This is a genomic window from Nonomuraea sp. NPDC004354, assembly GCF_053602555.1.
In genome coordinates this window covers 111620-164603 of the sequence record NZ_JBSGDV010000017.1, presented here as the reverse complement: position 1 = coordinate 164603, position 52984 = coordinate 111620, and the positions used below count along the sequence as shown (strand labels likewise).

The following is a 52984-nucleotide window of genomic DNA, read 5'->3' as shown; positions in this document are numbered from 1 at the left end:
CCCGCACATGTGGAGAACGACGTGCGCCTGCGTCTCACGCCTCGTGAGGACAGCTACTACGACCTGTTCGCCGACTCCGCGAACAACCTGGTCACGGCATCGCGTTTGCTGGTGGAGATCATCAGCGACGGCTCGGACAGGGAAGCGCTGGCCGAGAAGATGCGCGCCTGCGAGCACGCCGGTGACGAACGCACTCATGCGATCATGAACCGGCTGAATGAGAGTTTCATCACGCCTTTCGACCGCGAGGACATCTACCGTCTCGCCTCGAACCTGGATGACGTGATGGACGCCATGGAAGAGGCTTCCGACCTCATCGTCCTTTACAAGATCGACCATCTGCCGAAGGACGTCGTCCGCCAGGTGGAGGTGTTGGAGCGGGCCGCGGAGTTGACCGCGGAGGCCATGCCGCGCCTGCGCTCGATGAAGAACCTGAACGAGTACTGGATCGAGGTCAACCGCCTGGAGAACCAGGGCGACCAGGTCTACAGGAAGCTGCTGGCCAAGCTCTTCAGCGGTGAGTACGACGCTCTCACCGTCATGAAGATGAAGGAGGTCATCGACCGCCTGGAGGAGGCCGCGGACGCGTTCGAGCACGTGGCCAACACCGTCGAGTCGATCGCGGTCAAGGAAAGCTAAGTGGACCTCACGCTCGTCCTCGTCATCGGCGTGGTGGTCGTGGCGTTGGTGTTCGACTACACCAACGGTTTCCACGACGCGGCGAACGCCATCGCGACGTCGGTGTCAACGCGCGCGCTCACTCCGCGCGCGGCGCTCTTCCTGGCCGCGGCGATGAACTTCATCGGCGCCCACCTGGGCACCCAGGTGGCGCAGACTGTCGGCAAGGGGATCATCGACGCGCCGGAGGGCACTCACGGCCTGGTCGTCGTGGCCGCGGGGCTCATCGGCGCGATCACCTGGAACCTCGTGACCTGGTACTTCGGTCTGCCCTCCTCCTCCAGTCACGCGCTCATCGGCGGCCTGGTGGGGTCCGCGCTGGCGGCGGCCAGTGTGGTGCACTGGGACGGCGTCGTGGACAAGGTCGTCATCCCGATGATCCTGTCGCCCCTGGTCGGGTTCTCGCTCGCCGCAGCGATCATGATCGCAATCTACTGGATCTTCCGGAACGCGCAACCCGCTCGCACCAACAGAGGCTTCCGTTACGCGCAGACCGTCTCGGCCGCCGCGATGGCGCTGGGCCACGGTCTGCAGGACGCGCAGAAGACGATGGGTGTGATCTTCCTGGCGCTGGTCGTCGGCGGTTACGCCGCGCCCACCGACCCGATCCCGCAGTGGGTGATCCTGTCGGCGGCCGGCGCGATCTCGCTGGGGACGTACGCCGGTGGCTGGCGCATCATGCGCACGCTGGGCCGCAGGATCATCGCCCTCGACCCGCCGCAGGGTTTCGCCGCCGAGTCCGCCGCCGCCACGGTTCTGTACGTCGCGGCGATCGGTTTCGGCGCTCCCATCTCGACCACGCACACGATCACCAGCGCGATCATGGGCGTGGGCGCCACCAAGCGGCTGTCGGCCGTGCGGTGGGGGGTGGCGGGCAACATCGTGACCGCGTGGATCCTGACGATTCCGGCGGCGGCGCTGGTGGCGGCGCTGTCGTACTTCGCTCTGCACGCCCTGATCGAGTAGCCCCGATCGAGCAGCCCTCATCGCGTCGAGCAGCCCTCGGCGCGTCGAGCGCTCCTCGTCACGTCGAGGGGCCGCTCACCGCGTCGAGCGCTTCCCGCCGAGTCGAGTGACCCTCGTCAAGCCGGGCGGCCGCTCGCCGCGTGGGCGGCGCTCATCGCGTCGCCGCGTACATCACGTCGATGTCCCAGCGGTTGAACCCGAGGGACTCGTACAGCCGGATGGCCGCCGTGTTGGCCTCGTCCACGTACAGCATCGCCTGGGCGAGGCCGCGCGAGCGCAGGTGGCGCAGGCCGGCGAGGGTGAGCGCCCGGCCCAGGCCGGTGCCCTGCTGGGACGGGTCGACGCCGACGACGTAGACCTCGCCGAGCGGTTCGTGGCCGTGCTCCTCGGAGGAGGATCCGTGGATCTTCGTCCAGTGGAAGCCCACCAGCCGCGAATCACGAAAAGCTAGGAAAAATCCGGACGGGTCGAACCAGGGTTCGGCCTCGCGCCGCAGGACGTCGTCAAGCGTCCACGCGCCCTGCTCCGGGTGCTGGGCGAACGAGGCGGCGTTCACCTTGAGCCACGCCTCCTCGTCCTCGCCGGGCACGAACGTGCGCAGCCGTACCCCGTCGGGCAGCGGCGCGGCCGGCAGCGGCGCGAACAGGGAGCGGCGCATCTGCCACAGCGACCGCATCCGCTCGAAGCCGAGCGAGGCGGCCAGGGCCGCCGCGCCGGTGTGGTCGCCGTGGGCCCACAGCCGCAACCGCCCGCCCGCCACCTCCAGTACGGCCCGCAGCAACGTCCTGCCGTGCCCCCTGCGGCGGAAGGCCGGGTGGACGACCAGTTCACCGCTCGGCCCCGCGACCTCGTCGGTCGGGTCCACGTGCGCGTAGCCGGCCGGCGCGTCGCCGTCGTAGAGCAGCAGGGAGCGGGCCCGCTCGTCACCGCCGTAGCGCAGGTGCAGCATCACGTGCTCGTTGAGCGGGCGGACCCCGTCGGCTTCCGTGGCCGCCTCAACGACACCCAGCACGTCGGCGATTTCCTGGTCATCGAGACGTCCCCGCTCGACCACGCGCACAGTCATGGATCGAACTCTAGGCGGCTGACTGGCAAATAACGCCATGTGGTGGCCCGACGAATCGTTACCTTTCAGACGTCTGTTGCATAGTTTGCCGCCGTAACGTCTGCAGGCATGATCTCTCGCTCCTTCCTCCCGCTCGCCGTCGCGGGCGCCGTCGGCCTGGGCGGGTTAACGCTCGTCGCCGGGCCCGCCGAAGCGGCCAGGCCCGAGCGGACGGTTCCCGTCCGCCTGCTGACGATCAACGATCTCCACGGCAACCTGGAGCCGCCGAGCGGGTCCAGCAGCCGCATCCTCGACCCCAACGGCCCGCTCGTCGACGTCGACGGCAAGCTGACCGGGATCGTGGGCGGCAAGTACTCGATCGCCGGTGGAGCCGCCTACCTGGCCGCGCACGTCAAGCAGCGCGCGGACGCCAACACCCTGGTGGTGGCGGCCGGCGACCTGATCGGCGCCTCTCCGCTGATCTCGGCCGCCTACCACGACGAGCCGACCCTCGAGGTGCTCGGCCAGATGGGGCTCGCGGCCTCCTCGGCGGGCAACCACGAGTTCGACGAGGGCTACACCGAGCTGAAGCGCCTGATGAACGGCGGGTGCCACCCCGTCGACGGCTGCCACCCCGACAGCCCGTGGGCCGGCACCGACTTCGACTTCCTCGCCGCGAACGTGGTGAAGGAGCGCAGCGGCAGGTACGCGCTCCCGCCGTACTTCATCAAGAAGGTCAACGGCGTCAAGGTGGGCTTCATCGGCCTGGTGACGGCCACGACGCCGACCATCGTCTCCTCCGGCGGCATCCAGGGCCTGAAGTTCACCGAGGAGGTCGCCGCGGCCAACAAGGTGTCCAGGATGCTGGCCCGCGCCGGCGTCAAGGCGCAGGTCGTGCTGGTCCACGAGGGTGACCAGATCACCCCGAACCAGGACCCGAGCGCCTGCTCGGTCACCCCCGGCGCCGGCTCGCGCATCGCCTCCGGCCTGGACCCGCAGGTCGACGTGGTCGTCAGCGGCCACTCCCACCAGGCCTACATCTGCAAGGCGACCGACCCCGCGGGGCAGCCGCGCGTCTACACGCAGGGCTCGTCCTTCGGCCGCGTGCTCACGCAGATCGACTTCAAGGTCGACCGGCGCTCGGGTGACGTCGTACGGTCCTCTGTCGTGGCGGGCAACCACGTCGTCACCCGTGACGTCACCCCGGACCAGCCGGTCGGCGACACGGTCACCAAGTGGAGAGCCCGCAGCGAGGCCATCGCGAACAAGCCGGTCGGCAGGATCAGCGCCGACGTCGGCACCGGTGCCGCCCCCTCCGGCGAGACGCCGCTCGGCGACCTGATCGCCGACAGCCAGCTCGAGGCGACCAGGACGGGCGGCAACGCGCAGATCGCGTTCATGAACCCGGGTGGCGTGCGCATGCCGCTCACCTACGCCGGCTCGCCCGCGAACGAGGGCGACGGTGTGGTGACGTACGGCGAGGCGTTCGCCGTCCAGCCGTTCAACAACCTCACCCAGGTGATCACGCTGACCGGCGCCCAGCTCAAGACGGTGCTGGAGCAGCAGTTCGTCGGCGGGCCGAACAACCAGCCGTTCACCAGGATCCTCCAGCCGTCGGCGAACTTCACCTACACCTACAGCAAGAGCGCCCCGTGGGGCTCGAAGGTGTCGAACATGAAGATCGACGGCGTCGCGGTGACCGACACCCAGTCGATCCGCGTGGCGGTGAACAACTTCCTCGTCGGCGGCGGTGACGCCTTCGCCGAGTTCAAGAACGGCACCGACCTGTGGAGCGGTCCGCTGGACATCGACGCCTTCGTCGCGTACCTGGGCGGCCACAGCCCCGTCGCCCCGCCCGCGACCAACCGCATCACGGTCGTGGACTGACACTCGACCGTCCAGGGCCCGCGCCGACTATCCGGTTGCGGGCCCTGGCCCCGATCTGATCGGGTACACGCATGCTGACCGGAACCCTTGTCCGCCTGCGCGCCATGGAGCCGGGCGACGCCGACATGATCATCATGGGTCTCCTCGAAACGGACCCGCGCTACTGATGCCGCCCTTCTCCGCGTTCGCGGCCGGCGGCCGGGCGGCGCTCCTCGGCGGAAAGACCACGTTCGACCGGCCTCCGGTGGAGGGCTCGCCCCGGTGGGGCGCCGCGGCCGTGCTCAGGCCCTCGGCTCCGGCCCTCGACCGGCTGGCCGGCCTGGCGGCGGAGCTCGCCGCCGCGGTGGGGCCCGGCCACTGGGTCCACGGCGGCGACGCGCTGCACGTCACGCTGCGCTCGCTGGAGCCGTACCGGCGGGAGGTCGCCGAGCGGCGGGTCTACGGCGCGGCCCTGGCGGCGGCGGCCGAGGGCCTGCCGGCCGTCCGGCTGGAGCTGCGAGGGGTGATCCCGCACCACGGCGGGGTCCTGGTCTGGGGCACGCCCCTCGACGACACGCTCGTCACGCTGCAGCGGAGGTTCGCGCGCGAACTCGGGACGTGGGGCGCCTTCGAGGACTGGACGCGCGACATCTGGTACGTCAGCCTGGCTCACTTCGCGAGCCCGGTGACGGCGCCCGAGCGGATCGCCGCCTGGTGCGACGAGCGGTCCGGCGTGCGGGTCGGGGTCGCGGAGTTCGCCGTCGCCGAGATCGCGCAGGCCGTGTACACCGGCACGGGCATCCGCCTGGAGACACTCGAGAGCGCCCCTCTCGGCCGAGGTCTGAACACCGGAGGTCTGAACGTCGGGGAATCTGAACGCCGGCGGGTCTGAACGTCGGGGGATCCGAACGAGGGGGAGGGCCGGCTGACGAGGGGGAGGGCCGGCTAGACGTGGGCCGGGCTGTCGGCGTCGGCGCTGCCGCGGTCGGGCACGAAGCGGTAGCCGACGTTCCGCACCGTTCCGATCAGCGACTCGTACTCGGGCCCCAGCTTCGCCCGCAGCCGCCGCACGTGCACGTCGACGGTCCTGGTGCCGCCGAAGTAGTCGTAGCCCCACACCTCCTGCAGCAGCTGGGCCCTGGTGAAGACCCGGCCCGGGTGCTGGGCGAGGTACTTCAGCAGCTCGAACTCCTTGAAGGTGAGGTCGAGGGCGCGCCCCCGCAGCCTGGCGGTGTAGGTCGCCTCGTCGATGGCCAGGTCGCCGCTGCGGATCTCGTCGGGGACCTCGTCGGCCGCCGCCAGGGACAGCCGCCCGGTGGCCAGGCGCAGCCGGGCCTCCACCTCGGCCGGGCCGGCGCTGTCGAGCAGGACGTCGTCGACGCCCCACTCGGCGGTCATCGCCGCCAGGCCGCCCTCGGTGACGATCACGAGAAGCGGGCAGTCGACGCCCGTGGTGCGGATCAGCCGGCACAGGCTCTTCGCGTGGACGAGTTCGCGTCTGGCGTCGACGAGCACGGCGTCGGCCGGTGGCGCGTCGATGAGGGCGGAGGCCTCGGCGGGCGCGACACGGACGGAGTGGAGCAGCAGGCCCAGTGCAGGCAGCACCTCGGCGGAGGGTTCCAGGGCGTTGGTCAGCAGGAGCAGGTTGCTCATTTCGACTCCTCTGGTAGGGCCGCGTGTTCGCCGTGCGTGTGTCGTGCCGTACAAACACATGTGGGACCCGGGGGCTGCGTCGCCCGGATCCCTTCGTAGGTGAGGATAACCCACGTGATTGCCGCGACCTGGTGGTGTCCACCTGGTGAGCAGGCGTTCGTATGAAACATCTTCGTTAACGAACCCGCACAATGGAACGGAATTGATTGTGAGGTAGCCATGGCCACCGGAAAAGTTCGCTATTGGGCCGCGGCGAAGGAAGCGGCCGGTGTGGCGGAGGAGGTTTTCGAGGCCGACACGCTGGATCGGCTCATGACAAGAATCACAGCAGATCGGGACGAACTCGCCAGAGTGGTGCGCCGCTCGTCATTCCTGGTGAACGGCAACCCTGTCGGCAAACGCGAGCATTCCTCGGTGATCCTGCCCGAAGGGGCCGTTGTGGAGATCCTTCCTCCCTTCGCCGGAGGATAAGGTAGCGCCCAGGCACCCCCCCGAAGGAGCCCGATGCGCAAGCTGATCATCCTGCTGATCGTGCTGATCGTCCTGCTCGTGGCCGTGGACCGGGTGGCGGTTTCCGGCGTGCAGCGCGACATCGCCAACAGGATCGCGGCCGCCTCCGACCTGTCGGGCACCCCGACCGTCACGATCGAGGGGATCCCGTTCCTCACCCAGGCGATCGCGGGCCGCTATCAGGAGGTTCGCTTCGACCTGGGCACGCTGACGTACAACAGTGTCAAGGTGGAGAACCTGAGCGGCGCCGCCTACGACGTCCGGGCCCCGCTCGCCGACGTCATCCAGAACAAGGCGCAGATCGTCGCGGGCCGGGTGAGCGTGCGCGGCACCCTGTCCAGGTCCACCGTCGACAGGTTCGCGCCACGCGGGGTGAAGATCGGCGGCACGGGTGACACCCTGACCGCCTCCGGCCAGGTCAACCTCGGCGTGACGAAGGTGAAGTTCACCGCCGACATGCGGGTCGAGCTCGTCGACGGCGGCATCAGGGTGACGGCCGAGAAGGTCAACGGCATGCCGGCCAAGGCCGCCGGCCTGCTGAGCTACACGATCCCGCTCAAGGCCAAGCTCCCGTTCGACGTGAAGGTGACGGGCGTGAAGACCGTCCCCGCCGGGCTGGAGATCACCGCCGAGGCAAGTGACGTACCTCTCCGTGGCTGACTTCGAACCGGTACGGCGCGCCGTACGTGATGAGGGGGTGAGCCCAGCAGGCACAGCCGACGAGGAACTCGTGAGAACCCTCTTCGACGAGCACGCGGGGCCGCTCTACGGTTACGTACTGCGACTGACCGGGGACCCTGGCCGAGCGGAGGATGTCGTGCAGGAGACGCTGCTGCGGGCATGGCGGCATCCTGAGGCGGTCTCGGGGCGTCCGATCAGGGCGTGGCTGTTCACAGTGGCTCGCAACCTCGTCGTCGACCAGCACCGCGCGAGAAAGGCCAGACCCCAGGAGACAGGGGACGAGGCGCTCGCCGTCATCCCCGCCGACGACGAGCTCGAGAAGGCCGTCGAGTCGTGGGCGGTGGCGGAGGCGCTGGCCGCGCTGCGGCCGGAGCACCGTGACGTGCTGCTGGAGGTCTACTATCGGGGGCGATCGGTGAAGGAGGCGGCGGAGACGCTGGGCATCCCGGCCGGCACCGTGAAGTCGCGGACCTACTACGCGCTGCGGGCGCTGAAGCTCGCCCTGGAAGAGCGGGGGCTGGCGCCGTGACGTGCGAGGAGGTACGGCTGTCGCTCGGCGCCTACACGCTCGGGGCGCTCGACCCCGAGGAGGCGCTGGAGGTCGAGGTCCACCTGGCCTCGTGCGAGGGGTGCACCGACGAGCTGATGGAGCTCGAGGGGGTCTCCTCGTTCCTGGCGAAGGTGTCGGAGCAGGATGTGGTGCTGGTGGCGAGCCCTCCTCGTGAGGTGCTCGACCGGCTGCTGAACGACCGGGTGAAGCGGCACCGGCGGACCCGGCTGTTGCTGGCCGTCGCGGCCTCGGTCGCGGTGCTCGCGGTGGGTGGCACGGTCTGGACCGGGATCCAGCAGCGCGCGTCGCAGTCCACGGCGGCGGCGCCCGCGACCACGCAGGCCGACATGGGGCAGGGCGCCGCGCCCGAGCACGCCGGGGAGGCCACGAAGGCGCCCAAGGCGAACACCCCCGAGCAGCCCATGATCGCCCAGGACCTCCCGCGGGCCGACACCAGAGCCGCGCCCTCGGAGTCCCCGTCGGCCGCGCTCAAGTCCCAGGGGACGGCCTTCCAGGGGAGCAGGAACGGGGTCAGCGCCACGGTCACCGTGACGCCGGGCATGCCCCTCCAGGTGCAGGTCAGCGGCGTTCCCGCGGACACCGAGTGCACGCTGGTCGTGGTGCGCAAGAGCGGCGGGCGCGAGGTCACCGGGTCGTGGAAGGTCACGGCGAACCGCTACGAGGAGGGCTCGGAGGTCTACCACGTGGAGAGCCGCACGCCGCTGGCGGCCATCCGCGCCTTCGAGATCAGGGACGCCGCCGACCGGGTCCTGGTCACGGTCGACGCCAAGTAGGGAAGAATCCCGGCCCTGCGCCGGTTGCACCAGGCGATGGCAGGCTGGTGGGTGGCGTTGGCGACGCTGGCGCTGGGCACGGTGATCGGGGTGGTGAAGCTGCGCCGCGACGGACGCATGCGCGACGCGGGCCGGACGCTCACGGCCGACGCGCTCGGCGCCGAGCTGGGCGAGCGCGCGACCCTGGTGCAGTTCTCCACGGCGTTCTGCCAGCCGTGCCGGGCGACGCGCCGGGTGCTGGCCGACGTGAGCGGCCTGGTGCCGGGGGTCAGGCACGTGGAGATCGACGCCGAGTCACGGCTCGACCTCGTGCGCCGGCTCGACATCATGCGCACGCCGACCGTCCTGGTGCTCGACGGGGCGGGCAACGTCGTGAAGAGGGCCTCAGGCCAGCCCAGGAAGGCGGACGTCATCGCGGTCCTGGGCACGATCGTGTCTCAGGAGCCGGACGAGATGTGACAGACGGCGAGACGACAGGTAGTGTCATCGCCATGAACCCCACGACAGAGCTGCTGACGAAGCGGCGCGCGGTTGATTTCTGCCGCGTGACCACCGCGCTCTGTCGCGCTGCCTGAGGACGGTCTCGCGCGGACATCTGATCCGCCCCCTTCCGACCCTTCAGGAGCATCCCTCGATGCGTGCCGACCCTCGAGTGCTGCGTCTCGGCGCGGCTGTCACCACAATCGTCCTCGCTCTCGTCCTGCTGACGGGAAGCGGCTGGCTGCTGGCCGTCCAGGCGGTGGTGTTCGCGTTCGGTGTGGCCGGTCGCTCGCCGTACAAGATGCTCTTCAGGAGTCCTCCGTCGGCGACGGAGGACGCCCGCCCGCCGCGGTTCGCGCAGGCGGTCGGCCTGACCTTCGCGGTCGCGGGGCTGGTCGGATTCGTCACCGGGATCACGCCGATCGCCCTCGGGGCGACGGCGGCGGCTCTCCTCGCCGCCTTCCTCAACGCAGCCTTCGGTCTCTGCCTCGGCTGCGAGATGTACCTGATGATTCGCCGTCTACTGCCCGCCGCCACAATGGAGGTTCACACATGAGCCGCTCCGCCGCCCTGGTGGATGCTGACTGGGTCGAGGCCAACCTCGACACCCCGGGTGTCGTGATCGTCGAGGTCGACGAGGACACCAGCGCCTACGACAAGGGCCACATCCGTAACGCCGTCAAGATCGACTGGAAGGCCGACCTGCAGGACCCCGTCCGCCGTGACTTCGTCGACAAGGCCGGCTTCGAGGCGCTGCTGTCGGAGCGCGGCATCTCGAACGACGACCTCGTGGTGCTCTACGGGGGTAACAACAACTGGTTCGCGTCGTACGCGTACTGGTACTTCAAGCTCTACGGCCACTCCAACGTCAAGCTGCTGGACGGCGGCCGCAAGAAGTGGGAGCTGGACTCGCGCGAGCTGGTGACCGACGCTCCCCAGCGGGCGAAGACCGGCTACGTGGCGCAGGAGCAGGACGCGGCGATCCGCGCCTTCCGCGACGACGTGGTGGCGGCCATCGGCAAGCTCAACCTGGTCGACGTGCGCTCGCCCGACGAGTTCACCGGCAAGCTGCTGGCCCCTGCGCACCTTCCGCAGGAGCAGGCGCAGCGGGCGGGGCACGTGCCGACGGCGCGCAACATCCCGTGGTCGAAGGCGGCCAACGACGACGGCACGTTCAAGTCCGACGAGGAGTTGAAGAACCTCTACGCGGGCGCGGGTGTCGACTTCGGCAAGGACACCATCGCCTACTGCCGGATCGGGGAGCGCTCGGCGCACACGTGGTTCGTGCTGCACGAGATCCTCGACCAGGCCAACGTGAAGAACTACGACGGTTCGTGGACCGAGTACGGCTCGCTCGTGGGCGTGCCGATCGAGCTGGGGGAGGCCCGCTAATGACTGTTTCGACTCAGGGATGCGGCGCTCCGGAGCAGACCATCGCGCTGCCGGCCGGGATCGACCTGTCGACCCAGGCCGTCATCCAGGGCGTGGTGACCGGCGCCGGCACCGCCTACGCGCGCCTGCTCGACCACTCGGGCGAGTTCACCGGCGAGGTCGTGGTGTCCGACGAGGGCGTCTTCCGCTTCTTCGCCGCTCCGGGTGACTGGACCGTCCGCATCATCGCCGGTGGCGGCATCACCCGCGACGTGGCCGTCCAGGCCAAGCTCGGCGAGGTCGCCCAGCTCGCCGTTGCGGTCTGACCGATCCGACACATCAGAAGGGGTCGCGTCCCACGGGACGCGGCCCCTTCTCGTCTTCCCGCAACGGACTCGGGCGCGTCGGTGTTATAGAGGACGTGAACCAACTCGACTGCCTGGACCCGGTCAGGAAGGCGCTGGTCGACGACCTCGACGGAGGCTTCGCCGAGCTGTACGAGACCTACCGGGGTCTGGTGTTCTCCACGGCCCTGCGGCTGAGCGGACGCTGGGCCGACGCCGAGGACCTGACCGCGGAGGCGTTCCTCCGCGCGTACCGGGCGGTGGCGGGCTATGATCGCGCGCGCATCGCAGCGCTGCAGCCGCGTCCGTGGCTGATGACGATCCTCATGAACGTGTGGCGCAACTGCGTCCGCTCCAGGGTTCGCCAGCCGCCGCCCGACCTGCTGGAGGAGCCGGTGGACACGGCGGACACCGGCGAGGACGTGGAGGCGGCGGCAGAGCGGCGGGAGACCGGCGGCGAGCTCGCCGACCTGCTGCGCCGGCTGCCGGAGGACCAGCGGGCCGCCGTGGTGCTCAGGCATGTGGTGGATCTGCCCGTCAGCGAGGTGGCCACGGTGCTCGGCCTCCCGCAGGGCACCGTCAAGTCGCACGTGTCGCGGGGGCTCAAGCGTCTGAGGGAGATGGCCAGATGAACCAGGATCCGTTGCTCGCCGGGCTCGCCGCACTGTCCACCGACGCGCCCGCCGGGCTGCTCGACCGGATCGCCGCCCGCTGGGTGCGCGTGTCCAGCCCGCTCGGCGAGGTGTCGGTCGCCAGCACCGACCACGGAATCGCCTTCCTGCGCCGGCACGAGGACCCCGACGAGGGGGACGGCTTCGCCGCGGAGTTCAGGGCCCGCTTCGGCAGGCCGCTGCTGCCGGGCGACCGCCCGCCCGCCGGCCTGCTGCCCGCCCTGCGCACGGGGAAGGCCACGGGGGTCCGGCTCGACCTGCGGGAGCTGAGCGACTTCCAGCGGGCCGTGCTGACCACCGCCCAGCGCATCCCGCGAGGGGAGGTGCGGCCCTACGGGTGGATCGCCCGCCAGATCGGCAGTCCGGGCGCCGTGCGCGCGGTCGGCACCGCGCTCGCCCGCAACCCGGTGCCGCTGCTGGTGCCGTGCCACCGGGTGATCAGGTCGGACGGCGTGACCGGCGACTACGTCTTCGGCGGCGCCGCCAAGGAGCGGCTGCTGCGGGAGGAGGGCGTCGACCTCGACGGGCTGCGCACGCTGGCCGGGGAGAACGTCTTCTACCTGGCCAGCGACACCACGGGCATCGTGTGCTTCCCCACCTGCCACAACGCCCGGCGCATCACGCCGCGGCACCGGCACGGCTTCCGCAGCGTGGCGCAGGCGGAGGCGGAGGGCTATCGCGCGTGCCGGACCTGCCGGCCGGGGGTGGCGGCGTGAACGCGTTCACGGAGTGGCGGCGCGCGCACGTGCGCGGCGCGGCGGCGCCGGCGGGAGGCGGCGGCGCGCAGGCGGAGCTGACCGCGGTGTTGCGGCTGGTGAGCCAGCAGCATCCGCTGCTGGTCAACGTGGGCCACGGACGTTCGGCGGCCTGCGCGGACCGGGCACGCGCGTTCGTGGCGGCGTGGGAGGCGGTGGGCGGGCACATCGGGGCGGTGGTCTCGTGGCCTGAGGAGGCGGCGTCGTGGCTGCGTCCGGCCTGCCGGCTGGTGGCGGGCCATCCCGACCTGTGGGTGGTGGCCGACGAGCCGGAGGGCTGGAAGGGCATGGGCAGGCGGCTGGTGGCGACGGGCGTGTGGCGGCCGAGCAGGACCATCGCCTTCGCGGGGCTGGCCGTACCCGATCTGCCCGGCGTGGCGGGGCCGGAGGCCACGGAGGGGCTGCGCGGCGCCCGCGCCGACGGAGGTCTCTGGCTGGTGCGCGACGGTCAGCTGGTGGCCGGGTAGCCGAGCGGCGGGCTCGCGGCGGTCAGCCGGTAGGGCGGTGGCCGAGTGGGGTCAGCCGGTGGCCGGGTAGCGGATGAGCAGGGAGGCGTGGACCGGCTCGGTGCCCACGGCTGCGTAGCCGTGCGGGACGTCCGACCGCCAGCTCAGGTAGCCGCCGGGGCCCGCCACCAGCGGCGCGTCCAGGGGGCCCGCGCTGAGCGTGCCGGAGAAGACGGTGATGTGCTCGCTCACGCCTTCGTGGTGGGCGGGTGAGGTCTGGGTGGCGCCCGGCGGCACCCGCATCCGGTACAGCTCGTAGGTCACGCCCGCGTCGTCGAACACCTGCAGCAACGTGGCCTCGACCGCCGTGCCGCGCACCTGGACCGGGGTGGCGGGGGCGTCGTCGAGGACGGCCGCGATGGGCACGCCGAGCTGGGCCGTGACGGCCCACAGCGTGTCGAGGGTGGGATTGCGGACGCCCGTCTCCAGGCCGGACAGCGTGGCCTTGCCCACGCCGGCCCTTCTGGCCAGCTCCGACAGCGAGATCCCGCGCTCCTGCCGGAGCCGCCGCACCTTCCTGCCGACCTCGCGCGGGTCGCCGCTCACGGCTGTCATGAGGCCATCTTGCCCGACCCCTGTAGTGTTCCGTATATGGAACGGACGCAACCCATCGTCGCCGGAGTGGTGACCGCGCTGGTCGGCTTCGCCAGCTCCTTCACCGTCGTCCTCGCCGGATTACGCGCCGTCGGAGCCGACGAACGGCAGGCCGCCTCAGGGCTGATGGCCCTGTGCGTCGCCGTCGGCGTCGTGTCGATCGCGCTGGGCCTGCGGCACCGGATGCCCATCACCATCGCGTGGTCCACTCCCGGCGCCGCGCTCCTGCTGACCGCGGGCGGGTCGTTCGCCGAAGCGGTGGGCGCGTTCGTCGTCTGCGGGCTGCTCGTCATGGCGGCGGGGCTGGTGCCGTGGCTGGGTCGCGCCATCGCGGCGATCCCCGGTCCGATCGCCGCCGCCATGCTCGCGGGGGTGCTGCTCAAGCTGTGCCTCGCGCCGGTGCAGGCCATGCTCGACGTGCCGTACCTCGCCGGGCCGGTGATCCTGGTCTGGGCGCTGCTCTACCGCTTCGCCCGCACCTGGGCGGTGCCGGGGGCGCTGGCCGCCGCGGCGGCGGTCATCGCGGTCACCAACCCTCCCGGACAGCTCAGCCTGGTGCCCGTGGTCGAGTTCACCGCGCCCGTCTTCAGCGTCTCGGCGGTGGCGGGCATCGGCGTGCCGCTGTTCCTGGTCACGATGGCCGCCCAGAACATCCCCGGCATGGCCGTCCTTTCCGGGTACGGCTACCGCCCGCCGCTGCGCGGCGTGCTGCTGGCGACGGGGGCGGCCTCGGCGCTCGGCGCGCCCTTCGGCGGGCACGCCGTCAACCTGGCCGCCATCACCGCCGCGCTGGCCGCCTCGCCCGAGGCGGCGCCCGACCCCGCCCGCCGGTGGATCGCCTCGGTCACCGCCGGCGCCTCCATGATCGGCCTCGGCCTGCTGTCCAGCGCGGCCGCCGCCCTGGTCCTGCTGTCACCGCCCGTCCTGGTGACCGCGGTGGCCGGGCTCGCCCTGTTCGGCGCGCTCGGCTCCGCGCTCTCCTCCGCCTTCACCGAGGCCCACGGCAGGGAGGGCGCGGTCGTCACCTTCGCGGTCACCGCCTCGGGCGTGAGCTGGCTGGGTGTCGGCTCGGCCTTCTGGGGCCTGGTGGCGGGCGGGCTCATGCACCTGCTGCTGTTCCGGCGGCCTCAGGCCGCCAGCTTGCGCTCCACCCTGCCGACCGACTCCAGGTAGTCGGGGTCGGCGTGCATGGCCGCGGCCATGCGCAGGTGCGGCAGCGCCTCCTCGAGCCGGCTGGCGCGCTCCAGCGTCCTGCCGAGGAGGAAACGGGCGTAGTGGTCGCTGGGGTCGCGCTCCAGCAGCCCGTCGAGGGCCTGCTCCGCCCTGCGCAGCTGGGCGGAGTGGTAGTAGGCGCGGGCGGTCAGCAACTGCAGGCCGTGGTCGTCGCCGTGCTCGTCGAGCAGCGGCTCCAGCATCATGAGGGCGCCCAGGGGGTCTCGCATCCCCAGCAGGCGCTCGGCGAAGCGGTAGCGCTCGATCTCGTTCATGGTGTGATTGAACACTCAACTACATGCATCGCATTCCCGGTGTTAACCCTGTGACGCTACGATTCACCAGATGTCAGGATCGTCTGGTGTGGCGGCACCACCCCGACCTGCGCCCACGCCGGCCCAGCGGATGCCGTCGCCGTTCTCGCTGCCCCTGCACGCGCTTCGCCTCGCGGGCAGGTGCGCGCTGCCCTTGATCATGTGGTTCTCGGTGGGGGAGGCCGCCCGGTTCGGCCTGCTCTACCTCGGCACCGAGATCTCCCACGGCGACTACCGCCAGGCCCGCCTGGTCGCGACCATCGCGGTGATGACGCTCGTCGTCATGCTGGCCATGGTGACGACCGCGGGCATGCTGTACAGCCTGCGCGGGGCGCTGTGGGAGACGGCGGCGCGCGGCGACGAGCCCGAGCGGTTCTTCGCCGCACTCGACCGCATCGCCCCGGCCTTCGCCGCCATCTACCTGACGTGGAACTTCGTCCGGCGTGACGCGCTCGACTTCAGCGGCCTCGACTGGCTGCACAACCTCGACGACAACTTCTATGCCCCGATCTTGACCGCGACGGCCGAGGGCAAGAAGGCCGAGACCACCGCCGGGACCGGTCTCATCGATCTCGACTGGCGTGTCTCGCTGGGCGCCATGGTCGTGGCGATGGGCCTGCGCTGGTTCTTCAACCGCATGGTGGAGCGGGGAGAGGGCAGGTCCGCGGGCGTGGCGTCGGCCATGTCGGAGTTCGCGCTGTTCTTCTTCGGCCTGAACGCGACGCTGACCCTCGCGGCGTTGCGCTCCGACTGGGTGGGACACCGGCAGGTCGTCGCGGAGTCCGGCGAGCTCTGGAAGCAGGCCAAGGAGAACGTGCCCGGCTGGGAGGCATTCTGGGGCACGGTCGGCGAGATCACGCCCTACCTGGTCGACGCCCTGATCGTGCCGCTCACCTGGCTCACCGTCGCGATCCTCGTCTTCGGCGCCTTCAGCGAGGACACCCGCTCGGCGGTGCGCGGCATCCGCCGTCTCGAAACGGGCGTCGACCGGCTGGAGCAGTCCCACGACATGACCCAGCAGTCGTTCAACCGCGTGACCGGCAGCTTCATGGAGCGCTGGGTCCCGCTGGTCAACACCTTCCGGCTGGTCATCAAGGGCGGCGCCGCGCTGTTCGGCCTCATGTGCGTGCTGTACGTGGCGCTGCGCCTGGGCGCCGACTACGCGGACAGGGGCGTGCGCACGCTCATCGGTTCGGAGACACCGTACTGGTGGCTCGTCATCAGCGAACCGATCGAGTTCGTGAAGGATCTGCTGGTGACCACGCTGACGATGTGCCTGCTGGCCGCGACGTTCGACATCGCGGCCACCAGGGCCAGGCTCAGCGGTCAGGCCGTCAACGTCTGAACCGCAGGACGTCGCGGTTGTCGTCCTCGGTCGGCTTCATGAGGTCCTCGACCGGCGTGTCCGACCGGTAGGAGCTGGGGCGCAGCTCCAGCTCCACCTCCTTGGCCACGGCGGACGGCACGACGGCGACCTTGGTGGTCACGTAGCTCTCACCCACGACGTGGTCCGCCGGTGTCCTGTCGGGCGGCAGGTCTTCCAGCCGCCACGCGCGGCCCGCGCGGTCCTTGAGCAGCACGTCCGGCTTCCCCGTCAGCTGCGCGCCGTCCTTGTCGACGGCCGTCCTGGTGACGGCGATCCTGAGCCACTGCTTGTCCGGCGTGTTGTGCCTGCTGCCGGCGGGTGCCGCCATCGTGTCGTAGTCCACCTTCCACCTGACGTGCTCGAAGGTGATCTCCTGCCCGGCCGCGACCGGGTGCACCTGGTCGTCGGGCTGGCCGTTCTTGAAGAACAGGTAGCGGTCGACGGTCGGGGCGCCGATGGCCACGGCGAGCGCGACGACCGCGCCCACACCCTGCAACAGCAGGCGGGGGCGCCTGGGCGGCTGTGCCTCTCCCGTGCCGGTGGCCGCCGGGTCCGCCGGTGGATCCGACGGAGGGCCTGCCGGGAAAGCGCCGGGCTGGGCGGGCGGCTGGGGCTGCCGATGCGGCACCGGGCCGGCGCTCGGCACGGCGGGCAGCGGCTGCGTCGAGCTTCCCGCGGGCTCGCGGGAAGGCGGAACCGGCGGCCACACCTGATGATCGGGGTGGACGGGCCGGTGCTGCTGCGGCTGGGGATACTGCTGCGGCCGCGCCTGCCGACGCCGCGGCCGTGACAGCGGCTGGGGCTGCGGGGGCTGGGGCTGCTGCGGCTGGGGTTGCTGACCGGGTTGGGGCTGCTGGGGTTGCTGCCGCCCCGAGGCGGGGGAGAACCAGTCGGTCATCGCTTGTCCCCCAGCGGGTAGACGTCCTTGGGCGCGGTGAAGAGCCGCTGGGCCGCCGCGTCGTCCAGACCGAGGTCCACCTCGGCCTCCGGCAGGTGCGGCTCGCCGTAGAGGCCGCCGTCCGGAATGGAGAACACCACCCTGGCGCCGGGCAGGGCCGCAGCGGGCACCTCGAAGACGAAGACGCCCGGCGTCCACCAGCCGGGCTGGATCCACGGGTAGGCCAGCGACTTGGTCTTCTCGATCCGGTCGGTGGCCGTGAAGCGCTTGTCCTCGGCCGTGAGCAGCTCGGCGGGGTTGAGGTGCAGCGGCTCCTTCGGCGCCGTGGCGGCCGCCTGCACGACGAGGAAGACCTGGTCCTTGCCTGCCTCGATCTTCTTCTCGCCCACCTCGATCGCGCGGGCGGAGGAGACGGCCTCGACCCTGGCCGAGAAGCGGCCGGCGTCGACGTCGTCCTTGACGGCGCCGGTGTAGGTGAGGGGGGCGCCGAGGTCCTCGTAGGTCGGCATGAGGGTCTGGAGGCCGATCGCACCGCCCGCCAGCGCGAGCCCGACGACGGCGTTGAGCACCTTGGAGCCGCCGCCCCGGCGGGCGGCGCGGCGGGACTGGCGCGCCGGCACGGAGCTGTGCTGGTCGACGGCGGTCATGAGCCCTCCGGCCGCACGGGGAGCGTGATCCGGCCCAGGACGACGGGCACCTGCTTGTCGCCCTTCTCCTCTGTCTCCGGCATCCAGCCGTAGGCAGGTGTGTACTCGCCTGTCGCGTAGTGCCGTGTGCCGACGTCGAGCGTGATCTTGTCGGGCACCTTCGCGCCCGGCTCCAGCTCGTAGCGGACCAGCACCTTCGTCGGGACTCCCGGCTGGAGCTGCTCGCTCGGCCCGCTCTGGGTGGGCACGAGCGTGATGACGCCGTACTTCGGCTTGATCTCCGGTGTGATCTTCAGCAGCGTCGACGTGAAGGACGACCCCGCGAGGGCGGTCTCGTCGCCTTCGTTGGTCACCGTCGCCTCCACTTCGAGGAAGCGCTTGGGGTCCTCGAAGGAGACGTCGGGCTGGACGACGGTGACCCTGCTCTCCACGAACCTGGTCTTGAACTGGCCCTGGTCGATGTCGGTGGCCGGCTTGAGGGCGGGCGGGTTGGGGTCGGGAGCCTCGTTCAGCCCGCCGAGAAGGGCGGTGATGCCCAGTCCGGTGGCCAGGACCAACCCCACCGCGGGCACCAGGATCGGGCGTCGTGGCCGGTCGTCCTCGGGGGAGGGTTCCGTCATGGGCAACGATGGTAATAGGTCACGCTTGCACCATCCGCCGCAATACTCCCATCTGCTGGTTGAATTGCCGGGAACCGTGCCGGAACCGGCGGCCGAACTCGTAGGCTGGGGCACTACTAACGAGATAGGGCGGCCGGAGGGTCACGTGGCGGACGTGCATCCCGAGCAGGCGCAGTTGCAGGCGGATCGCATCTACCTGGGCTGGCAGTACATGCTGCTGCACCCAGACCCGGGAGAGCCGCCCAAGCGTCCCTCGCCCGCCGAGGAGCCGCCGCGGGAGTCCACGCCCGACCCCGAGCTCGTACGCAGGGAACGGATGCAGGAGGACCTGCTCAACCGGCCCGTGAAGATCTTCCGGACGTTCATGGCCGTCCTGGCCGTCGTCATCCTGGTCGCGGCCTTAGCGGGGGCGCTGGGCTGGTCGTTCGCGATCATCGGGCTGGTGGCGACCGGCGGCGTCGCGGGCATCTGCAGCTACGCCGTCCTCCAGGGCGACAGGGCGGTCCGCTACCGGGTGCGCGAGCGGCAGGCCAGGGACGACCGGCTCCGGCAGGAACGTGACAAGGAGCTGTTCAGGGCCCAGGAGGAGCACGCCGAGCGCTACCGCGACTGGCAGGAGCTGAAGGACCGCCACGACAGGCAGCTGACCTGGTACGGCGTCGCCGTACCCGACGAGATCGACCGCGTCGACGTGGCGGGCGGCACGCTGCCCGGCTGGTCGGCGCTGGTGACGCTGCTGGGCGCGACGCGCCTCTACAGCGGCGGGCACCTGACCGTTCTCGACCTGTCCGAGGGGGCGATCGCCAAGGACCTGATCGAGCTGGCCCGCAGGGGCGGCGACGACCCGCTGGTGTGGGTGCTGCCCGTCGACCTGCCCAAGCTCGACCTGGGGGCGACGCTCAAACCCGAGGCGTTCGCCGACGTGCTGGCCCACGTGGTGAGCGTCAGCGAGGAGCACCGCACGACGCGCGACCTCAGCTTCGACAACGCGATCCTCGAGCGGGTGCTCGACGTGCTCGGCGAGCACGCCACGATCGCCCAGGTGACGGCCGCGCTGCGGGCGCTGGCCCAGGTGGGCGACCCGCGCGACGACCTCAAGTACGGGCTGATCACCGCCGAGCAGCTGGAGCGCATCGGCACGATGTTCGGGCGCGGCGTCAGCGACAGGGTGGTCATCGAGCGGGCGTGGGCGCTGGAGTCGCAGCTGCGCAAGCTCGAGACCCTCGGCACCGAGGCGGTACGGCTCCCGCCGGCCCGCCTGCGGGTGGTGAGCATGGACCGGCAGGCGGGGGTGTTCGGCAACCGCGTGTTAGGCACCTACGTGGCCACCGCGCTCACCCACATCCTGCGCCAGTCGCCCGCCTCCGACCGCCCCTGGTACCACACGATCATCGTCGCGGGCGCCGACAAGCTGCGCGGCGACGTGCTCGACCGCCTCATGGACGCCTGCGAGACCTCGCGGACGGGGCTGGTGCTGACCTACCGGTCGTTGACGCCGACCGTGCGGGAACGGCTGGGCCGAGGGCACGCGGCCGTGGCGTTCATGCGCCTGGGCAACGCCGAGGACGCCCGGGTGGCCAGCGAGCACGTCGGCACCGAGCACCGCCTGGAACTGGCCCAGCTCACCGAGACGATCAGCGCGTCGGTGGCCGGTCTCGACGGCGCCCGCTACACCTCCACGATCGACCAGGTGGAGGAGGGGGTCGAGGAGCGGGGCGAGAGCCGTACGGATCTGAAGGAGGACATCACCGAGTCCACCGAGTGGGGCAGGACCGCCGACAAGATCGGCGAGACCGAGCGCGTCCTGCAGCGCTCGCGCGAGTTCCTCGTCGAACCGCACCAGCTGCAGCAGCTGCCCACCACGTCCGTGATCGTCACCGACGCCACCGCCGACGGCCGCCGCGTACGGCTGGCCGACGCGAACCCGGCCATCCTCACCTTCCCCAGGACGACGCTCGCCGAGCTCGAGGAGGCCCGTGACGCGGTGCTCGACATGGGCGGGGCCGCCACGCCCGACGAGCCGCCGCCCAACCTGGGCCCGCCGCCGCCACGCCTCGACTGGCGGAAGAAGGGGTAAGGGGATGGTCAAGTGCCGGGTGACCTCTTGATCATCGGCGGACTTTCTCAAGGGAAACGTGTGCCGTAGACCCTCCTCCTTCTCTGTCGTCCCAAGGAACCCGCAACGGTTCCACGCACACGTTTCTCAGCCCAGGAGGTAACGACGTGCTGAGTGGTCCGTGGTATCGCATCCAGTCCATCGCCGCACCCGCCCGGGTCTCCTCGGCGGAGTCCGACTTCGTCGCCGTGCTGCCCGCCGTGCTCTCGGCCGCGCAGCAGGACCGGCCCTTCGTGATCGGCTGGGTGTCGCGCGGCGGCGGTGCCCCCCTCGAACTGGTCACCAACGCGGGCCCGCTGTCGCCGCGCGCCTCCGTCGAGCCGCTGCTGTTCCCCGGAGGGGCGCGCGGTGAGCGCCTGGCCGAGGACTATCTGGCCGATCTCGGCGACCTGGTGTGGGTGCCGTGCCCTGGACGCCAGGCGCCGCCGCTGCACAACCGGCGGGAGGCAGGCCCCGCCGAGCCGACGCTGTTCGAGTCGACGCTGGTCACGCTGATGGCCAGGCCGTTCGCCTGGCTGGTGGTCGCCGAGCCGACCGGCCTGCTCGACACCGAGGTCGCGCACCTGCGTACCCAGCTCAACGTGCTCAGGCAGTACGGCGAGGCCTCCGAGCGCTCCAGGTTCGACGTGGAGCGGGCCGAGCGCCGCATGCAGGAGCTCGACGCCTTCCGCGAGGCGGGGTTGTGGAACGTCAGGGTGCTGGCCGGCGCGGCCACCCCCGACGACCTGCGGCAGATCGCCCCCGTGCTGGTCGGCTCGGTGGAGCTGGGCCACCACCCCTACCGGCTGCGCAGCGCCCTGCCCGCCGCCTGCGCGCTGCGGGAGGCGCTCGCGGCGACCACGCAGGACACCGGCGACGGCGCGGCCGTGCCGTTCGCGGCGACGGCGGGGACGCTGGCGGCGCTCGCCGGGCTGCCCAGGCGCGAGGTGCCCGGCGTGCGCGTGCTGGACGCCGGGTACTTCGACGTGACCTCCGAGGCCACCGGCGAGCTCGACCTGGGCGCCGTCCTCGACGGGCAGGACCGGGCGGTGGGCTCGTTCGGGGTGCCGCTCGCCACGCTCAACCGGCACGCGTTCGTCACCGGCGCGACGGGCTCGGGCAAGTCGCAGACCGTGCGGCACCTGCTCGAACGGCTGAGCGCGGTGAAGATCCCCTGGCTGGCCATCGAACCGGCCAAGTCCGAGTACGCCGCCATGGCCGGACGTGTGGCCGAGCCCGTCACGGTGATCAACCCGTCGGCTCCCGACGCCGTGCCGTTCAGCGTCAACCCGCTCGAACCCGAGCCGGGCTACCCGGTTCAGGCGCACATCGACATGGTCAGGGCCCTGTTCATGGCCGCCTTCGACGCCGAGGAGCCGTTCCCGCAGATCATGTCCATGGCCCTGCAGCGCGTCTACGAGGCCAACGGCTGGGACGTCGTCACCGGCGGCGCGGTGCCGGGCTCGAAGGTGCCGCCCTCGGTCCCGACGCTCGAACAGCTCCAGCAGCACGCCATGGACGTCATCCAGGAGATCGGCTACGGGCGGGAGGTCCAGGCCGACGTCGAGGGCTTCATCTCGCTGCGGCTGCGCTCGCTGCGGGTGGGTTCGGCCGGGCGCTTCTTCGAGGGCGGGCATCCCGCCGACATCGGCGGGCTCCTGCGGCGCAACGTCGTGCTCGCCATCGAGGACGTGGCCAACGACGAGGACAAGGCGTTCCTCATGGGCACGCTGATCATCAGGATCGTCGAGCACCTGCGCATGCGCGCCCGGCACGAGAAGGCCGGCGGTCTCCGGCACGTGATCGTGATCGAGGAGGCGCACCGGTTGCTGCGCGACCGGGGCACGGGGCGGGCCGCCACCCACGCGGTGGAGCTGCTGGCGGGCATGCTCGCCGAGATCAGGGCCTACGGTTCCGGGCTGGTCGTGGCCGAGCAGATCCCCACCAAGCTCATCCCCGACGTGGTCAAGAACACCGCGCTGAAGGTCGTCCACCGGCTGCCCGCCGCCGACGACCGGGCCCTGGTCGGGGCGGCGATGAACCTCGACGACGAGCAGTCGCGCCAGGTCGTCTCCCTGCGGCCGGGCGTCGCCGCCGTCTTCGCCGACGGCATGGACCGGCCGCTGCGCATCCAGGTGCCGCTGGGCGAGGACAGGGAGCACACCGTCGCGGGGCCGCCGCCGCCCATCAGGGGCCGCAGGTCGGCGGCGTGCGGGGCGCAGTGCCGTACCGGTCAGGCGTGCACGCTGGTCGAGCTGCGGGAGGCCGACCTGCTGGCGGACGCGCCCGAATGGGCGTGGCTGCGCCTGTGGAGCGACACCGTCGTGCTCGCCTACGTCACCAACCGGCCGCTGCCGGGGGTGCCGCGCCACCTGGCGGCGGCGTGGAACGAGCTGCCCGCCAGGCGCAGGGAGTGCCTGCTGGCGACGCTGGTCGAGCGGTCCGTCACCCGGCGGGCCTGGTCGCTGCGCAGCTGGTTCGACCCCGCGCTGCTGACCGAGAAGGCGGCCGAGAGCGCCGGCCGGCTGCTCGGCGCGGTCGAGCCGGGAGGGGAGCGGCCCGGACCCTCGTGGGTCATCCCGCAGGTGCGGTGGCTGCACGAGGTCGACCGGCTCTTCCCGTACGGCAGGCCCGCACCCGACCTGCGCACCCCCGCGCCGCCGATGGAGTACGCGCTGCTCGGCGGCCCTTCGGCGGGCGAGCTGCTCGGGCATCGGGCCAAGGCGCTGCGGCACCATCCGCTGTCGATGGAGATGGACCACAACAGGGCGCTGGCCTGGCGGGTCATCCTGGGCGACGACGAGAACGCGGGGCTGCAGCGGGACATCGGCACGGTCGCGGTCGGGGTGGAGCCTGCGGCGCGGCTCAGGCACGTGGGGCAGACGATGGGCGCGGGGTGGCTGGAGGGCGTGCTGTCCTGGCCGCGCCGCTTCGTGCTGCCCTTCGACGGCGACGGGCCCGCGGAGATCGCCTTCCCCGAGCAGCCGCCCGCCTGACGTCCCCCCGTGCAGCCGCCCGCCTGACGCCCGGTCCAGGGAACGAAGGCGTCCGCCGTCCGTAGGGTGACGGCGGACGCGGTTCGACTAGGATCGGTCAGCATGACCCAGCTTCCGCTGCGGGCCCAGCTCGCGAGTGCCCTGGGGCGCACCGCCGCCACCTTGTCGAGGGTCACCGGGCGTGGTGACGGGTCCGTGATCGGCGGGCGCGTCGGCCTGGTCCTCGAGCCCGACCTGCTCAGACAGCTGGCCAGGGACCGCAAGCTCGTGCTCGTCAGCGCGACCAACGGCAAGACGACCACCACCCGTCTCATCACCTCGGCGCTGACCGAGCTGGGCGAGGTGGCCACCAACGCGTTCGGCGCCAACATGCCGGCCGGCCACGTCTCGGCGCTGTCTGCCCACAAGTCGGCGCCGTACGGCGTGCTCGAGGTGGACGAGAAGTACCTCCCCGAGGTGCTCGAGACCACCGGGGCAGGCGTCGTGTGCCTGATGAACCTCAGCCGCGACCAGATGGACCGGGCGGCCGAGATCTGGCTGCTGGCCCAGAAGTGGCGCAGGGCGCTGTCGGGCAAGCCCACCCACGTGATCGCCAACTGCGACGACCCACTGGTCACCTGGGGCGCCTCCACGGCCGCCAAGGTCACCTGGGTCGCCGGCGGCCAGCGCTGGAAGGAGGACTCCTGGAGCTGCCCCGAGTGCGGCGGTCCGCTCGACAGGAAGGGCGCCGACTGGGCGTGCCGGGAGTGCACCTTCCACCGGCCCGAGCCTCACTGGGTGCTCGACGACGACGCGGTGATCGACCCGCGCGGCCACCGCTGGGTGCTCGACCTGCAGCTGCCCGGTCTCGCCAACCGTTCCAACGGCGCGATGGCGCTCGCGGTGGCCGAGGCGTTCGGGCTGCACGTGCAGTCGGCGCTGCCCAGGCTGCGCGAGGTCACCTCGGTCGCGGGCCGCTACACCACGGTCGAGCGTGACGGCAGGGCGGCGCGGCTGCTGCTGTCGAAGAACCCGGCGGGCTGGCTGGAGGCGTTCGACGTCTCCGACCCCTCGCTGCCGATCATCCTGTCGGTCAACGCGCAGGGCCCCGACGGACGCGACACCTCCTGGCTGTGGGACGTCGACTACCGCATCCTGCGCGGCCGTCCCGTCCACGTCACCGGCGAGCGCCGTCTCGACCTGGCGCTCCGGCTCGACGTCGCCGAGGTGCCGTTCCAGCTGTACGACAGCTTCGCCCAGGCGTTCGACGCGATGCCGCCGGGGCGGCTCGACGTGATCGCCAACTACACCGCCTTCCAGCAGATCCGATCGGAGTTCGGCCGTGCCGTCTGACAGCGCCCTGCGCGTGGTCTGGATCTACCCCGACCTGCTCAGCACGTACGGTGACCAGGGCAACGTGCTCGTCCTCGAGCAGCGGGCCCGCAAGAGGGGCATGACGGTCGAGACGATCCACGTCCGCTCGTCCGACCCGGTCCCGGAGAGCGGCGACATCTACCTCATCGGCGGCGGCGAGGACCGGCCGCAGATCCTCGCGGCCCAGCGGCTGCGCAAGGACGGCGGCCTGCACCGGGCGATCGCCCGCGGCGCGGCCATGCTGGCGGTCTGTGCCGGCTACCAGATCATGGGCAGCACGTTCGGCGGCGAGGAGGGGCAGCCGGTCGACGGCATCGGGCTGCTCGACATCGCCAGCACCCGCGGCCCCGCACGGGCGGTGGGCGAGCTGGTGGCCGAGGTCGACACCTCGCTCAACCTGCCGACGCTGACCGGGTTCGAGAACCACATGGGCGTCACCCGCCTCGGCCCTGGCGTCAAGCCGCTGTCGCGGACGCTGGCCGGCACCGGCAACGGCGACGGGTTCGAGGGCTGCTTCGCCGGGCACGTCGTCGGCACCTACCTGCACGGGCCGGCGCTGGCCCGCAACCCGGCGCTGGCCGACCTGCTGCTCGGCTGGGCGACGGGCGGCTCGCTGGCGCCGATCGACGACACCTGGTACGACCGGCTGCGCAAGGAGCGGCTCGACGCGGTCATGTCGCGCTGACGGCGCGCGGGGGCGCCGGCGGTCAGTAGACGAGGGCCTGCGCGCCCTCGGCCACGGCCTCCTCGACGAACGTGGGCGCTCCCGCGATCCGCACGCCGTCGATGAGATCGTCGACGGTGATGTCGCGCCTGGCCGCGCACTGGGTGCAGACCGTGACGCGGCCCGCCGCGAGCACGGCGTCGAGCAGGTCCTCCAGCGGGGCGGCGTGCGGCAGGCTGAACTCCTTGGCCCTGCCGGGAAGGGCGAACCAGGACGCCTCGCCCGTCAGCCACAGCGAGACGGGGACACCGCTCGCCAGCGCGGCGGCCGCGACCGTGAAGGCCTGGTTGCATCGCTCGGGGGCGTCGGCTCCCGCGGTGACCTTGATGACCAGTGATCGTGCCATGAGGGTCAGCCTAGACCGAAGCGCCCCGGACGTCCGCACCCGGTACGCCGGCGCAGGCGGGACACCCCGTGGACGGCCTAGGCTTGCGAGACATGGAAGAACCTGAAGTGCATCCCGACCTCGAGCCCATCGCCTGGCTGCTCGGCAGGTGGGAGGGCGCGGGAGTCGGCGGCTACCCGACGATCGAGAGCTTCAACTTCGGCCAGGAGATCGAGTTCGGCCACAACGGCAAGCCGTTCCTGACCTACGTCAGCCGTACGTGGCTGCTGGACGAGTCGGGCGGGAAGGTGCGCCCGCTGGCCACCGAGACCGGCTACTGGCGCCAGCAGCCCGACCGCCAGCTGGAGGTGCTGCTCTCCCACCCGACGGGCATCGTCGAGATCTACGTCGGCGAGGTCGTGTTCCACAAGATCGAGCTGCGCACCGACGTGGTCGCCCGCACCGCGACCGCGAAGGAGTACACCGCGGGGCACCGCCTCTACGGCCTGGTCAACGGCAACCTCATGTGGGCCTACGACATGGCCGCCGAGGGGGTCGCGCTGACCTCTCACATGTCGGCCGAGCTGAAGAAGGTGGCATGAGCGGCCCTTTCACCCCTGACGTCGTCGAGGCGATCAAGCGGCACATGAACGACGACCACGCCGCCGACGGCCTGCTGATCGTGCGGGCGCTCGGCGGGCGTCCGGCGGCGACGACGGCGACGACCAGTGACGTGGACGCCGAGGCGATCGAGTTCACGATCGACGGCGGCGAGCGGGTGCGGGTGCCGTGGGGTGAGACGCTGACCGAGCGCCCCCAGGTACGGCTCGCGGTGGTCAGGCTCTACAACGAGGCGTGCGCCAGGATGGGCGTCCAGCCGCGCGGCGAGCACTGACGCGTTCGCGGAGGACGACGGCTCGCGGGCCCGGACATGGGAAAGGGCCCCGAGCCTTCTCCGCCTGCGGTCAGGCGGGCCGGATGGACCACAGGCAGGGCCGCACCCTGCCGTCCGGCTGCTCGGAGCCCCGGTGGCTGCCTCGGATTCGCCTTCGCGTCGCGAGACCTCCAGACCTGGTCCGGATGGTTCCGCGTCGCTAGCGGACAGCCACCTCGCTAGCCCAACTATGAATCACCATTGTTTGGACCACCTCCTTTCCGCGTGCCTTCAAGTTATGCGGCGGCTTCGGTAACGGGCAAGCGATTATCCGGCGGCCGTAGACTCGGGACATGACCGAGACCGCATGGCACGAGGAGCTCCGGGCCAAGGGCTACCGCGTGACTCCGCAACGTCAGCTGGTCCTCGAGGCGGTCAAGGCGCTCGAGCACGGCACGCCCGAGGAGATCTGCGCGAAGGTCCGGCAGACGGCTCGCGGGGTCAACATCTCCACCGTCTACCGCACCCTCGAACTGCTCGAAGAGCTCGGCATGGTCACCCACACCCATCTCAACCACGGCGCCCCGACCTACCACCTGGCTACCGAGGCCGACCACTTCCACCTGGTGTGCAGGGTCTGCGGCGAGGTCAGCGAGGTCCGCCTGGAGCTGACCGACGGCCTGGTCAAGGGGCTCGACCACGAGATGGGGTTCGAGACCGACATCCGGCACCTGACCGTCTTCGGCCGGTGCCGCACCTGCCGGGTAGCCTGACGGCATGCGTAGCCCTCTGCTGGATCTCCCCGGCGCCGTCGCGGCCGAGGCCCCCGACGCCGACGTGGCCGCCCACTACGGTGACCTGTTCGCCGAGCAGCGCGCGCTGCTGAAGGGCGAGGCGGTCGTCGACCGCAGCAACCGTGAGATCGTGCGGATCGCCGGTGCCGACCGGCTGAAATGGCTCAACGACCTCACCTCGCAGAAGCTCGACACCCTGCAGCCGGGCATGTGGACCCAGACGCTGCTCCTCGACCTGCAGGGAAGGGTGGAGCAGCACCTGACGCTCGTCGACGACGGCGCGGCCGTGCTCGCCCACGTGGAGCCCGGCGCGTCGGCCGCGTTGATCGACTATCTCGACCGCATGCGGTTCATGCTCAGGGTCGAGGTGTCGCTCGCCGACGAGCTGGCCGTCCTGTCGACCGCCGACGAGGACGTCCTCGTTCCGCGCGCCGAGCTCGGCGACCATCTGGGCAGGCCGCTGGCCGGGCTGTGGGCCTACGAGGCGCTGCGCATCGAGCGGCACCGGCCGCGGCTCGGGCTCGACACCGACCACAAGACGATCCCGCACGAGGTGGGCTGGATCGGCGCGGCCGTCCACCTGACCAAGGGCTGCTACCGCGGGCAGGAGACGGTCGCCCGCGTCCACAACCTGGGGCATCCGCCGCGCCGCCTGGTGTTCCTGCACCTCGACGGCAGCGTCGACACCCTGCCGCCGCACGGCGCGCCGGTGGTGCTCGACGGGCAGGACGTGGGCTTCGTCGGGTCCTCGGCCCGCCACCACGAGCTGGGGCCGATCGCGCTGGCCCTGGTCAAGCGGACGGTGCCGGTCGACGCGCCGCTGCTGGCCGGCGGCGTCGCGGCCGGCCAGGAGGTCGTCGTGCCGCCGGACGCGGGCCGCAACGTGTCGATCGACCCGGCGCTCCGCCGCCGCATCCGCTGACCGCCCGTCCTGTCCGGTACGGCGCGCCGTGCCCGGCCCTCCCGGTCCGGCACGGGCGGGCCGCACGCGCGCACGGTGTCACAGCTGGACGCACTTCCCGGCCGGGCAGGTGAGCGAGCGGGGCGTGCCGTTCAGCATCACCGTGGTGCCCTCGGGGACCGCGAGCGTGTAGACGGCGCCGCACCCCGGCGTCTCGCAGACGAAGACGGCCCGTAACCACCGGCCGTTCCACGACTCCTCCTGGTGGCGGGAGCCCACGCTCCACGTGGACTCCCGCCTGATCGCCAGCTCCCCGTGCTTGCCCTGGACGACCTTGACGTCGACCTCGCCCGACGCGTCGAGGACCACCTCCGGCGTGGTGAGCTCGTAGACGTTCTCGGTGACCTCCCTGGTGCGGGTGGAGATCAGGGAGGTCTCGGCCGACGCGTCGGGCGCGGGGATGTTGAGGCCGAACGCCGTCCCGACGCCGACGATCGAGCCGAAGGCGAACAGACCGCCGACGACCAGCCACACCGTGCGCGTTGACGAGCCTTCGTCCGACTTCGATGACCACGGCTTCCGCATGGGCGAGCCCCCTTCAGACCTTGAGGAAGCGCAGGACGGCCAGGACCCGCCGGTGGTCCTTGTCGTCGGCGCCGGACAGGCCGAGCTTGGCGAAGATGTTGTTGATGTGCTTGCCGACCGCGCCCTCCGAGACGACCAGCGCCTCGGCGATGCCGGTGTTGGAGCGGCCCTCCGCGATGAGCGCGAGCACCTCGCGCTCCCTGCGGGTGAGCTGGTCGAGCGGGTCGCTGCGGCCGCGCAGCAGAAGCTGGGCGACCACCTCGGGGTCGAGCGCGGTGCCGCCCGCCTCGACCCTGCGCAGCGCGGCGACGAACTCGGTGACGTCGGCGACCCGGTCCTTGAGCAGGTAGCCGACCCCGGTCGTCTCGGTCGACAGCAGCTGGCTGGCGTAGCGCTCCTCGACGTACTGCGACAGCACGACGATCGGCTGCCCCGGCCGCTGGCGGCGCAGCACGAGGGCCGCGCGCAGCCCCTCGTCCCTGTGCGAGGGCGGCATCCGCACGTCGGTGATCACCAGGTCGGGTGCGTGCTGCTCGACCGCGCGCAGCAACTCCTCGGCGTCGGCCACCGCGGCCACGACCTGCATGCCCGCCGAGCCGAGCACCCAGGTCAGGCCCTCCCTCAGCAGCACCGAGTCCTCGGCCAGCACTACTCGCATGGAAGCTCCACTTCGATCGTCGTCGGCCCGCCCGCCGGGCTGTCGATGCGCAGCCGGCCGTCCACCGAGCCGACCCGCTGCGCCAGGCCGCGCAGGCCGGTGCCGCGCTCGGGCGCGGCCCCGCCCTTCCCGTCGTCCTGGACGGTCACCCGCAACCGATCACCTCTGCGGACGACCGTGATCGCGGCGTTGGCCGCCTCGGCGTGCTTGGCGATGTTGGTGAGCGCCTCCGACACGACGAAGAACGCCACCGCCTCGATCGTGGGCGAGGCCCGGTCCGCGACGTCGACGCTGAGCCGTACGGGGAGGGGTGCGCGGGCGGCCAGGCCGGACAGGGCCGCGTCGAGGCCCTCGTCGGTGAGGACGGCGGGGTGCAGGCCGCGGACGAGGTCGCGCAGCTCCTTGAGCGCCTGCTTGGCCTCCTCGTGGGCCTGGGCGATCACCTGGCGGGCCGGTTCCGGCAGGTCGGTGAGGGTGGCGCGGGCCATGCCGAGGTTCATGGCGAGCCAGACGAGGCGCTGCTGGGTGCCGTCGTGCAGGTCGCGCTCGATGCGGCGGCGCTCGGCGTCGGCCGCGTCGATCACCTCGGCGCGGCTCTCCCGCAGGGTCTCCACCCGCTGTGCCAGCTCGTCGCTGATGCTCGGGCCGAGCAGCGCCTTGCCCGCGATGATGTCGACCCAGGCGAACGCCCTGGCCACGAGGGGTCCGGCGACGAACAGGCCGACGGCGATCACCGCGAACAGCACGCCCAGCCACCAGTAGGCCGCCAGGGCGAAGGTGCGGGCCGACAGGATGGCCAGGGTGATGGTGCCGCCCCAGGCGATGAGCAGGGCGGTCGCGCCCAGGCCGTTGAGCAGCGGGCAGAGCAGGTGGTAGGCGATCTGCCGCCACGTGCTGAGCGCCTTGGCCTGGCCGACCAGCCAGGTGAGCGGGTTGCGGGGCGGCCACGCCCGCGGCACCGGCGCGATCGTGACGTCCAGGTAGGCGGAGAAGCGGGACCGCTGCAGGGCGGTGAGGTACGGCAGCGCCCAGAACAGCACGCCGACGGCGATCACCGGCACGACCACGGTCCAGACCAGCAGCACCGACGCGAAGACCAGGGCGATGATCACGCCTGCCGTGAGGGCTCCGGCCAGCAGGCCCATCGCCACGTGCAGGGTGCGCAGCCAGGTCGCCGCTCCCCATAAGGAGCGGATCCGTTGCCAGATGGTCATGCGATCAACGGTAGGGGGAGGGGCGCCTTCCGGACATGGGCGAGCCATCCGGGAAAAAGGTGAGGCTGGCCCTACCTGCTCACAGGTCGATGACCAGCGTGATCGGGCCGTCGTTGAGGAGGGAGACCTTCATGTCGGCGCCGAAGCTGCCGGTCTCCACGTGCGCGCCGAGCGCCCTCAGCTCGTCGACGACCGCCTGGACCAGCGGCTCGGCGACCGGTCCCGGCGCGGCGGCCTGCCAGGTGGGGCGGCGGCCCTTGCGCGTGTCGCCGTACAGGGTGAACTGGCTGATGACCAGCAGCGGGGCGCCGACGTCCGAGCAGGACTTCTCACCGTCGAGGATGCGCAGGCCCCACAGCTTGGCGGCCAGCTTGCGCGCTTCGGCGGGGGTGTCGGTGTGGGTCGCGCCGACCAGGACCATCAGGCCGGGCTCGTCGATCGCGCCGACCGTCCGGCCCTCGACGACGACGGAGGCGTGGCTGACCCGCTGGACGACTGCTCGCATGACACCCCATTGTGGCCCACCGCCGTGGCGTCCAGGAGCGCGGCCCTCCGCGCGCCCGGCGGGGCCGCGGCTACACTCGTCGCGAAAGGGAGGGGAAATGTCGCTTGTTGTGGAGGTTGTCCGGTCTGGGTTCGTGGAGTCCACGCACCAGGTCCGGATGCTGGCGGTGGCCGCCGACGGGACCCCGGTCCGTGTCCATGGCGCCGTCGACGCGCTGGCCTCGCCGCGCTCCTCGATGAAGCCGCTCCAGGCGCTCGGCATGCTGCGCCGCGGCCTCGACCTGGACGGCGAGCTGCTCGCGCTGGCCTGTGCCTCCCATGCGGGCGAGCCCTTCCACGTCGACGGGGTCAGGAAGATCCTCGCCGGCGCGGGGCTCGACGAGAGCGCCCTTCTCTGCCCCGAGGACCACCCCGAGGACAGGAGCGTGACCGGCAAGGCGCGCGTCTACATGAACTGCTCGGGCAAGCACGCCGCCATGCTCGCCACCTGCGCCGTCAACGGCTGGCCGGTGGAGACCTACCTGGACCCCGCGCATCCGCTGCAGCGGGCCGTCAGGGAGACGGTCGAGGAGCTGACGGGCGAGCGCGTGGCCGCGACCGGCGTGGACGGCTGCGGCGCGCCGCTGTTCTTCGTCTCGATGGTGGGCGTGGCCAGGGCGTTCAGGGCCTTCCCGCTGGGCGGTCCCGGCTCGCCGGAGCGGCGCGTCTACGAGGCCGTGATCGCCCATCCCGAGTGGACCTCGGGCACCACCCGGCCGGAGGTGGCGCTGATGCGGGCCGTACCGGGGCTGATGGTGAAGGCGGGCGCCGAGGGTTTCGACGCCTTCGCCTTCGCCGACGGCCGCGCGGGCACCGTCAAGGTCGAGGACGGGACGTCGCGGGCGCGGGTGCCGGTCACCGTGGCCGCGCTGCGCGCCCTCGGTCTCGAGGCGCCCGAGCTCGACGCGCTGGCGGTCCCGCCGCTGCTGGGCGGCGGGCGTCCCGTCGGAGAGGTACGGCTGCGCGCCTGAGCGGCCGCCGCTGCCGAGGTCAGGCCTGCCGGAGGAGTTCCGCCACCTCGTGCTGCCCCTTCTTCTCGGCGTGCCGCAACGCGGTCACGCCGTCGCGGTCGGCCAGCTCGGGGTCAGCGCCCGCGGCCAGCAGCAGCCTGACGATCTCCTGGTACGGCGGCCCGCCGTCGCCCAGGATGACCGCCTCCAGCAGTCCGGTCCATCCGAGGTCGTTGACGTGGTTGACGTCGATGCCCGTCTTGAGCACCTCGCGCACGTACTCGACGTGCCCCCGCTCGCACGCGGGGATGAGCGAGACTCCGCCGTAGCGGTTCCTGACCGTCAGGTCGGGCTTGGCGGGCAGCAGCGCCCGCATCATGGCCACGCTGCCTGTCACGCCGGTGACCAGCCACGGGGTGTCGTGCTGGGCGTCGAGGGCGTTCGGGTCGGCGCCCGCGGCGACCAGGATCTCGGCGACCTCCACGTGGTCGGCGGCGCTTGCCAGCAGCAGGGCGGTGCGCCGCTGGCTGTCGCGCGCCTCCAGGTCGGCCCCCTCGGTGACGGCCTCTCTGACGGCGGCGGCGTCACCCGTGGCGGCGGCGGTGAGCAGTTGTCCGTTGAGCACATTTGATCCTTTCATGCCAGGACGCGAGGATTGTGGTCGGGATTCCGCGCCGCACGCCGCGAGCCCGAGGGCAGCCGCCGCGGCCAGCACCGCTCGCCGGCTCAACCACACGACTGGGTCCATACCACCACCATGCCTCCCGGAAAAGGGCGGCTCATCCCGCGAACGGTCGGCACCGGGGGAAGAAAACGGCGGAGCCGTACGTCAACCGAAAGGCTGATGTGACGACAGGAGGAGCGGTGGAACGCGTCTGGCTGAACAGGGCCATGCACGTCGGGTTCTTCCTTCTGCTGGCCGCCTCGGCCTCCAGGCTGCTGGTCAGGCACGGGCTCAACGGCGAGAGCATCACGAACGTGAGCCTGGCCGCCGTCCTCGGCGCCGTCTACGCCGCGGGCGTGGTGTTCTGGCGGCCGCTCGGCCAGCGCGGCCGGCTGGTCTGGCTCGCCGCCGTGCTCCTGCTCTGGCTGGTGCTGGTCGAGATGGCGCCGTCGTTCTCGTGGTGCGCGATCCCGCTGTTCTTCATGTGCCTGCGGCTGCTGTCGCCGCCGCTGGCGATCGTGGCCGCCACCGTGCTGACGGCCGCGGTGATCGTCTCCCAGATCTACCTGGCCGACCGGTTCGATCCGAGCCAGGTGCTCGCGCCCGTCGCGGTGGCCGCGATGACCGTGGTCATCTTCTGGGAACTGCGGCGCGCGGGCGTCCTGGAGGAGAGGGAACGGCTCAGCCGCGAGATCCACGACACGATCGCCCAGGGCCTGACCAGCCAGCGCATGCTGCTGCAGGCCGCCGACCGGGCGTGGACGGCCGACCCCGACCGTGCCCGCGGGTACCTGCGCCAGGCCATGGCCCTGGCGGGCGACAACCTGGAGGAGGCGCGGCGCCTCGTCAGAGACCTCGGTCCCGCCGAACTGGCCTCGCGGTCGCTGCCCGACGCGCTCAAGGCGATCAGCGACGACTTCCGCCAGGAGGGGGCCGAGTATCCCCTCGACCCCAAGACGCAGGCCGTCCTGCTCAGAGTGGCGCAGGGAGCGCTGGCCAACGCGCGCGAGCACGCCCACGCGAGCAGGGTGGTCGTCACGCTGTCCTACCTGGAGGGCGAGGTGACGCTCGACGTGTTCGACGACGGCGTGGGCTTCGACCAGGCCGTCTCCGGGCCGGGGCGCGGGTACGGCCTGCGCGCCATGCGCGACCGGCTGGCCGAGGTGGGCGGCACCCTGGTCGTCGAGAGCGTGCCGGGCGAGGGCACGGCCGTGGCTGCGAGGATTCCGCTGTGAAGCTCTTCCTGGTGGACGACCACCCCGTGGTGCGGGCGGGAATCGCGGCCCTGGTCGGCGGTGAGCCCGACATGGAGATCGTCGGTGAGGCCGGCACGTCGCAGGAGGCGGTCAGGGGGATCGCCCTCAGGCAGCCCGACGTCGTGCTGATGGACCTGCAACTCGGCGAAGGAGCCGACGGCGTGGAGACCACGCGGCTGGTCCGCACGCTACCCAACGCCCCGCAGGTGCTCGTGCTGACCACCTACGAGACCGAGGCGGACATCGTCAGGGCCATCGACGCCGGGGCGACCGGCTACGTGCTCAAGGCCTGCCCGCCCGACGAGCTGTTCCAGGCCATCAAGGCGGCGGCCAGGGGGGAGACCGTCCTGTCGCCGAAGGTGGCGACGCGGATGATGCGCCGCATGCGCGACCCCGGGCCCGCCCTCACCGCCAGGGAGATCGAGATCCTCGGGCTGCTGGCCAAGGGGGCGGGCAACAAGGAGATCGCCAAGGCGCTGTTCATCACCGAGGCGACCGTCAAGACCCACCTGGTCCACGTGTACGGCAAGCTCGGCGTCGACACCCGCACGGCGGCCGTCACGGCGGCGGTCGAGCGCGGCCTGATCCGGCTGTGAACCACCCCGCGCGGCCTCCCGCGAACTCCTCCTACGAGGCCTGGGGGACCCGCACCTCCTCCGGCCGCTTGTCCTCGCGCAGGCCGCGCCACGAGGGGTGCCGCACCCGCCCGTCCGGCGTCCACTCCGCGTAGCGGACCTCCCCGACCAGCGCCGCCTCCACCCAGTGCGCGCCCCGGGCGTGCTCGGGCGGCACCCCGGCCACGGGCGGGTCGGGCCGCTCCAGCGGCCGCAGCCGCGCCTCCAGATCGGCCAGCATGCGGTCGGTGAAGCCGGTGCCCACGTGCCCGGCGAAGACCAGCCGCCCCTCGGCGTCGTGCACGCCGAGCAGCAGGGATCCGATGGTCCCCGCCCGGCGGCCCTCACCCGGCTTCCAGCCGCAGATGACGACCTCGAGCGTGGCGAAGTTCTTCACCTTGGTCCAGTCGGCCGAGCGCTGCCCCGGCCGGTAGGGCGAGCCGAGCCGCTTGGCCACCACGCCTTCGAGTCCGAGTGACTTGCTGGCCGCCACCGCGTCCTGGCCGGCGCCGTGGAACCACACGGGCACCTGCCAGCGCGCACCCGGCGTGACCGTCTCCTCCAGCACCTCCCGGCGCTGCGTGTACGGCAGGCCGACCACGCTGACCGCGTTGATGTGCAGCAGGTCGAACAGCATGAACGTCACGGGCACCGACCTGACCAGCTCCGCGATCTTCGCCGGGTGGCGCTGGTGCATCCGCGGCTGCAAGGCGGCGAACGAAGGGCGGCCCGCGGCGTCGAAGGCGACGATCTCCCCGTCGAGGACCAGGTCGTGGCCGCCCACCGCGCCGCCCAGCATGCGCAGTTCGGGATAGGCCACGGTGACGTCCTTGCCGTTGCGCGAGACCAGCCTGACCGCCCTGTCCTCGACGTAGGCCACCGCCCTGACCCCGTCCCACTTCATCTCGTAGCCCCAGTCGCCGGCGACCGGCAGCGATCCGGCCTTGGCGAACATCGGCTGGTAGGGAGGGAGTGTCATCGGGACACCTCCGGCGTGGGCGGTCGTGCCGTACCGACGATGAAACCCCGTCCGGGCCCGCGCGTACAGGCCTGCCGCGCGGCGCCGTGAATCGCCCTCACACCCCGAACCATCGCATTCCCCCTGGTCAGGGCGTACCCATTCAGAGCGTCTGTGCCAACCGCTACGATCGGCCGCCATGACGGGTATCAAGGTCGCCTTGGCCGCTTTCCTGCTCGGCGCGCTCTCCATGACGGCGCCGTCGGGGGCGATCACCGACGAGGTGACGATCGAGCTCGGCAAGGGCGGCGTGCTCCACGTGAGCGAGAAGATCAGCGGCGCGGGCGGCGAGGTCAAGCGGACCTTCCTGAGCCGCACCCGCTACGACGACTCCTTCGACCGGCTCTACCGGATCTCCAACGTCAAGGGCGGCACGCTCGCGGGCGACGTGCTGACCATGAAGGGCGACGGCACCGTCTCCTACGACGTGACCGGCGCCGTCACCCAGGCCGGCGGCGACGAGGAGCTGCGCTGGTTCGCCGTCGGCGGCTGGAACGTCCCGGTGGAGAAGGCCACGGTCAAGGTCACCGGCCCGGCCTCGATCCAGAACCTGTCGTGCTTCGCCGGCGACCTGACCTCGGCGATCGGCTGCACGTCCGCCTCCATGGACCACACCGGGGCGCGCGCCGACTTCGAGCAGCAGCGGCTCAACGCCGGCCAGGCGCTGACCGTCGTCGTCGGCTTCCCCCAGGGCTCCAGCGGCGGCGAGCCGATCCTGGCGCGGCGCTGGACGCTGGCCTCGGCGTTCACGCTCGACCTGGTCACCGGGGGCGCCCTGGCCGGGCTGCTGGTGCTGCTGCTGGGCGGGGTGGGCCTGCTGTGGTGGACGCGCGGCCGCGACGCCCGCGTCGTCGGCCACGAAGGGGACGCGGTCGCCGCCGTCCAGGACGGCCACTTCACCCCGCCCGACGGCGTACGGCCCGGCCAGATCGGCACGCTGATCGACGAGCAGGCCGACGTGATCGACGTGACGGCCACCATCGTCGACCTCGCGGTCCGCGGCTACCTGCGCATCGACGAGCAGCCCCGCCAGACCTACGACGCGCCCGACTGGCTGCTGGTCAGGCTGCCGAACGCGCCCGTCGGCTCGCTCATGCCGTACGAGAAGGCGCTGTACGACGCGATCTTCGACGGGCGTGACGTGGTGCTGCTGTCGCAGCTGTCCGGCTCCTTCCACGCCCACCTCGGTGAGGTGCGCGACGCCCTCTACACCGACGTCGTACAGCAGGGCTGGTTCGCGCGCCGTCCCGACGCCGTCCGCACCCGCTGGACCACGATCGGCCTCGTGCTCTGCTTCCTGGGCGTGGCCGCGACCGTGGCGCTGGCCTGGTTCACCACCTACGGCCTGCTGGGGCTGGCGGTCGTCATCGCGGGGGCGGCCCTGGCGGTGGGCGGGCAGTCGATGCCGGCCAAGACCGCCAAGGGGTCGGCCGCGCTGGCCCACACGCTGGGGTTCCGGCAGTACCTGCTGGCGGGCGACCTCGGCGCCGTGCCTGAGCAGCACCGGGTCGAGCTGTTCTCCCGCTACCTGCCGTACGCGGTGATCTTCGACGGGGTCGAGCACTGGTCGCGGGTGGTCGCCTCGGTCACGGGCGACGGGCAGGAGGCCGACAACCTCTACTGGTACCACGGGCCGGCGGAGTGGGACCTGTCGAAGTTCGCGGGCTCGATGCGGACCTTCACCACCACGACGTCGGGCGCGATCTCCTCGACCCGCCAGTTCCGCTCCCTCTGACGGCCCGGGCCGGGGCTCGACGGGACACCCGTCATGATCGAGAATGGCCGGCATGGACGTTGACGACCCGATCGCCGTCGCCGTCGTCGCGGCGATCCACGCCGGTGAGGCCGCCGAGCTGGAGCGCCTGCTGACCGCCCATGAGGGGCTCGCCCGCGAGTGGCTGGAAGGGCGCGACGGGACCAGGCGTTCGCTGCTGCACGTGGCCACCGACTGGCCCGGCAACCGCCCCGGCGTCCGGCGCACGATCGAGCTGCTCGTCGCGCACGGGGCCGACGTCGGCGCGCGCTTCGCCGGCCCGCACACCGAGACGCCGCTGCACTGGGCGGCCAGCAACGACGACGTCGAGGCCCTCGACGCGCTGCTCGACGCGGGCGCCGACATCGAGGCCACGGGCGCGGTCATCGCGGACGGCACGCCGATCACCGACGCGGTGGCCTTCGGGCAGTGGAAGGCCGCGCGGCGCCTGGTCGAACGCGGCGCGTCCGTGGCGGCGCACGAGGCGGCGGCGCTCGGGCTGCTCGACCGGATGGTCGAGCCGTACGATCTCGACCTGGCCTTCTGGTTCGCCGCCCACGGAGGGCAGCGCGACATCGCCGAGTATCTCCTCCACCGCGGCGCCGACCCGGCCTGGTTGCCCGACTGGGAGCCGCTGGACGCGGCGGGGGCGGCCAGGCGCAACGGGTTCGGCGAGCTGGCCGACCGGCTCAGTCGGAGATCGTGATCCGCAGGCGGCGGAAGCCCCTGCCCTTGCTCTCGATCTTCGCCACCTTGATCCGGCCGATCTGCTTGGTGGAGGCGACGTGGGTGCCGCCGTCGGCCTGGGTGTCGAGGCCGACGATGTCGACGACGCGGACGTCCTGCACGTGCTCGGGCACCAGGTTGGTGGCCGTGCGGATGATGTCGGGAATCGCGAACGCCTGCGCGCGCGGCAGCACCCGCACGTCGATGCGCCGGTCGGCGCCGATCTCGGTGTTGCAGGCGGCCTCGACCGCCTCCTTGAAGCCCGGTGGCACCTCGGGCAGGTTGAAGTCCATCCGGGCGGAGAACTCCTCCATGTTGCCGCCGGTGACCAGCGCGCCGTAGTCGCGGAAGACCACCCCGCACAGCACGTGGAGCCCGGAGTGGGTGCGCATGAGCGCCGAGCGCCGCTCGTCCGCCACGGCCCCGGCGACGACCGTGCCGACGGGTGGGACGGGATCGCCCTCTGCCGGGATCAGGTAGAGATCGTCGCCTTTGCGTACCCCGGCGATCCGGGTTTCCACCCCCTGCCAGAGAAGAACTCCCTGATCGGCCGGCTGGCCGCCGCCGCCCGGATAGAATGCCGACTTGCTCAAGACGATCCCCTCTGGCGACGAGTCCAGGACGACCGCCTCGAACGAGCGCAGGTTCTGGTCGGAGAGTTCGAGTCGTTGCGTGCGCCCGTGGAGATCGAAGGTCATGTCGGCAGCCTAGAACCCCTGAGGTGGTCATGCGCGGCCTGCTGCGTCGTCGTCTGCTCGCATCGGCCGCCACGGTAATCGGGATATGTCCCGCTATTGCGGGGTGCAATGGTGCTGCGGCTTCGCAGCCACCCGCGCGCGTGCCCGTCGTGCAGGAGACGACACCCGTGATGATGGTCGTCGGCGACAGCTTCACCGTCGGATCCGGGCCCGTGCACCCATGGGAGACCTACGCCACCGAGGCGGCGCGGCGGCTGGGCTGGCAGCCGGTGGTCGCGGGCGCCGGCGGCACCGGCTTCGTCAATCCTGGCCGGGTGGGCCGCAGCTTCGCGCAGTCGTTCACGGCGGAGCTGGCCTGGCGGCCCGCCCCCGACGTGCTGATCATCTCGGGCGGCCACAACGACCACCGATGGGCCGCCTCCTCGGTACGGCGGGCCGCCGCCAGGCTCGTGGGGTCCGTCAAGGCCGTCTGGCCCCGCACCAGGATCGTCATGATCGGCCCCATCTGGATCGACCGCGCCCCGCACAAGGCCTACCTCGTCCGCGACGCCCTCGCCGACGTGGCGGGCCACGAACAGGTGACCTTCCTCGACCCGCTCCGGCAGCGCTGGATCTCCGGCGACCGGGCCGAGGTGCTGCTGCCCGACGGCGTGCACCCCACGCTCGAAGGGCACGACAGGCTGGCGCAGTGGCTGGTCAACGCCCTGCGGGCCACTCCCGTGCCCTCGTGACGTGCCGCTGGTAGAGCTCGCGCGACTCCCGCAGGAAGCGGGCGATCGTCTCCAGCTGCTCGTCGGTGTACCGGGACAGGATCGTCTCGCCCTCGACGGCGAAGGGGCCGTAGAGCTCCTCGGCCATGGCCGCGACCTTCTCGGTGGGCCGGACGACCACCCTGCGGCGGTCGCCGGGATCGGGGGAGCGGGTCAGGTAGCCGAGCTTCTCCAGCCGGTCGAGCATGGCGGTGACGCTGCCGGTCGTCAGCCCGAGCGCGGGGCCGAGGATGCCGGGGGTGATCTCGCCGTGCCGCAGCAGGATCTCCAGGCAGCGGATGTCGGTCCTGTTGACGCCCAGGGCGCGGGCGGCGGCCGCGTCGAAGTCGTCGACGGCGGACTGGAAGGCCTGCATCTCGGCACCGATCAGTTCTCTGGACATGCGACCTTCGTGGAAGCGGTGGACCGGGAGCCGGGCGCCCGCCGCTCTACCAGGGACCGTAGGGGCCGTTGCCGCCGCCCTTGCCCATGCCCTGGACGGCGGGCTTGACGTCGGCGAGGTAGACGCCGGCGGCGATCACCGAAGCGATCGCGAAGATGTTGAGCCTGGCCAGCCCGCTGGCGCCGAAGTAGCCCCAGGCCGTGGCGAAGGAGAACAGCGTGCCGAGGCCGAGGATCAGCAGCCACCACTTCTTCTGGAGCTTGCCCGCCGCGATGAAGGCGTTGGTCGGGGTGCGGAGCGCGTGGACGAGCGCCCACACCGACATGCCGAACGCGATGATCGCGAGAATCGCGAAGATGAGGTCAAGGCCAAAGGTGATCATGTCCACTCCGCCCAATGCCGCGATGTCGCCAACCACCCTAGTCCATTCACCCTGAAACCTGTTTCCAGTACGGCAAGCCGCCCAAGGCGCCCGGACGTCCGGGGAATGCTGACCGGCCCAGGGAACGCGAGGACCCCCGCCCGGGGACGGGCGGGGGTCCTGAACACGCGGGGTCAGGCCTTCGGGGCGGCCTTGGGGGCGCGGGTGGTCTTCTTGACCGGCGTGGCGACCGGCGGCTCGGCGGCCTCGGAGACCTCCTCGAGCTCCAGCGCGGCCTCACCGCTCACCTTGCTGACGACCTTGCGGCCGCGCGTGGCGAACTCCTCGTAGACCTCGGTGGCCCTGGCGCTCAGCTGGTCGGCGTAGTCGCGGGCCTTCTCGGGGAACTCGCGGGCGAAATCCTCGGCCTTGAGCCGGGCCTCGCGCGCCCGCTCCGGCAGGTCCTTGGTGAAGTCGGAGCGGCGCGACTCCAGCTTCTGCAGCCGCTCGGGCAGCTCGCGGAGCTTCTCGACGGCGTAGTCGCCGGCACCCGCGACCGCGTAGAACGGCTTGGAGTCGGTGAGCTTCTTGACCTCGGTGGCGAGCGTCATGGGTTAACCTTCCTTGGTTTCCTGGGTGACGGTGCCGTTGTTCGAGGAGCTGGATGAATCCGCCGCGTATGGAGCGAGCGCGGCGAGGAATTCCTCTGGCAGCGGCTGCTCGTCGTCCGTCGCGGAATCGTGCTGGGGGCGAGCATTCTGGGAGGTCTGCTCGTCCCCGGCGCGGTTCTCCTTGCGGAACGACTCGTAGATGTCGATCAGCACCTGGCGTTGCCGCTCGGTGATGAGGTTGTCGGCCCTGATCGCGGTGATCACGTCGCTCGGGGGCTCGCGGTCCTCGATCAGCCCCGCCTGCACGTAGAGCGCCTGCGACGAGATGTGCAGCCCCTTGGCGATCTGGTTCAGGATCTCGGCGCTCGGCTTGCGCAGGCCCCGCTCGATCTGGCTGAGGTAGGGGTTGGAGACCCCTGCCGCCGCCGCGAGCTGGCGCAGCGAGATCTTCGCCTGCTGCCGTTGCTCGCGGATGTACTCACCGATCGAGCCGACGTTGGGTAGTGCCATACCGTCAGTCTGCCCCGATGTGCTTGCAATTGCAAACGAAGCGGCTAACACCTGCAAGCAGGAAACGGCGAGGTTAGAAGGGCAACGCCCACAGGAAGGGGGCGGAGGTGGCCAACGTCACACTCAGGGCGATCAGCCCGAAACGCCCGGAGCGCGGCAGGTCGGGAGCCGGCTTGATCAGCCGGTCGACCCTGGTCATCACCTGGGAATGGGCGGCGCCGAGCATGCCGTGGGGCGCCGGGATGGCGCCTGCCGTACCGAAACGGAGCAGGGCGGTGGCCAGGCGGCGAGGCGAGCAGTAGCGGCGGGCCCGGTCGTCGGCGGCCATCTCGACCAGCAGTTCCACCTGGGCCTGCGCGTCGCGCACGACCTTCGAGAACGGCAGCGCCCTGCGCAGCGCCCCGAACGGCAGCAGCACCAGGTCGTGGCGCTCGCGGACGTGGGCCGACTCGTGGGCGAGCACCGCGGTCAGCTCGTCCTCCGACAGCAGTTCGAGCGTGCCCGAGCTGACCACGACGTGCGAGCGCAGGCCCGGTACGCAGTAGGCGGCGGCGCCGGGATGGTCGAGGATGCGCACCCCAGGGATGCGCGGCTCCTCGCGGGCGATCAGCGCGAGCAGCGTGCGGTGGCGGCGCCTGGCGCGCAGCGTCTGCACGCCGGCTGCGAGCAGCACGGCGACCAGGACGGCCAGCATGGTCAGCCCCGCGACCATGGCGAGCGCGTGGAACGGGTCCCACGGCACGCCGGGCCGCTCACCGGCGGCGAAGGCGAGCAGCCCCTGGATCACACCCCTGTCGTACGGCATGACGGCGAAGGCGAGCAGCGCCCCGGTGCTGGCCAGACCCCAGGCGACGCCGAGCGACTGCCACAGGGCGATGGCGAGGCGGGGAGCGCGGGAGGTCCAGCGGGCGGCGGTGAAGCGCCAGGCGCCGATCGCGCACGCCGCGGCGAGCGCTGCCAACGCCGCCGCCGTGATCACTCTTCCTCCAGCTCCGTGAGGGCCTTGCGCAGGATCTCCGCCTCGGACCCCGAGACGGCCTGGGCGAACCTGGTGAGGGCGGCCGAGCGGTCGCCCGTCATGTCCAACGCCTCCAGCATAAGCTCGGCGACGTAGCTGTCACGGGTTTCGGCTGGTTCGTATCTCCATGCCCGGCCGTCGCGCGTCCGCTCGAGGAACCCCTTGCGGGTGAGCCGGTCGAGCACGGTCATGACGGTGGTGGGGGCCAGGTCGCGATCCTCTATGAGCCTGCCCACCTCGCGGGCGGTCAGCGGGGCGTTCTGCGCCCAGAGGATGTCCATGATGCTGCGTTCGAGCTCGCCAAGACCCTTCACACTCACCAGCGTAGTACTACACGCTGTCGAGCTGGGATCCGGCCCGAGGATGAGAGGGACGTCACGCGTTCTCCGGCAGGAACGTCACCATGTAGATCTCGTCGCGCTCGTCGCCGTCGGCCACCCTGATCGCGCGCGGCACCCGGCCGACCTCGCGGTAGCCGTGCCTGGCGTAGAAGTGCTCGAGGCCGAGCCCGCCCCTGGCGGTCAGCCGGAGCGACTCCAGGCCCAGCCGCGTGCCCGCCTCGGCCACGGCGCGCATGAGCTCGCCGCCGTAGCCCTTGCCCTGGTGCTTGGGATGCACCATCACCCGCATCACGGTGCGCCAGTGCGTCATCAGCGAGTGGCCCGTGGAGACCAGGACCGCCCAGCAGGCCACCCGCCCGTCGTCGTCGAAGCCGGCCACCAGCGTGTCGGGGCCGCCCTCCGCGCACGCGGCGAACGTCGTGGTGGCGGTGGGCCTGATGTCGTCGGCCGTCACCGGCGGCACCCAGCCGACCGCGCCGCCCGCGTTGGTGACGTCGACCCAGCACTCGAGAAGGTCGTCGAACAACTCGGGCGAAATTTTCGGAGAAATCACGAAACGCGGCATGAGGGGAAGGTTATCGGCCGACCGGATTCACCGCCGACCACGGGATCGACAGTTCACCCAGTCGCCACCGCGCCGTTCCGCCCAGCGGCGGCGTGCGACAGACCGGCCAGCCGTCCGCGAGGAGCTCGACCGCCTTCAGCCACCGCTGGCGCAGCCCGTTCGCCCCGTACGGCGCGGCGATCGCCCAAGCCCTGTCGAAGTCGCGGAGGAACGCGTGAACGGGCTGGCCGGGAACGTTGCGGTGGATGAGGGTCTTCGGCAGCCGGTCGGCCAGGTCCGAGGGGGTGGCGAAGGCGTTGAACCGGGCCGACAGGGTCAGCGTCCGCGGCCCCTCCGCCGACAGGCACACCCACACCGCCCGGTGCCCGACCTCCGAGCACGTCCCCTCCACGAGGATCCCGCCCGGTGCCAGCCGCGACGTCAGGACGTCCCAGTAGCGCCAGGCCTCCGCCTCGCCGTACTGCCTGAGCACGTTGAAGGCCCTGATCACCGTGGGCGGGCGGGGGACAGGGAGCTCGAAGCCGCCCAGCGCGAAGGACAGCCCTTCGCGCTCGTAGGGCTTGGCCAGCGCCACGCGGGCGGGCTCTATCTCGAGGCCGATGACCTCCACCGTGGGGGAGACCCGCCGCAGGCGGGTGAACAGCTCGAGCGTCGTGGTGTGCGACGCGCCGTACCCCAGGTCGACGACCAGGGGGCGGTCGGCGCCGCGCAGCAGGCGGCCGTGGACGGCGGCCAGCCACCTGTCGGCGCGACGGAGCCGGTTGACGCCCGTCGTCCCCCTGGTGACGTTGCCGACCGGTCTCACCGAACCGCCACCACGCGCGCGCCTCCCGGTCCCCGGGACACGCCTCTCACCGGTCGAGGACCCGGTGGACCTTGTGCTGGGCGGCCTGGGCGCGGGGGCGGATCACCATCCTGTCGACGTTGAAGTGCGGCGGCCTGGTGACGCTCCAGGCGATGGCGTCGGCCACGTCGTCGGCGGTCAGCGGGTTGGCGACGCCTTCGTAGACCTTCGCGGCAGCCTCGGCGTCGCCGCGGAAGCGGGTCACCGCGAAGCCCTCGCTGCGCACCATGCCCGGCGCGATCTCCACCACCCTGACCGGCTGGGCGACGAGCTCCAGCCGCAGCGTCTCCACCATGGCGGTCTGGGCGTGCTTGGCCGCGGCGTACCCGCCGCCGCCCTCGTAGGAGACCAGGCCCGCGGTCGAGGTCAGCATCACCAGCACGCCGTCGCCGGAGTCGATCAGCTTCGGCAGCAGCGCCTTCGTCACGCGCAGCGACCCGAGCACGTTCGTGTCGTACATCCGCTGCCAGTCCTCGACCAGGCCCTCGGCCACCGTCTCCATGCCGAGCGCGCCGCCCGCGTTGTTGACCAGCACGTCGCACCGCTCCAGCGTCGCCGCGAGCGCGTCGACCGACTCCTGGGAGGTGACGTCGAGCGTCACGGGCGTGATGCCGCCGACCTCCGCGGCCAGCTTGTCGAGCCGGTCCCGGCGCCGGGCGCCGGCCACGACCTCGTACCCCTCGGCGGCCAGCCGCCGCGCGGTCGCCTCCCCGATGCCGCTGCTCGCACCGGTCACCACTGCCGTCTTCGTCATGGGCTCATCCTGCCAGCACGGCGAAAGCCGGACGCGCGGCGGGAATGTCGGAAGGTTTCCGCCCGTTGTATGCGCTCTGGAGGTGATATCTGTTGAGGCGACGCGTCAACAGAGTCGCGACGGTGAGCATGCACACGTCCCCCCTGGACCAGCCGGGCACCGGCGACGCCGGCGGGATGAACGTCTACATCGTCGAGACGGCCAAGCGACTCGCTCAGCTCGGCGTCGAGGTGGAGATCTTCACCAGGCAGACGGCGCGTGATCTGCCGCCGGTGGCCGAGCTGGCTCCAGGCGTCCTCGTCAGGCACATCACCGCGGGTCCCTACGAGGAGCTCGACCGGGCCGAGCTGCCCGGCCAGCTGTGCGCGTTCCTCTCCGGCGTGCTGCGCACCGAGGCGATGTACGATCCCGGCCACTACGACCTCATCCACTCCCACTACTGGCTGTCGGGCCAGGTCGGCTGGCTGGCCAAGGAGCGGTGGGGCGTGCCACTCGTGCACACCATGCACACCATGGCCAAGGTGAAGAACCTGCTCCTGGCCGAGGACGACAAGCCCGAGCCGCAGGCCAGGGTGCTGGGCGAGGAGCAGGTCGTGCAGGTCGCCGACCGCCTGGTCGCCAACACCGAGGCCGAGGCGGGCGAGCTCATCGACCTGTACGGCGCGCTGTCCGACCACGTCGCCGTCGTCAACCCCGGCGTCAACCTGACCGTCTTCCAGCCCGCCTCCCAGGGCGCCGCGCGCCACCGCCTCGGCCTGCCGCAGGATGCCCGGGTGCTGCTGTTCGTCGGCCGGATCCAGCCGCTCAAGGCCCCCGACGTGCTGCTGCGCGCCGCGGCCAGGATGCTGATCGAGGACCCGTCGCTGCGCGGCAGGCTCGTCGTCGCCGCCGTCGGCGGACCTTCAGGCAACGGCCTGGCGCGCCCGTCGCTTCTCACCGAGATGGCCGCCGAGCTGGGCATCTCCGACGTCGTCCGGCTGGTCCCGCCCGCGCCCCAGCAGGAGCTGGCCGACTGGTACCGCGCGGCCGACGTGACGGTCGTGCCCTCCTACAGCGAGTCGTTCGGGCTGGTCGCGCTGGAGTCGCAGGCGTGCGGCACGCCCGTGGCGGCCGCGTCGGTGGGCGGGCTGCGCACCGCCGTCCGCGACGGGGTGTCGGGGGTGCTCGTCGACGGCCACGACCCCGGCGACTGGGCCGGTGTCCTGCGCAGGTTCGTCACCGAGCCGCGCTGGCGCGACGAGTTGTCGCGGGGAGCCAGGGACCACGCCAACGCCTTCGGCTGGTCGGCCACGGCCGCGCGGCTCATGGACGTCTACGGCGGCGCGGTGTCGCATCTGCACGCGATGTCTAGGCTTGCCGTATGAGGGATGTGGTCGAAGCCGCGCTCAGGGCCGCCGAGGTCTCCTTCGAGGAGCCGCGCGAGGGCGCCTTCCTGGTGAAGCTGCCCGGACAGCACAAGCTGGCCACGATGACCTGGCTGATCGTCGGCGACCACGCCCTCCATGTGGAGGCGTTCTTCTGCCGCCGGCCCGACGAGAACCACGCCGAGTTCTACAAGTGGCTGCTCGGCAGGAACGGCGCCATGTACGGCGTGCACTTCGCCGTCGACCCCGTCGGCGACGTCTACCTCGTCGGCAGGATCCCGCTGTCCGCGGTCGGCGACGAGGAGATCGACACGGTGCTCGGCTGCGTGCTCACCTACGCCGACGAGTGGTTCGACCGCGCGCTGGAGCTCGGCTTCGCCTCCTCGATCAGGCGTGAGTGGGAGTGGCGGGCCAAGCGCGGCGAGTCGCTGGCCAACCTGCGGGCGTTCGCTCGTTTCGCCGATCCTGAGCGGTCGCCCGCGAGTTCGGCACCACCCGCGTCCTGATCGCCAGGCCGAAGGCGGCCACGCGCGGTCCAGGCACGCCCGAGACCACGAACGGCATCGCGGCCCGTAGCGCCCAGCTCGAACACCGGCCGAGCGACCAGCAGGCCCACAAGGTTCGTCGTGGAGAAGCGTGGGGCGAGGCACGCGCCAGGGGTGATCATGATGCTTGAATATCGTACGATCAAGATTTGTGGCCGAGCCTGTGAGCTTTGATCCGAATATTCCGAATGTCGCGCGAATGTACGACTATTTTCTCGGCGGCAAGGACAATTTCGCCGCCGACCGCGCGGCCGCGGAGAAGGTGCTGGAGATCGTGCCGCACATTCCCGTCGGAGCCCGGGAGAACCGCGCCTTTCTCGGCCGCGCCGTCCGATTCCTGCGGGAGCAGGGGATCACCCAGTTCCTCGACATCGGCACCGGCCTGCCGACGCAGAGCAACGTCCACGAGATCGCCGGCCCCGGCGCCAGGGTCGTCTACGTCGACAACGATCCCCAGGTGCTCGTGCACGCCCGCGCCCTCCTGGAGGACACCCCGCAGGTCAGGATCGTGCGGGGCGACCTGCGGGCGCCCGCCGCCGTCCTCGCCGACGCCGCCACCCACCTGGACTTCTCCCGGCCGGTCGCGGTGCTGCTGCTGGCGATCGTCCATTTCGTCAAGGACGACCCCGCCCCCATCGTCGCCACCCTGACCGACGCCCTCGTGCCCGGCGGCTACCTGGCGATCTCGCACGTCTGCCACGATCTGCGGCCGGAAGCGGCCCCGGAGGTCGAACGGGTCTACCAGGGCGCCTCCGCCCAGTTCACCGCACGGCACTCGACGGAGGTCGCCGCGCTGTTCGACGGGCTCGACCTGGTCGAGCCAGGCGTGGTCAACCTGCCCGAATGGCGCCCCGACCACCCCGACCTCGTTCCCTTCAAGGACGTGGGCCCCTATTTCCTGTGTGGTGTGGCACGCAAGCCCGCTCGATAGGCTTGTCCGCATGGCGACTTTGGTGCTTGTGCGACACGGTGAGAGCGAATGGAACGTCAAGGGACTGTTCACCGGCTGGGTGGACGCCCCGCTGTCACCCAAGGGTGAGGAGGAGGCCCGCAGGGGCGGCGAACTGCTGGTCGAGGCGGGCATCAGGCCCGACGTGGTGCACACCAGCGTGCTCAACCGCGCGATCCGCACCGCCAACCTCGCACTCGAGGCCGCCGACCTGGCATGGCTGCCCGTCATCCGCTCGTGGCGGCTCAACGAGCGCCACTACGGCGCGCTGCAGGGCAAGAACAAGGCGCAGACGCGCGAGGAGTTCGGCGACGAGCAGTTCATGCTCTGGCGCCGCTCCTACGACGTGCCGCCGCCGCCCATCGCCGCCGACGACGAGTACTCCCAGCAGGGCGACCCCCGCTACGCGGCGCTGCCCCCCGAGCTGATGCCGGCGACGGAGTGCCTGAAGGACGTCGTCGACCGCATGCTGCCGTACTGGTACGACTCGATCGTGCCCGACCTCGCGGCCGGGCGCACGGTGATCGTCTTCGCCCACGGCAACTCGCTGCGCGCGCTGGTCAAGCACCTCGACGGCATCTCCGACGAGAAGATCGCCGGCCTGAACATCCCGACGGGCATCCCGCTGCGTTACGAGCTCGACGCCGACTACCGGCCGCTGGTTCCCGGCGGCGAGTACCTCGACCCCGAGGCGGCGAAGGCCGCGATCGAGGCCGTGGCCAACCAGGGTCGCTGAGCGGGCCGGCCCGGCAGCGCGGGCCCGACCGGCGGGCGACCCGCCGGAAACCGCGCTGCCCGGGGAGGCACTTCATGGCACCGAAACTGCGCCTGACGACCGTGAACGCCGGCCCCTTCACGATGCCGAAGGAAGGCCTCATGTACGGCGCGAGCGGCACCATCACCGTGCCGTCGACCGTGGTCGTCGTCGAGCACTCCACGCACGGGCTGATCCTGTTCGACACCGGCATCAACCACCACGTGGCCGATCCCGAGGCCGCCGAGACGTACTGGGGGCCCGGCCTGCGGGCGAAGTACGGCGCCGAGGGCTTCACCCGCGACGACGCCGTCGACGCGCAACTGCGGCGCCTCGGCCACCGCCCGGCGGACGTGACCCACGTCCTCTACTCCCACCTGCACCTCGACCACGCCGGCGGGATGAGCTACTTCCCGCACGCCGTGCACGTGGTCCAGCACGACGAACTGCGCCACGCCTGGTGGCCCGACCGCTGGACCGCCAGGGGGTACGCGGTCAACGACTACCTGCACTGCCGCGACTACGACTACCTCGAGCTGCGCGGCGACGTCGACCTCTTCCTCGACGGCACGGTACGGCTGGTGCGCACGGCCGGCCACACCCCCGGCCACCAGGCGATGGTCCTCGACCTGGCCAACCAGGGCAGGGTCGGCTTCATGGGCGATGCGGCGCACCTGAAAGAGGCGCTCGACCAGGACGTGCCACAGCTCAGCGACTGGAACGTAGAGCAGAAGCTGCTGACCTACCAGCGCGTGCGGGCGCTCGCGCGGGCAGGCGTGCGGGTCTTCCTCTCCCACGATCCGGCCGACTACGCCGCCCTCCCGCACGACGGCGACACCTGGGACTGAGACACCTGGGGCGTGAGCACACCGCGGGGGACGGCCCGGCCCCGAGCACGTCGGGGCCCTGCGCGGGGCCGGCCTCGTCACCGGCGCCCGCGCGGGCCGCGGCGAGGCCGTCCGCCCGTCGGGAGGTCAGCTCACGCGGTGCGCGATCCCGTCACCAGGTAGATCACGTCGCGGGCCACCCGCACCGCGTGGTCGGCGTAACGCTCGTAGTAGCGGCCGATCAGCGTGATGTCGATCGCCGGTTCCACGCCGTACTTCCAGTCCTTGTGCAGGATCTCCTTGAACAGCCTGCGGTGCAGGCGGTCCATGGCGTCGTCGTCGTGCTCCAGTTCCTTGGCCGCCTCCACGTCGCGCGAGGCCACGCAGGAGCCGGCCTTCGTGACGAGGTTCTCGGCGATCTGGCCCATCTGCAGGATCGTGGAGCGGATCTCCGGCGGGATCGCCGACTCGGGGTGACGCAGCCTGGCGACCTTGGCGACGTGCTCGGCCAGGTCGCCCATGCGCTCGAGGTCGGTGCCCATGCGCAGCGCGGTGATGATCATGCGCAGGTCGACGGCGACCGGCTGCTGGCGGGCCATCAGGTCGTAGATGGACTCCTCGACGTCGGCGAAGATCCGGTCGATCTCCTCGTCCTGCGAGATGACGCTTTCCGCGAGCGGCAGGTCGGCGTCCAGGAGCGCGGTGGTGGCGCGCGAGATGGCCGAACGGACAAGCCTGGTCATCTCCACCAGCTTGTCGGTGAGCGAATCAAGATCTTCGTGGTAAGCGTCACGCATGCCGTTACCGTACGTGGGCCGCGATGAACGAACCCCGACCGCGAGATGAACTTTCCGGGAAAGGCGGCGTTCATCCCCTGGTGAGGGGTCTGTAACCCGGAAAAGCGCACCTACCATCGGAAATGGAGGACTGCAGGAAAGGATGCGCATGGGTGAGATGGCCATGAGCTTCGCGGCTTTGGCCGGCTTCGTCGTCGGGGCCGTCGCCGTGCTGTTCTACCGCAACCAGATCGAGGTTGCGGGCAGGAGCGGCCGCGACTCCTCTGACGACGCGGACTCCGGTGCCCTGCCACAGGGCGTGGCCTCGGTGCTGGCCGTACTTCCCTCCTCGGCCGTGGTGCTGGACGCACACGACCGCGTCCTGCGCGCCAGCTCGGCCGCGAGGGCCTTCGGTTTAGTCAAGGGTGATCGGCTGATGGCGGCCGAGCTCCTCGCCCTGGCCCGGCAGGTACGGCGCGACGGCGAGATCCGCGAGAGCGAGATCGACGTCGCCGGACACAAGTTCGGCCAGGAAGTGACCAACTTCGCGGTGCGCGTGGCGCCCCTCGGCTCCCACGGGCAGGTGCTCGTGCTCGCCGAGGACCAGACCGAGCGGCGCAGGGTCGAGGCGGTCCGCCGTGACTTCGTCGCCAACGTCAGCCACGAGCTCAAGACCCCCGTCGGCGCGCTCAGCCTGCTGGCGGAGACGATCCAGGACGCCGCCGACGACCCCGAGGCGGTGACCCGCTTCGCCGGGCGCATGCAGCACGAGGCGGCCAGGCTCACCTACCTGGTCCAGGACCTCATCACGCTGTCCAGGATCCAGGGCGCCGAGCCCATCCCGACGCCCGGCCAGGTGTCGATCGACGACGCCGTCCACGACGCCATCGACCACTGCAACACCAAGGCCATCGCCAAGGACATCACCCTGGTGGCGGGCGGCACCGAGGGGCTGCGCATCTGGGGCGACGACGAACTGCTCGTCACCGCGCTGCGCAACCTGATCTCCAACGCGATCGCCTACAGCCCCGAGCACACCAGGGTCGTCGTCAGCGCCCGCCCCGCGGGCGACTGCGTGGAGATCAGCGTCAGCGACCAGGGGATCGGCATCCCCGAGGAGTCGCTGGAGCGCATCTTCGAGAGGTTCTTCAGAGTCGACGCCGCCCGGTCACGCGCGACCGGCGGAACAGGCCTCGGCCTCGCCATCGTCAAGCACGTCGCCGTGGCGCACGCCGGGGAGGTGAGCGTGTGGAGCAAGGAGGGTTCCGGCTCCACGTTCACGATGCGCCTGCCCGCGTTCGGCGGCTCCGCCGTACCCGTACAACGCCCTCTGGAGGCCGCCAATGGCTGAGCGTCGCGCAGCCGTCAACAACAGACATCGCACGACTCGGGTCACGAGCCCGATGAAGGAGGGATCGTGACCCGGGTGCTCGTCGTGGAGGACGAGGAGTCGTTCTCCGACGCCCTGTCGTACATGCTCCGCAAGGAGGGCTTCGAGGTGTCGGTCGCGGCGACGGGGCCCGAGGCCCTCGACACCTTCGACCGCAACGGCGCCGACCTGGTGCTGCTCGACCTCATGCTGCCCGGCCTCCCGGGCACCGAGGTCTGCCGCTCGCTGCGCCAGCGCTCCAAGGTGCCCGTCATCATGCTGACCGCCAAGGACAGCGAGATCGACAAGGTCGTCGGCCTGGAGCTGGGCGCCGACGACTACGTCACCAAGCCCTTCTCCTCCCGCGAGCTGGTCGCCCGCATCCGCGCGGTGCTGCGACGGCAGGGCGACACGGTGGAGGAGCTGGAGTCGGCGGTGCTGGCCGCCGGCCCGGTGCGGATGGACGTGGACCGGCACATCGTGGCCGTCCGTGGCGAGCAGGTGCAGCTGCCGCTGAAGGAGTTCGAGCTGCTCGAGGTACTGCTGCGCAACGCCGGCCGGGTGCTGACCCGCGGCCAGCTGATCGACAGGGTGTGGGGCGCCGACTACGTGGGCGACACCAAGACGCTCGACGTCCACATCAAGCGCCTGCGCGCCAAGGTCGAGTCCGATCCCTCCAACCCGAAGTGCATCCTGACGGTGCGCGGGCTCGGCTACAAGTTCGACCCCGTCGACGACTGAGGCCCCTCATACGCGCGAAACCCCGCTCGCCCGGTTGGGCGGCGGGGTTTCTGCCGTTTCGCACGGCGTCGGCTCCTGGGCGGGAGCTCGCGGGCCGTCTCGATCCACGGCCTCACCGGGCCGGCCGAGCCGTCGTGCGGGGCCGCTTCGGCGGGCCGGTGCGGCTACGGCCGTGCCGCGGGGTTCTGAGCCGCTTTGTGGTGCCCCGAGGGCCGTCTCGTACGGTCTGGGGCCGCCCCAT

General features: G+C 71.4%; 63 protein-coding genes. 38 read left to right on the top strand and 25 right to left on the bottom strand.

Features of this window, described 5'->3' with window-relative positions; genetic code table 11:
- The first annotated feature begins 21 nt into the window (after positions 1-21).
- A complete protein-coding gene (locus ACWENQ_RS35360; RefSeq protein ID WP_354914137.1) occupies positions 22-639 on the top strand; it encodes a DUF47 domain-containing protein in 618 nt (205 codons plus the stop codon).
- Entirely contained in the window at positions 640-1644 is a 1005-nt protein-coding gene (locus ACWENQ_RS35355; RefSeq protein WP_449914518.1) for an anion permease, read from the top strand.
- 151 nt (positions 1645-1795) lie between these two features.
- Here ACWENQ_RS35355 and mshD read toward each other — a convergent pair whose 3' ends face one another.
- Positions 1796-2710, bottom strand: coding sequence for a mycothiol synthase (mshD, locus tag ACWENQ_RS35350; RefSeq protein WP_449914515.1), 915 nt, complete (start codon positions 2708-2710; stop codon positions 1796-1798).
- Between the two features lie 108 nt (positions 2711-2818).
- Between mshD and ACWENQ_RS35345 the strand changes: the two genes are divergently transcribed.
- Together ACWENQ_RS35345 and ACWENQ_RS35340 are read left to right on the top strand one after the other, a co-directional pair.
- Positions 2819-4576, top strand: a complete 1758-nt coding sequence (locus tag ACWENQ_RS35345; protein WP_452418081.1) for a bifunctional metallophosphatase/5'-nucleotidase — start codon at positions 2819-2821, stop codon at positions 4574-4576.
- A 166-nt stretch (positions 4577-4742) separates the two neighbouring features.
- Entirely contained in the window at positions 4743-5447 is a 705-nt protein-coding gene (locus tag ACWENQ_RS35340) for a hypothetical protein (protein WP_452418079.1), read from the top strand.
- A gap of 53 nt (positions 5448-5500) precedes the next feature.
- Here ACWENQ_RS35340 and ACWENQ_RS35335 read toward each other — a convergent pair whose 3' ends face one another.
- Complete coding sequence (locus ACWENQ_RS35335) at positions 5501-6208, bottom strand: response regulator transcription factor (protein WP_449914509.1); 708 nt, start codon at positions 6206-6208, stop codon at positions 5501-5503.
- 219 nt (positions 6209-6427) lie between these two features.
- On the opposite strand from ACWENQ_RS35335, the gene ACWENQ_RS35330 reads away from it, so the two are divergent.
- The 11 genes from ACWENQ_RS35330 (at position 6428) to ACWENQ_RS35280 (ending at position 12831) form a co-directional block, all read left to right on the top strand.
- A complete protein-coding gene (locus ACWENQ_RS35330; RefSeq protein WP_354914125.1) occupies positions 6428-6679 on the top strand; it encodes a MoaD/ThiS family protein in 252 nt (83 codons plus the stop codon).
- A 33-nt stretch (positions 6680-6712) separates the two neighbouring features.
- Entirely contained in the window at positions 6713-7378 is a 666-nt protein-coding gene (locus ACWENQ_RS35325) for an LmeA family phospholipid-binding protein (RefSeq protein WP_449914504.1), read from the top strand.
- Positions 7379-7415: 37 nt separating this feature from the next.
- Positions 7416-7928, top strand: a complete 513-nt coding sequence (locus ACWENQ_RS35320) for a sigma-70 family RNA polymerase sigma factor (protein WP_354914188.1) — start codon at positions 7416-7418, stop codon at positions 7926-7928.
- Complete coding sequence (locus ACWENQ_RS35315) at positions 7925-8743, top strand: anti-sigma factor family protein (RefSeq protein ID WP_452418078.1); 819 nt, start codon at positions 7925-7927, stop codon at positions 8741-8743. The genes ACWENQ_RS35320 and ACWENQ_RS35315 overlap by 4 nt, the downstream gene beginning before the upstream one ends.
- A 36-nt stretch (positions 8744-8779) precedes the next feature.
- Complete coding sequence (locus tag ACWENQ_RS35310) at positions 8780-9202, top strand: thioredoxin family protein (protein ID WP_449914499.1); 423 nt, start codon at positions 8780-8782, stop codon at positions 9200-9202.
- A gap of 175 nt (positions 9203-9377) precedes the next feature.
- Entirely contained in the window at positions 9378-9779 is a 402-nt protein-coding gene (locus ACWENQ_RS35305) for a DUF4395 domain-containing protein (RefSeq protein WP_452418076.1), read from the top strand.
- Entirely contained in the window at positions 9776-10615 is an 840-nt protein-coding gene (locus ACWENQ_RS35300; protein WP_449914494.1) for a sulfurtransferase, read from the top strand. The genes ACWENQ_RS35305 and ACWENQ_RS35300 overlap by 4 nt, the downstream gene beginning before the upstream one ends.
- A complete protein-coding gene (locus tag ACWENQ_RS35295; protein WP_449914491.1) occupies positions 10615-10920 on the top strand; it encodes a DUF1416 domain-containing protein in 306 nt (101 codons plus the stop codon). The genes ACWENQ_RS35300 and ACWENQ_RS35295 overlap by 1 nt, the downstream gene beginning before the upstream one ends.
- A 95-nt stretch (positions 10921-11015) precedes the next feature.
- Positions 11016-11570, top strand: coding sequence for an RNA polymerase sigma factor (locus ACWENQ_RS35290; RefSeq protein WP_354914112.1), 555 nt, complete (start codon positions 11016-11018; stop codon positions 11568-11570).
- Positions 11567-12325 carry a methylated-DNA--[protein]-cysteine S-methyltransferase gene (locus ACWENQ_RS35285; protein WP_449914488.1) on the top strand — a complete coding sequence of 253 codons (759 nt, stop codon included), beginning with the start codon at positions 11567-11569 and terminating at the stop codon, positions 12323-12325. The genes ACWENQ_RS35290 and ACWENQ_RS35285 overlap by 4 nt, the downstream gene beginning before the upstream one ends.
- Positions 12322-12831: a hypothetical protein gene (locus ACWENQ_RS35280; protein ID WP_449914486.1), complete on the top strand. Its 510-nt coding sequence runs from the start codon at positions 12322-12324 to the stop codon at positions 12829-12831. Before ACWENQ_RS35285 ends, ACWENQ_RS35280 begins: the two co-directional genes overlap by 4 nt.
- A 51-nt stretch (positions 12832-12882) precedes the next feature.
- Here ACWENQ_RS35280 and ACWENQ_RS35275 read toward each other — a convergent pair whose 3' ends face one another.
- On the bottom strand, positions 12883-13425 hold the full coding sequence (locus ACWENQ_RS35275; RefSeq protein WP_452418075.1) for a helix-turn-helix domain-containing protein: 543 nt from the start codon (positions 13423-13425) through the stop codon (positions 12883-12885).
- A 36-nt stretch (positions 13426-13461) separates the two neighbouring features.
- Between ACWENQ_RS35275 and ACWENQ_RS35270 the strand changes: the two genes are divergently transcribed.
- Positions 13462-14637 carry a benzoate/H(+) symporter BenE family transporter gene (locus tag ACWENQ_RS35270; RefSeq protein WP_452418074.1) on the top strand — a complete coding sequence of 392 codons (1176 nt, stop codon included), beginning with the start codon at positions 13462-13464 and terminating at the stop codon, positions 14635-14637.
- Here ACWENQ_RS35270 and ACWENQ_RS35265 read toward each other — a convergent pair.
- Positions 14592-14951 (bottom strand): tetratricopeptide repeat protein, encoded by a 360-nt coding sequence (locus tag ACWENQ_RS35265; protein ID WP_354914104.1) that lies wholly within the window; start codon positions 14949-14951, stop codon positions 14592-14594. The two genes, ACWENQ_RS35270 and ACWENQ_RS35265, sit on opposite strands and share 46 nt — an antisense overlap.
- Before the next feature lie 70 nt (positions 14952-15021).
- Between ACWENQ_RS35265 and ACWENQ_RS35260 the strand changes: the two genes are divergently transcribed.
- A complete protein-coding gene (locus ACWENQ_RS35260) occupies positions 15022-16335 on the top strand; it encodes a hypothetical protein (RefSeq protein ID WP_452418072.1) in 1314 nt (437 codons plus the stop codon).
- Here ACWENQ_RS35260 and ACWENQ_RS35255 read toward each other — a convergent pair.
- From ACWENQ_RS35255 to ACWENQ_RS35245, 3 genes are read right to left on the bottom strand one after another with little or no spacing between them, the layout of a single operon-like run.
- Positions 16325-17254, bottom strand: coding sequence for a hypothetical protein (locus tag ACWENQ_RS35255; protein ID WP_449914473.1), 930 nt, complete (start codon positions 17252-17254; stop codon positions 16325-16327). The genes ACWENQ_RS35260 and ACWENQ_RS35255 overlap by 11 nt on opposite strands.
- Entirely contained in the window at positions 17251-17901 is a 651-nt protein-coding gene (locus tag ACWENQ_RS35250; protein WP_449914471.1) for a hypothetical protein, read from the bottom strand. Before ACWENQ_RS35250 ends, ACWENQ_RS35255 begins: the two co-directional genes overlap by 4 nt.
- The gene (locus ACWENQ_RS35245; RefSeq protein WP_449914468.1) at positions 17898-18521 is read right to left on the bottom strand and encodes a hypothetical protein; all 624 of its coding nucleotides are present in this window, start codon (positions 18519-18521) and stop codon (positions 17898-17900) included. The genes ACWENQ_RS35250 and ACWENQ_RS35245 overlap by 4 nt, the downstream gene beginning before the upstream one ends.
- 145 nt (positions 18522-18666) lie before the next feature.
- Between ACWENQ_RS35245 and ACWENQ_RS35240 the strand changes: the two genes are divergently transcribed.
- The 4 genes from ACWENQ_RS35240 (at position 18667) to ACWENQ_RS35225 (ending at position 25650) form a co-directional block, all read left to right on the top strand.
- Complete coding sequence (locus ACWENQ_RS35240) at positions 18667-20598, top strand: hypothetical protein (RefSeq protein WP_452418070.1); 1932 nt, start codon at positions 18667-18669, stop codon at positions 20596-20598.
- A gap of 146 nt (positions 20599-20744) precedes the next feature.
- Positions 20745-23612: an ATP-binding protein gene (locus ACWENQ_RS35235; RefSeq protein ID WP_449914462.1), complete on the top strand. Its 2868-nt coding sequence runs from the start codon at positions 20745-20747 to the stop codon at positions 23610-23612.
- 102 nt (positions 23613-23714) lie between these two features.
- Complete coding sequence (locus ACWENQ_RS35230) at positions 23715-24944, top strand: MurT ligase domain-containing protein (RefSeq protein ID WP_449914459.1); 1230 nt, start codon at positions 23715-23717, stop codon at positions 24942-24944.
- Positions 24934-25650, top strand: a complete 717-nt coding sequence (locus ACWENQ_RS35225; protein WP_449914456.1) for a type 1 glutamine amidotransferase — start codon at positions 24934-24936, stop codon at positions 25648-25650. The genes ACWENQ_RS35230 and ACWENQ_RS35225 overlap by 11 nt, the downstream gene beginning before the upstream one ends.
- Before the next feature lie 22 nt (positions 25651-25672).
- Here ACWENQ_RS35225 and ACWENQ_RS35220 read toward each other — a convergent pair whose 3' ends face one another.
- A complete protein-coding gene (locus ACWENQ_RS35220; RefSeq protein WP_449914454.1) occupies positions 25673-26035 on the bottom strand; it encodes a DsrE family protein in 363 nt (120 codons plus the stop codon).
- A 92-nt stretch (positions 26036-26127) separates the two neighbouring features.
- Between ACWENQ_RS35220 and ACWENQ_RS35215 the strand changes: the two genes are divergently transcribed.
- The 4 genes from ACWENQ_RS35215 (at position 26128) to ygfZ (ending at position 28604) form a co-directional block, all read left to right on the top strand.
- The gene (locus ACWENQ_RS35215) at positions 26128-26616 is read left to right on the top strand and encodes an FABP family protein (RefSeq protein ID WP_354914087.1); all 489 of its coding nucleotides are present in this window, start codon (positions 26128-26130) and stop codon (positions 26614-26616) included.
- A complete protein-coding gene (locus ACWENQ_RS35210) occupies positions 26613-26909 on the top strand; it encodes a DUF2470 domain-containing protein (protein ID WP_449914449.1) in 297 nt (98 codons plus the stop codon). Before ACWENQ_RS35215 ends, ACWENQ_RS35210 begins: the two co-directional genes overlap by 4 nt.
- A 332-nt stretch (positions 26910-27241) precedes the next feature.
- Positions 27242-27661: a Fur family transcriptional regulator gene (locus tag ACWENQ_RS35205; RefSeq protein ID WP_449914448.1), complete on the top strand. Its 420-nt coding sequence runs from the start codon at positions 27242-27244 to the stop codon at positions 27659-27661.
- 4 nt (positions 27662-27665) lie between these two features.
- Positions 27666-28604 carry a CAF17-like 4Fe-4S cluster assembly/insertion protein YgfZ gene (gene ygfZ / locus ACWENQ_RS35200; RefSeq protein ID WP_452418068.1) on the top strand — a complete coding sequence of 313 codons (939 nt, stop codon included), beginning with the start codon at positions 27666-27668 and terminating at the stop codon, positions 28602-28604.
- A 78-nt stretch (positions 28605-28682) separates the two neighbouring features.
- Here ygfZ and ACWENQ_RS35195 read toward each other — a convergent pair whose 3' ends face one another.
- The 4 genes from ACWENQ_RS35195 to dtd form a co-directional block, all read right to left on the bottom strand.
- Complete coding sequence (locus ACWENQ_RS35195; protein WP_449914443.1) at positions 28683-29168, bottom strand: hypothetical protein; 486 nt, start codon at positions 29166-29168, stop codon at positions 28683-28685.
- A gap of 13 nt (positions 29169-29181) precedes the next feature.
- A complete protein-coding gene (locus tag ACWENQ_RS35190; protein ID WP_354914077.1) occupies positions 29182-29826 on the bottom strand; it encodes a response regulator transcription factor in 645 nt (214 codons plus the stop codon).
- Complete coding sequence (locus ACWENQ_RS35185; RefSeq protein WP_452418066.1) at positions 29817-31040, bottom strand: histidine kinase; 1224 nt, start codon at positions 31038-31040, stop codon at positions 29817-29819. Before ACWENQ_RS35185 ends, ACWENQ_RS35190 begins: the two co-directional genes overlap by 10 nt.
- A gap of 79 nt (positions 31041-31119) precedes the next feature.
- Positions 31120-31545 (bottom strand): D-aminoacyl-tRNA deacylase, encoded by a 426-nt coding sequence (gene dtd / locus ACWENQ_RS35180; protein ID WP_449914437.1) that lies wholly within the window; start codon positions 31543-31545, stop codon positions 31120-31122.
- A gap of 97 nt (positions 31546-31642) precedes the next feature.
- On the opposite strand from dtd, the gene ACWENQ_RS35175 reads away from it, so the two are divergent.
- On the top strand, positions 31643-32554 hold the full coding sequence (locus ACWENQ_RS35175; protein ID WP_452418064.1) for an asparaginase: 912 nt from the start codon (positions 31643-31645) through the stop codon (positions 32552-32554).
- A gap of 19 nt (positions 32555-32573) precedes the next feature.
- Here ACWENQ_RS35175 and ACWENQ_RS35170 read toward each other — a convergent pair whose 3' ends face one another.
- Positions 32574-33158, bottom strand: coding sequence for an ankyrin repeat domain-containing protein (locus ACWENQ_RS35170; RefSeq protein ID WP_452418062.1), 585 nt, complete (start codon positions 33156-33158; stop codon positions 32574-32576).
- A 239-nt stretch (positions 33159-33397) separates the two neighbouring features.
- On the opposite strand from ACWENQ_RS35170, the gene ACWENQ_RS35165 reads away from it, so the two are divergent.
- Both ACWENQ_RS35165 and ACWENQ_RS35160 read left to right on the top strand, forming a co-directional pair.
- The gene (locus tag ACWENQ_RS35165) at positions 33398-34432 is read left to right on the top strand and encodes a sensor histidine kinase (RefSeq protein ID WP_449914434.1); all 1035 of its coding nucleotides are present in this window, start codon (positions 33398-33400) and stop codon (positions 34430-34432) included.
- Positions 34429-35049, top strand: a complete 621-nt coding sequence (locus ACWENQ_RS35160) for a response regulator (RefSeq protein WP_452418060.1) — start codon at positions 34429-34431, stop codon at positions 35047-35049. Before ACWENQ_RS35165 ends, ACWENQ_RS35160 begins: the two co-directional genes overlap by 4 nt.
- Before the next feature lie 31 nt (positions 35050-35080).
- Here the strand turns inward: ACWENQ_RS35160 and ligD are convergent, their stop codons facing one another.
- Entirely contained in the window at positions 35081-36046 is a 966-nt protein-coding gene (ligD, locus tag ACWENQ_RS35155; RefSeq protein ID WP_452418058.1) for a non-homologous end-joining DNA ligase, read from the bottom strand.
- 178 nt (positions 36047-36224) lie between these two features.
- On the opposite strand from ligD, the gene ACWENQ_RS35150 reads away from it, so the two are divergent.
- A complete protein-coding gene (locus ACWENQ_RS35150) occupies positions 36225-37820 on the top strand; it encodes a DUF2207 domain-containing protein (RefSeq protein ID WP_452418056.1) in 1596 nt (531 codons plus the stop codon).
- Positions 37821-37872: 52 nt separating this feature from the next.
- Positions 37873-38544: an ankyrin repeat domain-containing protein gene (locus ACWENQ_RS35145; RefSeq protein ID WP_449914429.1), complete on the top strand. Its 672-nt coding sequence runs from the start codon at positions 37873-37875 to the stop codon at positions 38542-38544.
- Here the strand turns inward: ACWENQ_RS35145 and ACWENQ_RS35140 are convergent.
- Positions 38528-39262, bottom strand: coding sequence for an alanyl-tRNA editing protein (locus tag ACWENQ_RS35140; protein ID WP_452418055.1), 735 nt, complete (start codon positions 39260-39262; stop codon positions 38528-38530). The genes ACWENQ_RS35145 and ACWENQ_RS35140 overlap by 17 nt on opposite strands.
- Before the next feature lie 170 nt (positions 39263-39432).
- On the opposite strand from ACWENQ_RS35140, the gene ACWENQ_RS35135 reads away from it, so the two are divergent.
- On the top strand, positions 39433-39993 hold the full coding sequence (locus ACWENQ_RS35135; RefSeq protein ID WP_452418129.1) for an SGNH/GDSL hydrolase family protein: 561 nt from the start codon (positions 39433-39435) through the stop codon (positions 39991-39993).
- Here ACWENQ_RS35135 and ACWENQ_RS35130 read toward each other — a convergent pair.
- From ACWENQ_RS35130 to ACWENQ_RS35090, 9 genes are all read right to left on the bottom strand, one after another.
- On the bottom strand, positions 39959-40414 hold the full coding sequence (locus ACWENQ_RS35130; protein WP_452418053.1) for a MarR family winged helix-turn-helix transcriptional regulator: 456 nt from the start codon (positions 40412-40414) through the stop codon (positions 39959-39961). The genes ACWENQ_RS35135 and ACWENQ_RS35130 overlap by 35 nt on opposite strands.
- Positions 40415-40460: 46 nt before the next feature.
- The gene (locus ACWENQ_RS35125; RefSeq protein WP_452418051.1) at positions 40461-40796 is read right to left on the bottom strand and encodes a DUF2516 family protein; all 336 of its coding nucleotides are present in this window, start codon (positions 40794-40796) and stop codon (positions 40461-40463) included.
- A gap of 173 nt (positions 40797-40969) precedes the next feature.
- Positions 40970-41386 carry a hypothetical protein gene (locus tag ACWENQ_RS35120; protein WP_354914051.1) on the bottom strand — a complete coding sequence of 139 codons (417 nt, stop codon included), beginning with the start codon at positions 41384-41386 and terminating at the stop codon, positions 40970-40972.
- A gap of 3 nt (positions 41387-41389) precedes the next feature.
- Positions 41390-41896 (bottom strand): helix-turn-helix domain-containing protein, encoded by a 507-nt coding sequence (locus ACWENQ_RS35115; RefSeq protein ID WP_354914049.1) that lies wholly within the window; start codon positions 41894-41896, stop codon positions 41390-41392.
- A 73-nt stretch (positions 41897-41969) separates the two neighbouring features.
- Complete coding sequence (locus tag ACWENQ_RS35110) at positions 41970-42875, bottom strand: M56 family metallopeptidase (protein WP_452418049.1); 906 nt, start codon at positions 42873-42875, stop codon at positions 41970-41972.
- On the bottom strand, positions 42872-43228 hold the full coding sequence (locus ACWENQ_RS35105) for a BlaI/MecI/CopY family transcriptional regulator (protein ID WP_354914046.1): 357 nt from the start codon (positions 43226-43228) through the stop codon (positions 42872-42874). Before ACWENQ_RS35105 ends, ACWENQ_RS35110 begins: the two co-directional genes overlap by 4 nt.
- 61 nt (positions 43229-43289) lie before the next feature.
- Positions 43290-43820, bottom strand: coding sequence for an N-acetyltransferase family protein (locus ACWENQ_RS35100; protein WP_452418047.1), 531 nt, complete (start codon positions 43818-43820; stop codon positions 43290-43292).
- 10 nt (positions 43821-43830) lie between these two features.
- Positions 43831-44625, bottom strand: coding sequence for a class I SAM-dependent methyltransferase (locus ACWENQ_RS35095; protein ID WP_449914417.1), 795 nt, complete (start codon positions 44623-44625; stop codon positions 43831-43833).
- 46 nt (positions 44626-44671) lie between these two features.
- Positions 44672-45418 (bottom strand): SDR family NAD(P)-dependent oxidoreductase, encoded by a 747-nt coding sequence (locus ACWENQ_RS35090; RefSeq protein ID WP_452418045.1) that lies wholly within the window; start codon positions 45416-45418, stop codon positions 44672-44674.
- 122 nt (positions 45419-45540) lie between these two features.
- Between ACWENQ_RS35090 and mshA the strand changes: the two genes are divergently transcribed.
- The 5 genes from mshA to ACWENQ_RS35065 all read left to right on the top strand — a co-directional run bounded on the left by mshA (position 45541) and on the right by ACWENQ_RS35065 (position 49878).
- Positions 45541-46782: a D-inositol-3-phosphate glycosyltransferase gene (gene mshA / locus ACWENQ_RS35085; RefSeq protein WP_449914413.1), complete on the top strand. Its 1242-nt coding sequence runs from the start codon at positions 45541-45543 to the stop codon at positions 46780-46782.
- Positions 46779-47288, top strand: a complete 510-nt coding sequence (locus ACWENQ_RS35080; protein ID WP_354914038.1) for a type III secretion system chaperone family protein — start codon at positions 46779-46781, stop codon at positions 47286-47288. The genes mshA and ACWENQ_RS35080 overlap by 4 nt, the downstream gene beginning before the upstream one ends.
- A gap of 190 nt (positions 47289-47478) precedes the next feature.
- On the top strand, positions 47479-48258 hold the full coding sequence (locus ACWENQ_RS35075; RefSeq protein ID WP_449914411.1) for an SAM-dependent methyltransferase: 780 nt from the start codon (positions 47479-47481) through the stop codon (positions 48256-48258).
- A 10-nt stretch (positions 48259-48268) separates the two neighbouring features.
- Positions 48269-49012, top strand: a complete 744-nt coding sequence (locus ACWENQ_RS35070; RefSeq protein WP_449914408.1) for a phosphoglyceromutase — start codon at positions 48269-48271, stop codon at positions 49010-49012.
- Positions 49013-49086: 74 nt separating this feature from the next.
- Entirely contained in the window at positions 49087-49878 is a 792-nt protein-coding gene (locus tag ACWENQ_RS35065) for an N-acyl homoserine lactonase family protein (protein WP_452418043.1), read from the top strand.
- A 131-nt stretch (positions 49879-50009) separates the two neighbouring features.
- On the opposite strand, the gene phoU is transcribed toward ACWENQ_RS35065, so the two are convergent.
- Positions 50010-50654 carry a phosphate signaling complex protein PhoU gene (gene phoU, locus ACWENQ_RS35060; RefSeq protein ID WP_452418042.1) on the bottom strand — a complete coding sequence of 215 codons (645 nt, stop codon included), beginning with the start codon at positions 50652-50654 and terminating at the stop codon, positions 50010-50012.
- 157 nt (positions 50655-50811) lie between these two features.
- On the opposite strand from phoU, the gene ACWENQ_RS35055 reads away from it, so the two are divergent.
- Positions 50812-51984 carry a sensor histidine kinase gene (locus tag ACWENQ_RS35055; protein WP_449916154.1) on the top strand — a complete coding sequence of 391 codons (1173 nt, stop codon included), beginning with the start codon at positions 50812-50814 and terminating at the stop codon, positions 51982-51984.
- 66 nt (positions 51985-52050) lie between these two features.
- Complete coding sequence (locus tag ACWENQ_RS35050) at positions 52051-52743, top strand: response regulator transcription factor (protein WP_354914026.1); 693 nt, start codon at positions 52051-52053, stop codon at positions 52741-52743.
- The last annotated feature ends 241 nt before the right edge of the window (positions 52744-52984 follow it).

What these genes read in the sequence shown, in the direction of transcription:
- mshD (WP_449914515.1), bottom strand. Translation starts at nt 2,710, where the DNA reads ATGACTGTGCGCGTGGTCGAGCGGGGACGTCTCGATGACCAGGAAATC.
- ACWENQ_RS35345 (WP_452418081.1), top strand. Translation starts at nt 2,819, where the DNA reads ATGATCTCTCGCTCCTTCCTCCCGCTCGCCGTCGCGGGCGCCGTCGGC.
- ACWENQ_RS35340 (WP_452418079.1), top strand. Translation starts at nt 4,743, where the DNA reads ATGCCGCCCTTCTCCGCGTTCGCGGCCGGCGGCCGGGCGGCGCTCCTC.
- ACWENQ_RS35335 (WP_449914509.1), bottom strand. Translation starts at nt 6,208, where the DNA reads ATGAGCAACCTGCTCCTGCTGACCAACGCCCTGGAACCCTCCGCCGAG.
- ACWENQ_RS35330 (WP_354914125.1), top strand. Translation starts at nt 6,428, where the DNA reads ATGGCCACCGGAAAAGTTCGCTATTGGGCCGCGGCGAAGGAAGCGGCC.
- ACWENQ_RS35325 (WP_449914504.1), top strand. Translation starts at nt 6,713, where the DNA reads ATGCGCAAGCTGATCATCCTGCTGATCGTGCTGATCGTCCTGCTCGTG.
- ACWENQ_RS35310 (WP_449914499.1), top strand. Translation starts at nt 8,780, where the DNA reads ATGGCAGGCTGGTGGGTGGCGTTGGCGACGCTGGCGCTGGGCACGGTG.
- ACWENQ_RS35305 (WP_452418076.1), top strand. Translation starts at nt 9,378, where the DNA reads ATGCGTGCCGACCCTCGAGTGCTGCGTCTCGGCGCGGCTGTCACCACA.
- ACWENQ_RS35300 (WP_449914494.1), top strand. Translation starts at nt 9,776, where the DNA reads ATGAGCCGCTCCGCCGCCCTGGTGGATGCTGACTGGGTCGAGGCCAAC.
- ACWENQ_RS35295 (WP_449914491.1), top strand. Translation starts at nt 10,615, where the DNA reads ATGACTGTTTCGACTCAGGGATGCGGCGCTCCGGAGCAGACCATCGCG.
- ACWENQ_RS35285 (WP_449914488.1), top strand. Translation starts at nt 11,567, where the DNA reads ATGAACCAGGATCCGTTGCTCGCCGGGCTCGCCGCACTGTCCACCGAC.
- ACWENQ_RS35275 (WP_452418075.1), bottom strand. Translation starts at nt 13,425, where the DNA reads ATGACAGCCGTGAGCGGCGACCCGCGCGAGGTCGGCAGGAAGGTGCGG.
- ACWENQ_RS35270 (WP_452418074.1), top strand. Translation starts at nt 13,462, where the DNA reads ATGGAACGGACGCAACCCATCGTCGCCGGAGTGGTGACCGCGCTGGTC.
- ACWENQ_RS35265 (WP_354914104.1), bottom strand. Translation starts at nt 14,951, where the DNA reads ATGAACGAGATCGAGCGCTACCGCTTCGCCGAGCGCCTGCTGGGGATG.
- ACWENQ_RS35260 (WP_452418072.1), top strand. Translation starts at nt 15,022, where the DNA reads ATGTCAGGATCGTCTGGTGTGGCGGCACCACCCCGACCTGCGCCCACG.
- ACWENQ_RS35255 (WP_449914473.1), bottom strand. Translation starts at nt 17,254, where the DNA reads ATGACCGACTGGTTCTCCCCCGCCTCGGGGCGGCAGCAACCCCAGCAG.
- ACWENQ_RS35250 (WP_449914471.1), bottom strand. Translation starts at nt 17,901, where the DNA reads ATGACCGCCGTCGACCAGCACAGCTCCGTGCCGGCGCGCCAGTCCCGC.
- ACWENQ_RS35245 (WP_449914468.1), bottom strand. Translation starts at nt 18,521, where the DNA reads ATGACGGAACCCTCCCCCGAGGACGACCGGCCACGACGCCCGATCCTG.
- ACWENQ_RS35230 (WP_449914459.1), top strand. Translation starts at nt 23,715, where the DNA reads ATGACCCAGCTTCCGCTGCGGGCCCAGCTCGCGAGTGCCCTGGGGCGC.
- ACWENQ_RS35220 (WP_449914454.1), bottom strand. Translation starts at nt 26,035, where the DNA reads ATGGCACGATCACTGGTCATCAAGGTCACCGCGGGAGCCGACGCCCCC.
- ACWENQ_RS35215 (WP_354914087.1), top strand. Translation starts at nt 26,128, where the DNA reads ATGGAAGAACCTGAAGTGCATCCCGACCTCGAGCCCATCGCCTGGCTG.
- ACWENQ_RS35210 (WP_449914449.1), top strand. Translation starts at nt 26,613, where the DNA reads ATGAGCGGCCCTTTCACCCCTGACGTCGTCGAGGCGATCAAGCGGCAC.
- ACWENQ_RS35205 (WP_449914448.1), top strand. Translation starts at nt 27,242, where the DNA reads ATGACCGAGACCGCATGGCACGAGGAGCTCCGGGCCAAGGGCTACCGC.
- ygfZ (WP_452418068.1), top strand. Translation starts at nt 27,666, where the DNA reads ATGCGTAGCCCTCTGCTGGATCTCCCCGGCGCCGTCGCGGCCGAGGCC.
- ACWENQ_RS35195 (WP_449914443.1), bottom strand. Translation starts at nt 29,168, where the DNA reads ATGCGGAAGCCGTGGTCATCGAAGTCGGACGAAGGCTCGTCAACGCGC.
- ACWENQ_RS35190 (WP_354914077.1), bottom strand. Translation starts at nt 29,826, where the DNA reads ATGCGAGTAGTGCTGGCCGAGGACTCGGTGCTGCTGAGGGAGGGCCTG.
- ACWENQ_RS35185 (WP_452418066.1), bottom strand. Translation starts at nt 31,040, where the DNA reads ATGACCATCTGGCAACGGATCCGCTCCTTATGGGGAGCGGCGACCTGG.
- dtd (WP_449914437.1), bottom strand. Translation starts at nt 31,545, where the DNA reads ATGCGAGCAGTCGTCCAGCGGGTCAGCCACGCCTCCGTCGTCGTCGAG.
- ACWENQ_RS35175 (WP_452418064.1), top strand. Translation starts at nt 31,643, where the DNA reads ATGTCGCTTGTTGTGGAGGTTGTCCGGTCTGGGTTCGTGGAGTCCACG.
- ligD (WP_452418058.1), bottom strand. Translation starts at nt 36,046, where the DNA reads ATGACACTCCCTCCCTACCAGCCGATGTTCGCCAAGGCCGGATCGCTG.
- ACWENQ_RS35150 (WP_452418056.1), top strand. Translation starts at nt 36,225, where the DNA reads ATGACGGGTATCAAGGTCGCCTTGGCCGCTTTCCTGCTCGGCGCGCTC.
- ACWENQ_RS35145 (WP_449914429.1), top strand. Translation starts at nt 37,873, where the DNA reads ATGGACGTTGACGACCCGATCGCCGTCGCCGTCGTCGCGGCGATCCAC.
- ACWENQ_RS35140 (WP_452418055.1), bottom strand. Translation starts at nt 39,262, where the DNA reads ATGACCTTCGATCTCCACGGGCGCACGCAACGACTCGAACTCTCCGAC.
- ACWENQ_RS35135 (WP_452418129.1), top strand. Translation starts at nt 39,433, where the DNA reads ATGATGGTCGTCGGCGACAGCTTCACCGTCGGATCCGGGCCCGTGCAC.
- ACWENQ_RS35130 (WP_452418053.1), bottom strand. Translation starts at nt 40,414, where the DNA reads ATGTCCAGAGAACTGATCGGTGCCGAGATGCAGGCCTTCCAGTCCGCC.
- ACWENQ_RS35125 (WP_452418051.1), bottom strand. Translation starts at nt 40,796, where the DNA reads ATGATCACCTTTGGCCTTGACCTCATCTTCGCGATTCTCGCGATCATC.
- ACWENQ_RS35120 (WP_354914051.1), bottom strand. Translation starts at nt 41,386, where the DNA reads ATGACGCTCGCCACCGAGGTCAAGAAGCTCACCGACTCCAAGCCGTTC.
- ACWENQ_RS35115 (WP_354914049.1), bottom strand. Translation starts at nt 41,896, where the DNA reads ATGGCACTACCCAACGTCGGCTCGATCGGTGAGTACATCCGCGAGCAA.
- ACWENQ_RS35100 (WP_452418047.1), bottom strand. Translation starts at nt 43,820, where the DNA reads ATGCCGCGTTTCGTGATTTCTCCGAAAATTTCGCCCGAGTTGTTCGAC.
- ACWENQ_RS35090 (WP_452418045.1), bottom strand. Translation starts at nt 45,418, where the DNA reads ATGACGAAGACGGCAGTGGTGACCGGTGCGAGCAGCGGCATCGGGGAG.
- ACWENQ_RS35080 (WP_354914038.1), top strand. Translation starts at nt 46,779, where the DNA reads ATGAGGGATGTGGTCGAAGCCGCGCTCAGGGCCGCCGAGGTCTCCTTC.
- ACWENQ_RS35070 (WP_449914408.1), top strand. Translation starts at nt 48,269, where the DNA reads ATGGCGACTTTGGTGCTTGTGCGACACGGTGAGAGCGAATGGAACGTC.
- ACWENQ_RS35065 (WP_452418043.1), top strand. Translation starts at nt 49,087, where the DNA reads ATGGCACCGAAACTGCGCCTGACGACCGTGAACGCCGGCCCCTTCACG.
- phoU (WP_452418042.1), bottom strand. Translation starts at nt 50,654, where the DNA reads ATGCGTGACGCTTACCACGAAGATCTTGATTCGCTCACCGACAAGCTG.
- ACWENQ_RS35055 (WP_449916154.1), top strand. Translation starts at nt 50,812, where the DNA reads ATGGCCATGAGCTTCGCGGCTTTGGCCGGCTTCGTCGTCGGGGCCGTC.